General features: G+C 69.5%; 55 protein-coding genes and 2 tRNA genes (2 of these 57 cut by a window edge). 43 read left to right on the top strand and 14 right to left on the bottom strand.

Going from position 1 to position 55,756, the window contains the following annotated elements; translation table 11 throughout:
* From ilvD to serA, 8 genes are all read left to right on the top strand, one after another.
* Positions 1-1,199, top strand: partial view of a dihydroxy-acid dehydratase gene (ilvD, locus tag O1W71_RS02825; protein WP_112614394.1) — the 3' portion only. The gene continues 508 nt to the left of window position 1, outside the view; the window shows 1,199 of its 1,707 coding nt (coding positions 509-1,707); the start codon falls outside the window, past its left edge; its stop codon occupies positions 1,197-1,199.
* A 46-nt stretch (positions 1,200-1,245) separates the two neighbouring features.
* Positions 1,246-3,048 (top strand): acetolactate synthase large subunit, encoded by a 1,803-nt coding sequence (locus O1W71_RS02820; protein ID WP_112614396.1) that lies wholly within the window; start codon positions 1,246-1,248, stop codon positions 3,046-3,048.
* Position 3,049: 1 nt separating this feature from the next.
* Positions 3,050-3,559, top strand: a complete 510-nt coding sequence (gene ilvN, locus O1W71_RS02815; protein WP_071918201.1) for an acetolactate synthase small subunit — start codon at positions 3,050-3,052, stop codon at positions 3,557-3,559.
* 36 nt (positions 3,560-3,595) lie between these two features.
* Positions 3,596-4,621 (top strand): ketol-acid reductoisomerase, encoded by a 1,026-nt coding sequence (gene ilvC, locus O1W71_RS02810; protein WP_269266454.1) that lies wholly within the window; start codon positions 3,596-3,598, stop codon positions 4,619-4,621.
* A 140-nt stretch (positions 4,622-4,761) separates the two neighbouring features.
* Positions 4,762-5,484 (top strand): hypothetical protein, encoded by a 723-nt coding sequence (locus O1W71_RS02805; protein WP_269266453.1) that lies wholly within the window; start codon positions 4,762-4,764, stop codon positions 5,482-5,484.
* 57 nt (positions 5,485-5,541) lie between these two features.
* Positions 5,542-6,009: a hypothetical protein gene (locus O1W71_RS02800; RefSeq protein WP_269266452.1), complete on the top strand. Its 468-nt coding sequence runs from the start codon at positions 5,542-5,544 to the stop codon at positions 6,007-6,009.
* Complete coding sequence (locus O1W71_RS02795; RefSeq protein WP_269266451.1) at positions 6,009-6,338, top strand: hypothetical protein; 330 nt, start codon at positions 6,009-6,011, stop codon at positions 6,336-6,338. Before O1W71_RS02800 ends, O1W71_RS02795 begins: the two co-directional genes overlap by 1 nt.
* A 130-nt stretch (positions 6,339-6,468) precedes the next feature.
* Positions 6,469-8,073: a phosphoglycerate dehydrogenase gene (gene serA / locus O1W71_RS02790; RefSeq protein WP_269266450.1), complete on the top strand. Its 1,605-nt coding sequence runs from the start codon at positions 6,469-6,471 to the stop codon at positions 8,071-8,073.
* A gap of 43 nt (positions 8,074-8,116) precedes the next feature.
* Here serA and O1W71_RS02785 read toward each other — a convergent pair whose 3' ends face one another.
* Positions 8,117-8,662 carry a TetR/AcrR family transcriptional regulator gene (locus O1W71_RS02785; protein ID WP_181574124.1) on the bottom strand — a complete coding sequence of 182 codons (546 nt, stop codon included), beginning with the start codon at positions 8,660-8,662 and terminating at the stop codon, positions 8,117-8,119.
* 63 nt (positions 8,663-8,725) lie between these two features.
* On the opposite strand from O1W71_RS02785, the gene O1W71_RS02780 reads away from it, so the two are divergent.
* From O1W71_RS02780 to O1W71_RS02755, 6 genes are all read left to right on the top strand, one after another.
* Positions 8,726-10,273, top strand: a complete 1,548-nt coding sequence (locus tag O1W71_RS02780) for an MFS transporter (protein ID WP_269266449.1) — start codon at positions 8,726-8,728, stop codon at positions 10,271-10,273.
* Positions 10,274-10,311: 38 nt separating this feature from the next.
* A complete protein-coding gene (locus tag O1W71_RS02775; protein ID WP_269266448.1) occupies positions 10,312-11,364 on the top strand; it encodes a 3-isopropylmalate dehydrogenase in 1,053 nt (350 codons plus the stop codon).
* Positions 11,365-11,405: 41 nt separating this feature from the next.
* Positions 11,406-12,512, top strand: a complete 1,107-nt coding sequence (locus O1W71_RS02770; RefSeq protein WP_112614406.1) for a branched-chain amino acid aminotransferase — start codon at positions 11,406-11,408, stop codon at positions 12,510-12,512.
* Position 12,513: 1 nt separating this feature from the next.
* Positions 12,514-13,278 carry a fumarylacetoacetate hydrolase family protein gene (locus tag O1W71_RS02765; protein ID WP_112614408.1) on the top strand — a complete coding sequence of 255 codons (765 nt, stop codon included), beginning with the start codon at positions 12,514-12,516 and terminating at the stop codon, positions 13,276-13,278.
* On the top strand, positions 13,271-14,560 hold the full coding sequence (locus O1W71_RS02760; RefSeq protein WP_269266447.1) for an MFS transporter: 1,290 nt from the start codon (positions 13,271-13,273) through the stop codon (positions 14,558-14,560). The genes O1W71_RS02765 and O1W71_RS02760 overlap by 8 nt, the downstream gene beginning before the upstream one ends.
* Before the next feature lie 61 nt (positions 14,561-14,621).
* Entirely contained in the window at positions 14,622-14,798 is a 177-nt protein-coding gene (locus tag O1W71_RS02755; RefSeq protein WP_269266446.1) for a hypothetical protein, read from the top strand.
* Between the two features lie 26 nt (positions 14,799-14,824).
* On the opposite strand, the gene O1W71_RS02750 is transcribed toward O1W71_RS02755, so the two are convergent.
* Positions 14,825-15,874, bottom strand: a complete 1,050-nt coding sequence (locus tag O1W71_RS02750; protein WP_269266445.1) for an aminotransferase class V-fold PLP-dependent enzyme — start codon at positions 15,872-15,874, stop codon at positions 14,825-14,827.
* Between the two features lie 80 nt (positions 15,875-15,954).
* Between O1W71_RS02750 and O1W71_RS02745 the strand changes: the two genes are divergently transcribed.
* The 3 genes from O1W71_RS02745 to O1W71_RS02735 all read left to right on the top strand — a co-directional run bounded on the left by O1W71_RS02745 (position 15,955) and on the right by O1W71_RS02735 (position 18,591).
* Positions 15,955-16,911, top strand: coding sequence for a LysR family transcriptional regulator (locus tag O1W71_RS02745; protein ID WP_269266444.1), 957 nt, complete (start codon positions 15,955-15,957; stop codon positions 16,909-16,911).
* Between the two features lie 10 nt (positions 16,912-16,921).
* On the top strand, positions 16,922-18,436 hold the full coding sequence (gene gltX, locus O1W71_RS02740) for a glutamate--tRNA ligase (protein WP_269266443.1): 1,515 nt from the start codon (positions 16,922-16,924) through the stop codon (positions 18,434-18,436).
* Positions 18,437-18,519: 83 nt separating this feature from the next.
* Positions 18,520-18,591, top strand: a tRNA-Gln gene (locus tag O1W71_RS02735).
* A gap of 59 nt (positions 18,592-18,650) precedes the next feature.
* Here O1W71_RS02735 and O1W71_RS02730 read toward each other — a convergent pair.
* Positions 18,651-19,898 carry an MFS transporter gene (locus O1W71_RS02730; RefSeq protein ID WP_269266442.1) on the bottom strand — a complete coding sequence of 416 codons (1,248 nt, stop codon included), beginning with the start codon at positions 19,896-19,898 and terminating at the stop codon, positions 18,651-18,653.
* Between the two features lie 145 nt (positions 19,899-20,043).
* Between O1W71_RS02730 and O1W71_RS02725 the strand changes: the two genes are divergently transcribed.
* The 3 genes from O1W71_RS02725 to O1W71_RS02715 are packed head-to-tail and all read left to right on the top strand — an operon-like array spanning position 20,044 to position 21,948.
* Positions 20,044-20,298, top strand: a complete 255-nt coding sequence (locus O1W71_RS02725; RefSeq protein WP_269266441.1) for a hypothetical protein — start codon at positions 20,044-20,046, stop codon at positions 20,296-20,298.
* 23 nt (positions 20,299-20,321) lie between these two features.
* Positions 20,322-20,870 carry a TetR/AcrR family transcriptional regulator gene (locus O1W71_RS02720; RefSeq protein WP_269266440.1) on the top strand — a complete coding sequence of 183 codons (549 nt, stop codon included), beginning with the start codon at positions 20,322-20,324 and terminating at the stop codon, positions 20,868-20,870.
* 25 nt (positions 20,871-20,895) lie between these two features.
* Positions 20,896-21,948 carry a 2,3-butanediol dehydrogenase gene (locus O1W71_RS02715; protein ID WP_269266439.1) on the top strand — a complete coding sequence of 351 codons (1,053 nt, stop codon included), beginning with the start codon at positions 20,896-20,898 and terminating at the stop codon, positions 21,946-21,948.
* A gap of 90 nt (positions 21,949-22,038) precedes the next feature.
* On the opposite strand, the gene O1W71_RS02710 is transcribed toward O1W71_RS02715, so the two are convergent.
* The 3 genes from O1W71_RS02710 to O1W71_RS02700 form a co-directional block, all read right to left on the bottom strand.
* A complete protein-coding gene (locus O1W71_RS02710) occupies positions 22,039-22,251 on the bottom strand; it encodes a putative acetyltransferase (RefSeq protein WP_269266438.1) in 213 nt (70 codons plus the stop codon).
* Entirely contained in the window at positions 22,245-23,726 is a 1,482-nt protein-coding gene (locus O1W71_RS02705; RefSeq protein ID WP_269266437.1) for an SDR family NAD(P)-dependent oxidoreductase, read from the bottom strand. The genes O1W71_RS02710 and O1W71_RS02705 overlap by 7 nt, the downstream gene beginning before the upstream one ends.
* Before the next feature lie 211 nt (positions 23,727-23,937).
* Positions 23,938-25,950 carry a DUF262 domain-containing protein gene (locus O1W71_RS02700; RefSeq protein WP_269266436.1) on the bottom strand — a complete coding sequence of 671 codons (2,013 nt, stop codon included), beginning with the start codon at positions 25,948-25,950 and terminating at the stop codon, positions 23,938-23,940.
* A 126-nt stretch (positions 25,951-26,076) separates the two neighbouring features.
* Between O1W71_RS02700 and O1W71_RS02695 the strand changes: the two genes are divergently transcribed.
* From O1W71_RS02695 to O1W71_RS02675, 5 genes are all read left to right on the top strand, one after another.
* On the top strand, positions 26,077-26,850 hold the full coding sequence (locus tag O1W71_RS02695) for a hypothetical protein (protein WP_023951035.1): 774 nt from the start codon (positions 26,077-26,079) through the stop codon (positions 26,848-26,850).
* Between the two features lie 144 nt (positions 26,851-26,994).
* Entirely contained in the window at positions 26,995-27,771 is a 777-nt protein-coding gene (locus O1W71_RS02690; RefSeq protein ID WP_269266435.1) for a DeoR/GlpR family DNA-binding transcription regulator, read from the top strand.
* Complete coding sequence (locus O1W71_RS02685) at positions 27,768-28,718, top strand: 1-phosphofructokinase family hexose kinase (protein ID WP_269266434.1); 951 nt, start codon at positions 27,768-27,770, stop codon at positions 28,716-28,718. The genes O1W71_RS02690 and O1W71_RS02685 overlap by 4 nt, the downstream gene beginning before the upstream one ends.
* A 37-nt stretch (positions 28,719-28,755) precedes the next feature.
* Positions 28,756-30,828, top strand: coding sequence for a PTS fructose transporter subunit IIABC (locus tag O1W71_RS02680; protein WP_269266433.1), 2,073 nt, complete (start codon positions 28,756-28,758; stop codon positions 30,826-30,828).
* Positions 30,829-30,840: 12 nt separating this feature from the next.
* Complete coding sequence (locus tag O1W71_RS02675) at positions 30,841-31,110, top strand: HPr family phosphocarrier protein (RefSeq protein WP_023951028.1); 270 nt, start codon at positions 30,841-30,843, stop codon at positions 31,108-31,110.
* Positions 31,111-31,174: 64 nt separating this feature from the next.
* Here O1W71_RS02675 and O1W71_RS02670 read toward each other — a convergent pair whose 3' ends face one another.
* The gene (locus O1W71_RS02670; protein WP_269266432.1) at positions 31,175-31,813 is read right to left on the bottom strand and encodes an MBL fold metallo-hydrolase; all 639 of its coding nucleotides are present in this window, start codon (positions 31,811-31,813) and stop codon (positions 31,175-31,177) included.
* Positions 31,814-31,934: 121 nt separating this feature from the next.
* Between O1W71_RS02670 and O1W71_RS02665 the strand changes: the two genes are divergently transcribed.
* Positions 31,935-32,010 (top strand) — tRNA-Glu (locus tag O1W71_RS02665).
* 66 nt (positions 32,011-32,076) lie between these two features.
* On the opposite strand, the gene O1W71_RS02660 is transcribed toward O1W71_RS02665, so the two are convergent.
* Together O1W71_RS02660 and O1W71_RS02655 are read right to left on the bottom strand one after the other, a co-directional pair.
* Entirely contained in the window at positions 32,077-33,195 is a 1,119-nt protein-coding gene (locus O1W71_RS02660) for a DUF4349 domain-containing protein (protein ID WP_269266431.1), read from the bottom strand.
* Positions 33,192-33,752: an RNA polymerase sigma factor gene (locus O1W71_RS02655; RefSeq protein WP_269266430.1), complete on the bottom strand. Its 561-nt coding sequence runs from the start codon at positions 33,750-33,752 to the stop codon at positions 33,192-33,194. The genes O1W71_RS02660 and O1W71_RS02655 overlap by 4 nt, the downstream gene beginning before the upstream one ends.
* A gap of 116 nt (positions 33,753-33,868) precedes the next feature.
* Between O1W71_RS02655 and O1W71_RS02650 the strand changes: the two genes are divergently transcribed.
* From O1W71_RS02650 to O1W71_RS02620, 7 genes are all read left to right on the top strand, one after another.
* The gene (locus tag O1W71_RS02650) at positions 33,869-34,942 is read left to right on the top strand and encodes a TerC family protein (protein ID WP_269266429.1); all 1,074 of its coding nucleotides are present in this window, start codon (positions 33,869-33,871) and stop codon (positions 34,940-34,942) included.
* A 151-nt stretch (positions 34,943-35,093) separates the two neighbouring features.
* Complete coding sequence (gene leuC / locus O1W71_RS02645) at positions 35,094-36,542, top strand: 3-isopropylmalate dehydratase large subunit (protein WP_114589322.1); 1,449 nt, start codon at positions 35,094-35,096, stop codon at positions 36,540-36,542.
* Between the two features lie 2 nt (positions 36,543-36,544).
* Positions 36,545-37,141: a 3-isopropylmalate dehydratase small subunit gene (gene leuD / locus O1W71_RS02640; protein WP_023951020.1), complete on the top strand. Its 597-nt coding sequence runs from the start codon at positions 36,545-36,547 to the stop codon at positions 37,139-37,141.
* 71 nt (positions 37,142-37,212) lie between these two features.
* On the top strand, positions 37,213-38,580 hold the full coding sequence (gene murA, locus O1W71_RS02635) for a UDP-N-acetylglucosamine 1-carboxyvinyltransferase (RefSeq protein ID WP_112614446.1): 1,368 nt from the start codon (positions 37,213-37,215) through the stop codon (positions 38,578-38,580).
* Between the two features lie 3 nt (positions 38,581-38,583).
* A complete protein-coding gene (locus O1W71_RS02630; protein ID WP_112614448.1) occupies positions 38,584-39,348 on the top strand; it encodes a lysophospholipid acyltransferase family protein in 765 nt (254 codons plus the stop codon).
* Positions 39,338-40,474, top strand: coding sequence for an NAD(P)H-dependent glycerol-3-phosphate dehydrogenase (locus O1W71_RS02625; protein ID WP_269266428.1), 1,137 nt, complete (start codon positions 39,338-39,340; stop codon positions 40,472-40,474). Before O1W71_RS02630 ends, O1W71_RS02625 begins: the two co-directional genes overlap by 11 nt.
* Positions 40,374-41,483 (top strand): D-alanine--D-alanine ligase family protein, encoded by a 1,110-nt coding sequence (locus O1W71_RS02620; RefSeq protein WP_269266427.1) that lies wholly within the window; start codon positions 40,374-40,376, stop codon positions 41,481-41,483. Before O1W71_RS02625 ends, O1W71_RS02620 begins: the two co-directional genes overlap by 101 nt.
* Here the strand turns inward: O1W71_RS02620 and O1W71_RS02615 are convergent.
* A complete protein-coding gene (locus O1W71_RS02615; RefSeq protein WP_112614452.1) occupies positions 41,473-41,985 on the bottom strand; it encodes a DUF3515 family protein in 513 nt (170 codons plus the stop codon). The genes O1W71_RS02620 and O1W71_RS02615 overlap by 11 nt on opposite strands.
* Positions 41,986-42,039: 54 nt before the next feature.
* Between O1W71_RS02615 and thiL the strand changes: the two genes are divergently transcribed.
* Positions 42,040-43,038: a thiamine-phosphate kinase gene (thiL, locus tag O1W71_RS02610; RefSeq protein WP_269266426.1), complete on the top strand. Its 999-nt coding sequence runs from the start codon at positions 42,040-42,042 to the stop codon at positions 43,036-43,038.
* On the opposite strand, the gene rsmD is transcribed toward thiL, so the two are convergent.
* Both rsmD and O1W71_RS02600 read right to left on the bottom strand, forming a co-directional pair.
* A complete protein-coding gene (gene rsmD / locus O1W71_RS02605) occupies positions 43,008-43,604 on the bottom strand; it encodes a 16S rRNA (guanine(966)-N(2))-methyltransferase RsmD (RefSeq protein WP_269266425.1) in 597 nt (198 codons plus the stop codon). The genes thiL and rsmD overlap by 31 nt on opposite strands.
* Positions 43,601-44,215, bottom strand: a complete 615-nt coding sequence (locus O1W71_RS02600; RefSeq protein ID WP_269266424.1) for a 1-acyl-sn-glycerol-3-phosphate acyltransferase — start codon at positions 44,213-44,215, stop codon at positions 43,601-43,603. Before O1W71_RS02600 ends, rsmD begins: the two co-directional genes overlap by 4 nt.
* A gap of 57 nt (positions 44,216-44,272) precedes the next feature.
* On the opposite strand from O1W71_RS02600, the gene O1W71_RS02595 reads away from it, so the two are divergent.
* The 6 genes from O1W71_RS02595 to mutM all read left to right on the top strand — a co-directional run bounded on the left by O1W71_RS02595 (position 44,273) and on the right by mutM (position 49,347).
* Entirely contained in the window at positions 44,273-46,432 is a 2,160-nt protein-coding gene (locus O1W71_RS02595; protein ID WP_269266423.1) for an ATP-dependent DNA helicase RecG, read from the top strand.
* Between the two features lie 9 nt (positions 46,433-46,441).
* Positions 46,442-46,939: a pantetheine-phosphate adenylyltransferase gene (gene coaD, locus O1W71_RS02590; RefSeq protein WP_112614462.1), complete on the top strand. Its 498-nt coding sequence runs from the start codon at positions 46,442-46,444 to the stop codon at positions 46,937-46,939.
* A gap of 105 nt (positions 46,940-47,044) precedes the next feature.
* Positions 47,045-47,542, top strand: a complete 498-nt coding sequence (locus O1W71_RS02585) for a YceD family protein (RefSeq protein WP_269266769.1) — start codon at positions 47,045-47,047, stop codon at positions 47,540-47,542.
* A 2-nt stretch (positions 47,543-47,544) separates the two neighbouring features.
* The gene (gene rpmF / locus O1W71_RS02580; RefSeq protein WP_269266422.1) at positions 47,545-47,754 is read left to right on the top strand and encodes a 50S ribosomal protein L32; all 210 of its coding nucleotides are present in this window, start codon (positions 47,545-47,547) and stop codon (positions 47,752-47,754) included.
* An 11-nt stretch (positions 47,755-47,765) separates the two neighbouring features.
* A complete protein-coding gene (rnc, locus tag O1W71_RS02575; protein ID WP_269266421.1) occupies positions 47,766-48,458 on the top strand; it encodes a ribonuclease III in 693 nt (230 codons plus the stop codon).
* The gene (gene mutM / locus O1W71_RS02570; RefSeq protein ID WP_269266420.1) at positions 48,451-49,347 is read left to right on the top strand and encodes a bifunctional DNA-formamidopyrimidine glycosylase/DNA-(apurinic or apyrimidinic site) lyase; all 897 of its coding nucleotides are present in this window, start codon (positions 48,451-48,453) and stop codon (positions 49,345-49,347) included. The genes rnc and mutM overlap by 8 nt, the downstream gene beginning before the upstream one ends.
* Here mutM and O1W71_RS02565 read toward each other — a convergent pair.
* Positions 49,295-50,422 (bottom strand): GNAT family N-acetyltransferase, encoded by a 1,128-nt coding sequence (locus O1W71_RS02565; RefSeq protein WP_269266419.1) that lies wholly within the window; start codon positions 50,420-50,422, stop codon positions 49,295-49,297. The two genes, mutM and O1W71_RS02565, sit on opposite strands and share 53 nt — an antisense overlap.
* A 46-nt stretch (positions 50,423-50,468) precedes the next feature.
* Positions 50,469-50,720, bottom strand: coding sequence for a hypothetical protein (locus O1W71_RS02560; protein WP_112614470.1), 252 nt, complete (start codon positions 50,718-50,720; stop codon positions 50,469-50,471).
* Positions 50,721-51,088: 368 nt separating this feature from the next.
* Here O1W71_RS02560 and smc point away from each other — a divergent pair, with 368 nt between their 5' ends.
* The 3 genes in view from smc to O1W71_RS02545 are tightly spaced (at most 60 nt apart) and all read left to right on the top strand, a layout consistent with a single transcriptional unit that may run on beyond the window.
* Positions 51,089-54,595 (top strand): chromosome segregation protein SMC, encoded by a 3,507-nt coding sequence (smc, locus tag O1W71_RS02555; RefSeq protein ID WP_269266418.1) that lies wholly within the window; start codon positions 51,089-51,091, stop codon positions 54,593-54,595.
* Between the two features lie 4 nt (positions 54,596-54,599).
* The gene (gene ftsY / locus O1W71_RS02550; RefSeq protein WP_269266417.1) at positions 54,600-55,472 is read left to right on the top strand and encodes a signal recognition particle-docking protein FtsY; all 873 of its coding nucleotides are present in this window, start codon (positions 54,600-54,602) and stop codon (positions 55,470-55,472) included.
* A gap of 60 nt (positions 55,473-55,532) precedes the next feature.
* Positions 55,533-55,756 carry the start of a DUF2004 domain-containing protein gene (locus O1W71_RS02545; protein ID WP_023950989.1) on the top strand. 277 nt of this gene lie beyond the right edge of the window, so the window shows 224 of its 501 coding nt (coding positions 1-224); the start codon lies at positions 55,533-55,535; its stop codon lies beyond the right edge, outside the window.

The raw sequence follows: 55,756 nt of genomic DNA, 5'->3' as shown, positions 1-55,756 counted from the left end.
ACGTCACGATCATCGACTCGTTCGAGGGTGTCGGCGCGTGCCGTGCCGGAAAGATGAGCGAGGCGGACCTCAAGCGCATCGAGTGCGCGATCGTCCCGGGGGAGGGCGCCTGCGGCGGGATGTACACCGCCAACACGATGGCCTCCGTCGGCGAGGCCCTCGGCCTCAGCCTGCCGGGCTCCGCCGCGCCGCCGTCGGCCGACCGCCGTCGCGACTACTACGCCCACCGCTCGGGCGAGGCCGTCGTCAACCTCCTGCGTCAGGGCATCACGACGAAGGACATCCTGACCAAGGAGGCGTTCGAGAACGCGATCGCCCTCGTCATGGCCCTCGGCGGCTCGACGAACGCCGTCCTCCACCTCCTCGCGATCGCCCGCGAGGCGGAGGTCGACCTGAGCCTGCACGACTTCAACCGCATCGGCGACAAGACGCCGCACGTCGCGGACATGAAGCCCTTCGGCCAGTACGTCATGAACGACGTCGACCGGCACGGCGGCATCCCCGTCGTCATGAAGGCCATGCTCGACGAGGGGCTGCTGCACGGCGACGCTCTGACCGTGACCGGAAAGACTCTCGCCGAGAACCTCCGCGACCTCGACCCGGAGCCGATCGACGGCAAGGTCATCCACACGTTCGACAACCCGATCCACGCCAGCGGCGGCATCACGATCCTGCACGGGTCGCTCGCCCCCGAGGGCGCCGTCGTCAAGACCGCAGGCTTCGACGCCGCGGTGTTCGAGGGGCCCGCGCGTGTGTTCGAGCGCGAGCGCGCGGCGATGGATGCCGTGGCGAACGGTGAGATCGAGCCGGGCTCGGTCATCGTTATCCGCTACGAAGGCCCGAAGGGTGGACCGGGCATGCGCGAGATGCTCGCCATCACCGCCGCCATCAAGGGCGCCGGGCTCGGAAAAGATGTACTACTCTTGACTGACGGACGATTCTCAGGCGGCACAACCGGCCTGTGCATCGGCCACATAGCACCCGAAGCGGTGGACGCAGGTCCCATCGCATTCGTGCGCGATGGTGATCTGATACGGGTCGATATCGCGGCTCGCTCCCTCGACCTACTCGTCGACGAGGCTGAGCTGAACGCCCGCCGTGACGGCTGGGCCCCTCTTCCCCCGCGCTATACCCGTGGCGTTCTGGCCAAGTACTCCAAGCTCGTGCGCTCCGCCGCGGAGGGCGCGACCACCGGCTGACTTCGGCTCCGACATCGTCTCCTCTTCTCCAGCGAGGTTCATCACCATGTCCACCGACATCTCCGCGGCCATTCCCCGGCCGCCGTCCCGCACACCCTCGGCACCCGTGATCACGGGAGCAGAGGCCGTTGTCCGATCGCTCGACAATCTCGGCGTCACCGAGGTCTTCGGGCTCCCGGGCGGCGCGATCATGCCCGTCTACGACCCGCTCATGGACGACGAGGCGGTGCGCCACATCCTCGTCCGTCACGAGCAGGGTGCAGGGCACGCGGCCGAGGGCTACGCCGCGGCATCCGGCCGGGTCGGCGTCGCGATCGCCACCTCGGGCCCGGGCGCGACCAACCTCGTGACGGCGATCGCCGACGCGTACATGGACTCCGTCCCGCTCGTCTGCATCACCGGGCAGGTGTTCTCGACCCTCATGGGCACGGATGCCTTCCAGGAAGCCGACATCGTCGGCATCACGATGCCGATCACGAAGCACTCGTTCCTCGTGAAGACCGCCGAGGAGATCCCCGGCGCGATCGCCGCGGCTTTCGAGATCGCCGGCACCGGCCGCCCCGGCCCGGTTCTCGTGGACATCACGAAGGACGCTCAGCAGAACAGCGCGCCGTTCGTCTGGCCGCCGAAGATCGACCTGCCGGGATATCGTCCGGTGACCAAGGCGCACGGCAAGCAGATCCAAGCGGCTGCGCAGCTTCTCGCCGAGTCGCACAAGCCCGTGCTGTACGTGGGCGGCGGTGTCATCCGCGGCGGCGCATCCGACGAGCTGCTGACGCTCGCGGAGGCGACCGGCGCACCCGTGGTCACGACGCTCATGGCACGCGGCGCCTTTCCCGACTCGCACCCGCAACACCTCGGCATGCCGGGCATGCACGGCACGGTGCCCGCGGTGCTCGCGCTGCAGGAGTCCGATCTGATCGTCGCCCTCGGTGCGCGCTTCGACGACCGTGTCACCGGCAAGGCGTCGTTGTTCGCGCCGCACGCCAAGGTCGTGCACGTCGACATCGATCCGGCCGAGATCTCGAAGATCCGCTTCGCCGACGTCCCGATCGTGGGCGATGTGCGCGACGTGCTGGTCGACCTCGAGTCGGCCTTCCGCGGCGTCATCGGTGACGGCAAGCCCGACACGACCGAGTGGTGGGCCTACCTCGACGGGCTGCGCGAGGAGTTCCCGCTCGGTTACGCCCCGACGACCGACGGGCTGCTGTCGCCGCAGCACGTGATCCAGCGGATCGGCGAGCTCACGGGCCCCGAGGGCGTCTACGCCTCGGGCGTCGGCCAGCACCAGATGTGGGCCGCACAGTTCATCAAGTACGAGCGCCCCAACTCATGGCTCAACTCCGGCGGCGCCGGCACGATGGGCTACGCGGTGCCCGCTGCCATGGGTGCGAAGGTCGCTCAGCCGGAGCGCGTCGTCTGGGCGATCGACGGCGACGGCTGCTTCCAGATGACGAACCAGGAGCTCGCGACCTGCGTCATCAACCAGATCCCGATCAAGGTCGCGATCATCAACAACTCGTCGCTGGGCATGGTGCGGCAGTGGCAGACGCTGTTCTTCGACGGCCGCCACTCCAACACCGACCTGAACACCGGCCACGGAACGGCGCGCGTCCCCGATTTCGTCAAGCTCGGCGAAGCGTACGGCTGCCTCGCCATCCGGGTCGAGACCGAGGACCAGATCGACGATGCCATCAAGCTCGCCCTCGAGACGAACGATCGCCCCGTCGTGATCGATTTCGTCGTGAGCGCCGACGCGATGGTGTGGCCGATGGTCCCGCAGGGTGTGAGCAACAGCTACATCCAGTACGCCCGCGAGCACGCGCCCGCATTCGACGAGGAGGCCTGAGATGTCGCGCCACGTGCTGAGCCTCCTGGTGGAGGACAAGCCGGGTCTGCTGACCCGTGTCGCCGGGCTGTTCGCCCGACGCGGCTTCAACATCGAGTCGCTCGCCGTCGGCGTCACCGAGGTGCCGGGGCTCTCGCGCATCACGGTCGTCGTCGATGTCGAGGAGTTGCCGCTCGAGCAGGTGACCAAGCAGCTGAACAAGCTCGTGAACGTCATCAAGATCGTCGAGCTCGACTTCTCGTCGTCGGTGCAGCGCGAGCACATCCTCATCAAGGTGCGGGCCGACAACCAGACCCGCTCGAACGTGATCGAGGTCGCGAACCTGTTCCGCGCCGCGATCGTCGACTACGCCCCCGACGCGCTGGTGGTCGAGGTGACCGGAGACCGCGGCAAGATCGACGCGATCCTCCGCGCCTTCGAGCCCTTCGGCATCAAGGAGCTGGCCCAGTCCGGCCTGCTCGCCATCGGGCGCGGCGGCAAGAGCATCACCGAGCGCGTTCTGCGCGGCTGACCTTCCGAACCACGAATCAAGGAGAAACACACGAACATGGCCGAGATCTTCTACGACGCCCACGCCGACCTGTCCATCATCCAGGGCAAGAAGGTCGCGATCGTCGGCTACGGCTCGCAGGGACACGCCCACGCCCAGAACCTCCGCGACTCCGGTGTCGAGGTCGTCATCGCGCTCAAGGACGGCTCGAAGTCGGCCGCGAAGGCGCAGGACGAGGGCTTCGAGGTCAAGAACGTCGCGGATGCCGCAGAGTGGGCCGACCTCATCATGATCCTGGCTCCCGATCAGCACCAGCGCTCGATCTACGCCGACTCCATCAAGGACAAGCTCACGGCGGGTAAGACCCTCGCGTTCGCGCACGGCTTCAACATCCGCTTCGGCTACATCGACGCTCCCGAGGGCGTCGACGTCATCCTCGTCGCCCCGAAGGCCCCAGGCCACACGGTGCGCCGCGAGTTCGTCGCGGGTCGCGGCATCCCCGACATCATCGCCGTCGAGCGCGACGCGTCCGGCTCGGCCTGGGACACCGCGCTTTCGTACGCGAAGGCCATCGGCGGCACCCGCGCGGGCGTCATCAAGACCACCTTCACGGAGGAGACCGAGACCGATCTCTTCGGCGAGCAGGCCGTGCTCTGCGGTGGCATGAGCCACCTCGTCCAGTACGGCTTCGAGACGCTGATCGAGGCCGGCTACCAGCCCCAGATCGCGTACTTCGAGGTGCTGCACGAGCTCAAGCTGATCGTCGACCTCATGTGGGAGGGCGGCATCGCCAAGCAGCGCTGGTCGATCTCCGACACCGCCGAGTACGGCGACTACGTCTCCGGACCGCGCGTGATCTCGCCGGAGGTCAAGGAGAACATGAAGGCCGTGCTCGCCGACATCCAGTCGGGCGCGTTCGCGCAGCGCTTCATCGCCGACCAGGACAACGGCGCCACCGAGTTCCTCGGCCTCCGCGAGAAGGAGCAGGGCCACCCGATCGAGGCGACCGGCAAGGAGCTGCGCGGCCTCTTCGCCTGGAAGCAGCAGGACAGCGACTACATCGAGGGCAGCGCCGCGCGCTGACCCTTCACGAGCGGCACCGTCCGCTCCGCGACCCTCGGCGGCACCCCGTCGAGCCCGGCCTCGTGCCACGGAAGCCCGGTCCCCATCAGGGGCCGGGCTTTCGGCGTGCCCCCACAGTCGTGACCTTTTACGATGGATGCATGCCCGTCCGTAAGAAGCAGTTCGCTCGCGCGCGCCTGGGGGCGGTGTGCGTCGCAGCTTCTGTGATCGCGGGGGCGATCACCGCACCGTCCGCCTGGTCGGTCACCGCCGATGAGATCGAGGTCGTCCCGCGATCGGACGCCCCGGTTGCGCCCGTGATCCCGGATGAGGAATCGGACGAGGGCGTCCCGACGCCCGCGCCGGGTGAGACCGAGACGCCATCGCCGGCGCCGACCAGCGAACCGTCGCCGACGGATGGCGAGCCGACTCCGGCGCCGACCACGAGTCCGGCACCGAGCCCGTCCTCTCCGGCGGACCCCCCGCCGACGGTGCCCGTCGAGCAGCCGCCCGCGCCGACGCCGCCGCGCATCGAGACCGACGCCCAGGTCGAGCTGCGCGCTTCTACTGCTATCCGACTCGGCGCCTTGCTGCGGCTCGCGCCTCGTGGCACCGACATGGCAACGCCCACCCCCGAACCGAGCGACGCGGTCCACATCGACGGCGGTCCTGACGTGGGCGGGTCGGCGCAGCTCGGCGCTTCCGTCCCCGCTGAACACCCGACGGGGCGGACCGACGCGGTCCGAGTCGGATCGTTGCACGACGGGTCGGGCGAGGAACTCACGCGACCCGTCGTCTGGGCGCCGTGGGCCGGAGCGCTCGCTCTGGCCGGCGCCGGTGTCGCGATTCTGGTGCTGCGCGGCGGTCGTCAGATGGGTCGCTGATCGGCGCGGCACGGCGCCGCGCCCGTGCCGGCCGTGGTCGCGCGGTACTCTGAGCAGGTGACGAGCCGCGATGACGACGCCCTGAGCTGGGCGGGGGACGACGATCCGACACTCGTGTCCGCGGCCACGGGTGAGCCCACGCCGGCGGCGTCCGGCCCTAGGGAGAACGATTCCAGGGAGACGGCGTCCGACCTGCCTGCCGAGTCGGCGGAGCACCCCTCGTCCGAGGGCCTGAGCAGCGCTGCTCTCATCTCGCTCGGTGTCCTCGGCGGAATCTATCTGCTGTACTCGATCGGCTGGTTCGTCGGCGGCGTGCGCGTCCACAACCTGAGCGGACTGCTCGGGATCGAGACGGCCGTCACCATCCCGGTGCTCGTGCTCGCCGTCGCCGCGCCGGCGATCTGGTTCACGGCCGCCTACGTCCTCACCCGGAGTTCGCGCGCGTGGGTTCGATTCGCCTGGCTCGTCGCGGGAGCGCTGCTTCTCGTTCCGTGGCCCTTCGCGACGCTCGGGACGGTGAGCTGATGGTGTCGAACGAAGCGCAGCCGTCACGGAAGGCGCCCCCGGTCTGGCGGGTGGCGACTGTCGCGGGCGCGTTCGGTCTGTTCTACGCGTATGCGGTCTGGGCGGCGGTCCCGCTCCTCTTCGCGCCCTCTCCGGCACGCACCGCTGTCGGGTGGGTGGCCGTCGTCGCCGCGGTCGTGATGCCGATCGTGATCTTCGCCGGGGGCTTCGCGCTCGGTTGGCGCCGGCCGTCCGGGGCGTTCGCGCTCATTCTGCTGGGCGGCCTCGGGCTTGCATCCGTGTTCTTCCTCAACGTCATCTCGTTCGCGCTCACCTCCGGTGCGGTCTGACGCGGCGGAACGTCACACGGTCATGGGTGTCGCCGACGCCGCGCTAGGCTGAGACGACCCGCCGCACCGCCGTCGGCTGTCGTGGCGACCACCCGTTCCGCGCTTCTGCGCATGCTCCAGAGGATCGTCCGTGCCCCAGCCCGTCGTGCTCATCGCCGAAGAACTCTCGCCCGCCACGATCGATGCCCTCGGTCCTGATTTCGAGATCCGATCCGTCGACGGCGCCGACCGTGCCGCGCTGCTGCCGGCTCTCGCCGACGCGCATGCTGTGCTGATCCGATCGGCGACCAAGATGGATGCCGAGGCGATCGCTGCCGCGCCCTCGCTGAAGGTCATCGCTCGCGCGGGCGTCGGACTCGACAACGTCGACATCAAGGCCGCAACTGCTGCCGGTGTGATGGTGGTCAACGCTCCGACATCCAACATCATCTCCGCGGCCGAGCTCACCGTCGGCCACATCCTCAGCCTTGCGCGCCACATTCCCGCGGCTCACGCGTCGCTCGCGACCGGTGCGTGGAAGCGCTCGTCCTTCACCGGAACCGAGCTGTTCGAGAAGACCGTGGGCATCATCGGCCTCGGCCGTATCGGTGCGCTGATCGCTGCGCGACTGCAGGCATTCGGCGTCAACGTCGTGGCATACGACCCCTACGTCACTCCCACCCGTGCACAGCAGCTCGGCGTGACGCTGTTGAGCCTCGACGACCTGCTCGCGCAGAGCGATTTCGTCACGATCCACATGCCCAAGACGCCTGAGACGACCGGCATGATCGGCGCCGAGCAGTTCGCGCGCATGAAGAAGTCCGCCTACGTCGTCAACGTCGCTCGCGGCGGCCTGATCGACGAGGAGGCCCTCTACGCCGCTCTCACGACCGGCGAGATCGCCGGGGCGGGGCTCGACGTGTTCACGAGCGAGCCGCCGAAGGAGGACGGCACGGCGTACCCGCTGCTCTCTCTGCCGAACGTCGTCGTCACGCCGCACCTCGGCGCGTCGACCGATGAGGCTCAGGAGAAGGCGGGCGTCTCGGTCGCGAAGTCGGTCAAGCTCGCTCTCGAGGGCGACCTCGTGCCCGATGCCGTCAACGTCGCCGGGGGTGTCATCGACCCCTTCGTCCGCCCCGGCATCGCGCTCGTCGAGCAGCTCGGCCAGATCTTCACGGGTCTTGCGCCCAGCGCACTGACGAGCCTCGACATCGAGGTCCGCGGCGAGCTGGCCGCCTACGACGTGAGCGTGTACCGTCTCGCCGCGCTGAAGGGCATCTTCACCAATATCGTCAGCGAGAACGTCTCGTACGTGAACGCACCGCTCTTCGCCGAGCAGCGCGGCATCGAGACTCGTCTCATCGTCGAGGCCGACAGCCCGCTCTACCGCAACATCACCATTCTCCGGGGCACCCTCTCCGACGGGTCGGTCCTGACGGTCGAGGGCACTCTCGCCGGAACGCGGATGGTTCCGAAGGTGGTCGGTATCAACGGGTACGAGGTCGAGGTGCCGATCGAGCGTCACCACGTTGTGATGCGCTACGCCGACCGGCCCGGCATCGTCGCGATCTACGGGCAGAAGCTGGGGGAGGCGGGCATCAACATCGCCGGTCTGCAGGTCGCGCGCCCGGACGCCTCGGGCCGCGCGCTCTCGGTGCTCACGGTCGATTCGCCGGTGCCCGACCACCTTCTCGACGAGATGCGCGAGGCCGTGGCTGCAGACCTGTTCCGCCAGATCGAGCTGACCGAGGTCTGAGTGCTCGATTCGATGCCCGGGGCGGATTCGTCCCGGGCATCGGTCATGGTCGGGCGACGCTGAGCACCAACCGGATGAGTGCGTCGAAGTCTTCGCCCTGGGGGAGGGGACCCACGACAGCGCCCGCCCCCAGCGCGTTGTTGAAGTAGAGGCCGTCGCCGACCAGAAGCACGAGCTGCAGCGCCGTCTCGTCGCGCGTGTGCTCGCGGAGCGCCTCTTCCCACAGGGTGCGGACGTCGCGCAGCGCGGCGCTCGCAGCGGGGTGACCGCTCTGAGCCAGACGGGAACCGGCCAAGAGCGCGCGATCGAGCGCGCTGTCCTCCATCACCGAAGTGCGGAGATAGGCCGCGACGATCCCCTCGGGATGCTGCGCCATGTCGTCGACGTCGAGACGCGCGAGCTCCATCATCCGCTCCAGGAGGGCCGTCTCGAGCGCCTCCTTCGAGGCGTAGTGGTACAGCAGTCCTCCCTTCGAGACCCCGGCTGCGGCGGCGACGGCGTCCATCGTGGCGCCCCGGGCTCCGTCGGAGATCAGCAGATTCTCGTACGCGTCGAGCACGCTCTCGCGTGCGCGTGGGGGACGACTCATGTCCTCAATCCTCTCGCGTCTCGGCGTTCGGTCCTGTTACTATACCGGCTGGACGGTGAACTAATGACGTTGACAGAAGAGATCGCAATCGCAGACGGCCAGGGCCGACGGGTCGGCTGGCGGGGGTGGGCCGCGCTCGGCGTGCTGATGCTGCCGGTGCTGCTCGTATCGGTGGATAACACGGTGCTGAGCTTCGCGCTGCCCGAGATCGCACGAGCCCTGAGCCCCACCAGCGCGCAACAGCTCTGGATCATCGACGTGTATCCGCTCATCCTCGCGGGACTCCTCGTGACGATGGGGTCGCTCGGCGATCGCTTCGGTCGGCGCCGGATGCTGCTGGTCGGCGCGACCGGGTTTGCAACGGTCTCCGCCCTGGCGGCCTTCGCGCCCAACGCCGAGATGCTGATCGCGGCGAGGGCGGCGATGGGCGTGTTCGGCGCCATGCTGATGCCGTCGACGCTGTCGCTGCTGCGGAGCATCTTCACCGACCGGGACCAGCGCCGGCTCGCCATCGCGGTCTGGGCCTCGATGTTCTCGGCGGGCGCCGCGCTCGGTCCGATCGTCGGCGGCGTGCTGCTCGAGCACTTCAGCTGGGGGTCGGTGTTCCTCATGGCGGTACCGGTACTCGTGCCGCTGCTCGTGCTCGCGCCCTTCCTCGTTCCCGAGAGCCGCGATCCGCGGCCGGGGCGCATCGATCCGATCAGCATCGCCCTGTCGATGCTGACGATGGTGCCGATCGTCTACGCCATCAAGGACTTCGCGGTGAAGGGGTGGGGCATCACCCCGCCGGTGCTGTTCGCGCTCGGACTGGTGTTCGGCTGGCTGTTCGTGCGGCGCCAGCTTCGCGTGAACGAGCCGATGCTCGACATGCGGCTGTTCTCCCGCGGCACCTTCAGCGGTGCGCTGCTGGTCAACCTCCTGAGCGTCGTGGCCCTCGTCGGGTTCCTGTACTTCGTGACGCAGCATCTGCAGCTGATCGTCGGTCTCTCGCCGCTGCAAGCCGGGCTGGCCCTGGTTCCGGGGCTCGCCATGATGATCGTCGCCGGGTTGGGAGTCGTGCCCATCTCGCGCCGGGTCTCACCGCGGATCGTCGTGCCCGCGGCTCTCGCGCTGTCGGCCGCCGGGTACGTCATGATCGCGCTCCTGACCGACGCCGAGAGCATGATCGAGCTCGTGCTCGCGTTCGCCCTGCTGGGTATGGGCATCGGCGCGGCGGAGACGGTGTCGAACGAACTCGTGCTCGCGAGCGCCCCGCCGGCGAAGGCAGGAGCGGCCAGTGCAGTGTCCGAGACTGCGTACGAGGTGGGCGCCGTGCTGGGAACAGCGGTGCTCGGCGGCATCCTCACCGCGATGTATCGCGTCGGTATGACGGTCCCCGAAGGGGTACCAGCCGAGGCCGCTGATGCAGCGCGCGAGACTCTCGCGGGAGCCGTCAACGTCGCGCAGGGTCTGCCCGAGCCGATCGGACGTCAGCTGATGGATGCGGCCGCGCACGCGTTCGACTCCGGCGTCGGCGTGACCGCGGCCATCGGCGCTGTGCTCGTCGTCTGCGCGGGCATCATCGCGGCCACTACGCTGAAGGGATCCCACTCGCGGCCCGCCGAGCACTGAGCGCTCGGCGCGCCGCTTCGCCGAGAACGAGGAGAGCGATGTCGCGCGTCGTGAAGCTGGCCGTGATTCCGGGCGACGGAATCGGTCCCGAGGTCGTCGCCGAGGCCGAGAAGGTGCTCGACGCGGCCGTGGCGGGGACGGATGTGGTCATCGACAGGACGCGGTTCGCGCTCGGTGCGGCGCGCTACCTCGAGACCGGTGACACTCTCACGGACGACGACCTCGCGGCCATCGCGGGGCACGACGCGATCCTCCTCGGCGCGGTCGGGGGAGTGCCCGGCGACCCGCGGCTGCGCGACGCGAACATCGAGCGGGGACTCCTGCTCAAGCTTCGCTTCGAGCTCGACCACTACGTCAACCTCCGGCCGTCGAAGCTGTATCCGAGCGTTCCGGGTCCACTCGCCGACCCCGGGGAGATCGACTTCGTCGTGGTCCGCGAGGGCACCGAGGGGCCGTACGTCGGCAACGGCGGCAGCATCCGCCGCGGCACCCCGCACGAGGTCGCGAACGAGACCTCCGTGAACACCGCTTTCGGTGTCGAGCGTGTCGTGCGCTACGCGTTCGATCTGGCTGAGCGCCGGCGGCAGAAGCTGACGCTGGTGCACAAGACGAACGTCCTCGTGCACGCGGGCGGGATCTGGAAGCGCATCGTGGACGAGGTGGCGGCTGAGCACCCGGACGTCGCCGTAGACTATCTCCACGTCGACGCGGCGACGATCTTCCTGGTCACGAACCCGGGCCGTTTCGATGTGATCGTCACCGACAACCTCTTCGGCGACATCCTGACCGACTTGGCCGGCGCCGTCACCGGAGGCATCGGCCTCGCCGCATCGGGGAACATCAACCCCGACGGCGCGTTCCCCTCGATGTTCGAGCCCGTCCACGGATCGGCGCCCGACATCGCGGGCCAGCAGAAGGCCGATCCCACGGCCGCGATCCTCTCCGTCTCGTTGCTGCTCGATCACCTCGGGCTCACGGAGGCCGCTCGACGCGTGACACGCGCGGTCGAGGCTGACATCGCGGACCGCAGCTCGGGCCCGCGCACCACGACACAGATCGGCGACGCGATCACGGCTCGACTCCAGGCGTAGCCTGGAAGCCGCCCGCCGCCCGACATTCTCTGGGAAGACAGATGACGCTCCTCGAAAACGACCCCGACGCCGGACTCGAAGCCCTCGAGTTCGCCGTCACGCGAAACCTCACCGCAGCCTCGGCTGCCCGTCGCGAGGAGATCCTCGCGAATCCCGGGTTCGGCACGCACTTCACCGACCACATGGTCGACATCTGCTGGTCGGTCCGGGGCGGCTGGCACCGCCCGCGCGTCCAGCCGTACGGTCCGATCACCCTCGATCCGGCTGCGGCGGTGCTGCACTACGGCCAGGAGATCTTCGAGGGCATCAAGGCCTATCGTCACGCCGACGGCTCGGTCCATACCTTCCGACCCGACCAGAACGGTCGGCGGCTCCAGCGCTCCGCGCGCCGCCTCGCGCTGCCCGAGCTGCCGGTCGAATGGTTCATCCAGTCGCTCCGCGAGCTCATCGCCGTCGATGGGGATTGGGTGCCCTCCGGCGCTGATCAGTCGCTCTATCTGCGGCCGTTCATGTTCGCGAAGGAGGCGTTCCTCGGCGTGCGCCCCGCGAACAAGGTCGCGTACTACCTGATCGCGAGCCCGGCGGGTGCTTACTTCACCGGAGGTGTGAAGCCTGTCTCGATCTGGCTCAGCGAGGACTACGCCCGCGCAGGCAAGGGCGGCACGGGCGCCGCCAAGACCGGCGGCAACTACGCGTCGAGCCTGCTCCCGCAGGCCGAGGCGTACGAGAACGAGTGCGACCAGGTCGTCTTCCTCGATCAGGACCGCAACGTGGAGGAGCTCGGCGGCATGAACGTCGTGTTCGTCTACAAGGACGGCACCATCGTCACGCCGCAGTCCGACTCGATCCTCGAAGGGATCACCCGCGACTCGATCCTGCAGCTCGCGCGCGACCGCGGGCATAAGGTCGAGGGACGCGCCGTCTCGCTGGACGAGTGGCGCCAGGGCGTGGCATCCGGTGACATCGTCGAGGTCTTCGCCTGCGGTACCGCTGCCGTCGTGACGCCGATCGGGATTCTCAAGGGCCACGACTTCTTCGACGAGCAGCCGGTCGGCGAGCTCGCCCTGTCACTGCGCGAAGAGCTCACCGACATCCAGTACGGACGACGCGAAGACAAGCACGGCTGGCTCGTGCGATTGGACGGCTGAGATGAAGATCGTACGGTTCTCCCACAACGAGGCCATTCGCTACGGCATCCTCGACGGCACCGACCTGGTGACCCTGGCAGGCGACCCGATGTACGCGGGCTACGACACGACGGGCGAGCGCGTTGCGCTCAGCGACGCCGTGCTGCTGGCTCCCGTCATCCCGCGATCCAAGATCATCGCCGTCGGCCGGAACTACCGCGAGCACGCCGCGGAGTTCGGCAATGAGGTGCCCGCGGAACCCTTGCTGTTCTTCAAGCCGAACACCTCGGTGATCGGTCCCGGCGACGCCATCGTCCGCCCGACCCAGTCGCAGCAGGTGGACTTCGAGGGCGAGCTCGCCGTCGTCATCGGCAAGGTCACCCGCAACGTCTCCGCCGACGACGCGCTCAGCCATGTGTTCGGCTACTCGATCGCGAACGATGTCACGGCACGCGACCTGCAGCGCAGCGACGGCCAGTGGACGCGGGCCAAGGGCTTCGACACGTTCTGCCCGCTCGGGCCGGCCATCGAGACCGAGTTCGACCCGTCACAGGCCGAGCTCGTCGCCCGGGTGAACGGCGACGAGAAGCAGCGTGCACCGCTGACCGATATGGTCCACGGCATCGCCGATCTCATCGCCTATGCGTCCGCCGCGTTCACGCTGCTGCCGGGCGACGTCATCCTGACGGGGACTCCTGCGGGCGTCGGGCCACTCAGCGCGGGCGATGTCGTGGAGGTCGAGATCGACGGTCTCGGCATCCTGCGCAACATCGTCCGGGATGCCTGACGGGGAGAGCATCCCGGTTCCGACCACGGCCGCCGCGGTCGGCGCGCGTGACGCCGTCCGCCGGCGTTCCCTGGTCGTGCTCTCGCTCGGTCAGGTGCTCGGCGGCATCGGTTTCGGCTCGACGATCTCGCTCGGTGCGGTCATCACCGAGCGGCTCACGGGCGACGAAGCGCTCGCGGGTCTTCCGACCGCAGCGGTGACCCTCGGTGCCGCGCTGCTCGCGATGCCGTTGGCTTCCTTCGCGTCGCGATCGGGGCGCCGACCGGCACTGACACTCGGGATGCTGCTGGCGCTCGTCGGCGTGGCCCTCGTCGTCTTCGGCACAGCTTCCGGGCTGTTCCCCGTGCTGTTGATCGCGTTCGCGTTGATCGGCGCCGGCCAGGCCGCGAATCTGCAGTCCCGGTTCGCCGCGACCGATCTCGCGACCGATCGCACGCGCGGGCGCGACCTCTCGATCGTCGTGTGGGCGACCACCATCGGCGCTGTGCTCGGTCCGAACCTGATCGGCGCCGGTGAGGCGCTCGGCGACGTGGTGGGGATGCCTCCCCTGACCGGGCCGTACCTGTTCACGGCGGTCGCACAGCTGCTGGCCATCGCCCTGTACCTCGTTTCTCTGCGGCCCGACCCGCTGTTGCTCGCGCGCACCTCTAGCGCCGAGGCACCCCAGGCGTCGGCGACGCGCCGGGCGCAGGCCGACCGACCCGGTGCCGCCCGTTACGCGGTGCTCGCGATCGCCGGATCGCACGGGGTCATGGTGTCGGTCATGGCGATGACGCCTCTGCATCTCGTCCACCACGGTGCGGAACTCTCGGTCGTCGGGCTCACCATCAGCCTGCACATCGCCGGCATGTACGCGCTGTCACCCGTCTTCGGCATCCTCGCCGACCGTCTCGGGCGCGTCGCGACGATCCTTCTCGGTCAGGCTCTGCTCGCCGCATCTCTCGTCGTCGCCGCGGTGGGCGCCGACTCGGCCCTCGCTGTCACTGCCTCGCTGATCCTGCTCGGGCTCGGCTGGAGCGGAGCCACCGTGGCGGGATCGGCGCTGCTCACCGAGGCGTCGTCGCCGGAGCGCCGCACCGCGCGTCAGGGACGCAGCGACGCCATCATGAACGTCGTCGGGGCCGCGGGCGCCGCCGCGGCCGGGGGAGTGCTGGGGCTCATTGGCTACGCGGGCCTGGCGGTGTGCGCTCTCGCTGTCGTCGCTGTCGTCGTGATCGGCGGCGTTCGTGCGGCCCGATCGACGCGCTCAGCTGACGGTGCGACCGGCTCGGTCGAGGCCTAGCCGCCGGGGCGCTCAGCGGCAAGCATTTTGCTCCGGGGCGGAAGGCTGGCACCGTGGAGTCATGAGCCACCGCGCACAGTTGATCATCGCCCTCGTCTCGAGCGCGATCCTCTTCCTCTCCATCGCGCTGATGTTCGCGCTGGTGATCATCAGCTTCTTCACCGATGGCATCGACTTCGCGGGTGATTCCCACATCGCCGATGCGCTCGCGTCGACCGGGTGGGCACTGACGGCGTGACGCCGCCCACTGCCGTGCTCCGCTGATCAGCCGAGGAGGGCGGTCGCGGCCAGCTCGACGTCGGCCTCGTCGTTGAAGACGTGGAACGCGATGCGCGCATTGCCGCGACGACCGGATGCCGCCACCCCGGCGGACGTCAGCCGTGCGAGATCCGCACCGGCGGGGTCGGGCCACGCGACGATGGGGCTCGCGCGCAGCGGCTCGGGCAGTCCGAGCCGCGTGCGGAAGTCCGAAGCGAGACCGGTCACCCGCGCGTGCAGGGCCGCAGGGTCGGCATCCGCGAACATCGCCAGGGCCGGTTCCGCCCCCACCATCGCCTGCCAGGCGGGTGACACGTCAAAGCGTCGGGCGGAGCGGGCGAGGGTCGCGTCGGTCCCGTAGCACGCAGCCCAGGGGTTCTCGCCGGCGTACCACCCGGCATGCAGAGGTGTGAGCGTCGCTGCGAAGTCGTCGGCGAGCACGAGGAACGCCACGCCGCGAGGCGCGCACAGCCACTTGTACGTGTGGCAGACGAGGGCGTCGAACTGCCCGGCGTCGAGGGGGAGCCAGCCCGCGGCCTGTGTCGCGTCGCAGAGCGTGCGGGCTCGGGCCCGCTGCGCGGCCTCGGCGATCGCGGCCGCGTCGGCGACCTCTCCCGTGGCCGACTGCACGATCGAGAATGCGACCAGGTCGACACCCGGAGTGATCGCGTCGGCGAGGTCGGCGAGCGGGACGGCGCGGACTCGGATGCCGCGCCCGGCGTGCGCGAACGGGAGAACGAGCGAGGAGAACTCGCCCTCGGGGCACAGCACGGTCGCGCCATCGGGGAGGGAAGCCGCGATCATGCCGACCAGGACCGACGTCTGCGACCCGATGGCCACGTGCCCGGGGTCGGTCGACACCAATCGGGCGAAGTGGGCGCGGCAGCGCTCGGCCACGTCCGCGTAATGAACGAGATCGGGCCGGGCATCGAGGTCGGCGACGACCGCCGCCCGCGTCGCGACCGTCGGCAGGCCCGTGCTGCAGGCGGCGAGATAGCCCCGAGCCCCCGGGAACGCGGCGTGAAGCTCCTCCGGTGTGAGAGTCGTCGTCTGCATGCATCCAGGCTGCGCGATCGTGATCTATTGGTCTACGGCAGGATTTGCATACAAAGCATCACGCCTAGTTATCTATCCGGATGGATACCCCGGACTATCGTCTCGACGTCACCGAGTTGCGCGTCGTGCGGGCCGTCGCCGACGGTGGCTCCATCACAGCGGCGGCGACGGCCTTGGGCTACAGTCAGCCGGCCGTGAGCCAGCAGATCAAGCGGCTGGAACAGCGCCTCGGCGTGCCGGTCGTCGAGCGGGTCGGGCGACGGATGCGGCTCACCGAAGCAGGCCGCGTGATCGCCCGGCACGCGGCGGCGGTCGCGACGGTCATCGAGGCGGCCTCCGGTGAACTGGCCGAGCTCGCCGGATTGCGGTCGGGGACCGTGCGCATGGTCGGCTTCCCCTCCGCTTCGCCGACGGTGCTGCCGCGGCTGATGGACCGGCTCGCCCTGGCGGAGCCGGGGCTGACCCTGACATACGTCGAGGCGGAGCCGCCCGAGGCGATCGCCGATGTGCGCGCAGACCGGGCCGACATCGCTCTGACGTTCGGTTACCCGGGTGATCGGAGCGACCCGCACGGTGAGAACGTCCGAGGACTCGACACAGAGGTCATCGGGTACGACGACCTGCTGGCGGTGCTGCCGGCCGACCACCCGGCCGCCCGCGGGTCGGGGGCCATCGAGATCGCGCCACTTGCGCACGAGGCCTGGATCGCCGGATGCCCCCGCTGCCGTGGTCATCTGCTCGAGGTGTGCGGCCGAGCCGGGTTCGAGCCCGCGATCCGCTTCGAGACCGACAATTTCGTCGCGGTCGAGCAGCTCGTGGCCCAGGGAATCGGTGTCGCCACTCTTCCCGGGCTCGCGGTCGCGTCATTCCCTCTCCTCCCCGGTGTGGTGACGCGACCGCTTCCCGCGAGCGAACGCCGCGCCATCCACGCGGTCTCCGCGGGCGGAGCGGGCCGGGTTCCCGCGGTGGCATCGGTCCTGGGGCACCTGCGGGCCGTCGTCGCGGAGCTCACCGGCGGCGACGCTCACGAGAACTAAGCTGGAGAGGATGTCCACCGCACCGCACCCCGCCACCACGACCGCCGCCGGAACCGATGTCCGCGTGCGGTTCTGCCCGTCGCCGACCGGTCTGCCGCACGTCGGCCTCATCCGCACGGCCCTGTTCAACTGGGCCTACGCGCGCCACAACGGCGGCAAGATGGTCTTCCGCATCGAAGACACCGACGCCGCGCGCGACAGCGAGGAGAGCTACCAGCAGCTGCTCGAAGCGCTGCGGTGGCTCGAGATCGACTGGGATGAGGGCGTCGAGAAGGGCGGCCCGCACGCGCCGTACCGCCAGTCGCAGCGCCACGAGATCTACCGCGAGGTGCTCGACAAGCTCATCGCCGCCGGGGTGGTCTACGAGTCGTACTCGACCGCCGAGGAGATCGACGCCCGCAACGAGGCGAACGGCCGCGCGAAGCAGCTCGGCTACGACAACTTCGACCGTGACCTCACCGACGAGCAGAAGGCCGCCTTCCGTGCCGAGGGTCGTGAGCCCGCGTGGCGCCTGCGCGTGCCCGACCATGACCTCACCTTCGTCGATCTCATCCGCGGCGAGGTGACCTTCCCCGCCGGGTCGTTCCCCGACTTCGTCATCGTTCGCGCCGGCGGCGTTCCGCTCTACACATTCGTGAACCCCGTCGACGACGCGCTCATGGGCATCACCCACGTTCTGCGCGGCGAGGACCTCATGCCGTCGACGGCGCGTCAGCTCGCGCTGTACGCGGCGCTCATCGAGGCCGGGGTCACCGATTTCGTCCCGCGGTTCGGTCACATGCCCCTCGTCCTCGGTGAGACCGGCAACAAGAAGCTGTCGAAGCGCGACCCGAAGGCCGATCTCTTCCTGCAGCGCGAGAAGGGCTTCATCCACGAGGGGCTCCTGAACTACCTGTCGCTCCTCGGTTGGTCGATCGCGCCCGATCGCGACGTCTTCACGCGCGACGAGCTGATCGCCGCGTTCGACATCGCCGACGTGAACCCGAACCCGGCCCGCTTCGACCAGAAGAAGGCCGAGTCGATCAACGGCGACCACGTGCGGATGCTCGCGCCCGACGACTTCGCCGAGCGCCTCGTGCCCTATCTCTCCGGCGCCGGGTTGATCGAGAACCCTCCCACGGCGGCGCAGCGCGAGATCCTCGAGGCCGCGGCGCCCCTCGTCCAGGAGCGGATGCAGCTGCTCGGCGATGCACCGGGCCTGCTCGGCTTCCTGTTCCGCTCCGAGGTCGCGTACGACGACGATGCCCTCTCGGGCCTTCCGGCGAACGCGGGGGAGGTGCTCGTCGCATCGGTCGGCGCCCTCGAGCTCGTCCCCGAGCGGGGCTTCACCGCAGCCGCGGTGCAGGATGCCCTCGCGCCCGCCCTCATCGAGGGGCTCGGGCTCAAGCCGCGTGTCGCCTACGGGCCGCTGCGTGTCGCCCTCAGTGGACGTCGCGTGTCGCCGCCGCTGTTCGAGTCGATGGAGCTGCTCGGCAAATCCGAGACCATCCGCCGGCTCGACGCGCTCGTCCAGCGCGTCGGCTGACGCGCCCGGGCGGCGCTCGGTTAGGCCCCACCGCATCCGTCGGGTATAGTTGATCCTCGGTGCGACTGAGGTCAAACCGACCATGGGGTATGGTGTAATTGGCAACACGGCTGATTCTGGTTCAGTTGTTCTTGGTTCGAGTCCAGGTACCCCAGCTTCGAGTAAGGCCCCGCTTCGGCGGGGCTTTTCCGTTTCGTGTTCGATGCGGCGGCGGTCAGTGAGGCCGGGCGGACGGTGCCAGCCGCGGTGCCACAACCGCCGCCACGATCAGCGGTGCGGCCAGGAAGAGCCAGGCGGCAGCCGATGTCCCGGGGATCGCGAGCAGGACGCCGACGATGACGTTGCCGATCAGCACCGCGACGCCCCCGCAGGTGGCGAGCAGGCCGAAGAAGGACCCCGTCGGGTGGTCGTCCGCGAAGCGTGGGATCAGCGAGAGTGCGGTCGGGTTGGTCGTCATGTGGCCCGCCACGACGAGGGATGCCGCGACGACGACGATCGTGACGCGTGCGGCATCCGCCACCGGCGTCATCGCGCCGATCGCCACGACGGCGAAACCGGCGGCGGAGAGGACATAGCCGAGGCGGAGGGCGACCGGAGCGCCGACACGTGCCGACCAGCGGGCCACGGGGATCTGCAGCGTCAGCGTCAGGATCGACACCCACGCGAACATCCCGGCGGTCGCGGTGGCCGGGTGCTCCGTGGTGGCGAGCTGCAACGGCAACGCGAGGTAGAGCTGGTTGTACGCCAGCAGGTCGGCTGCGTGCGCGGCCGAGAAGCCGACGAAGCGTCGGTCGCGCAACGACCACCAGCGTCTTGTCGGACCCGCCGCGACCTTGGAGGTGTGTTCGCGGCGCGCGGCGGGCAGCGAGAAGGCGAGGAACAGTCCGATCAGGACGAAGAAGGCGGCCCCGCAGAGCGCGACCGCTTCGAAGCCCCAGCCGAGGAGAGCGGCACCGACCATGGGTCCGGTCACAGCTCCCAGCTCGCCGGTGATGCTGAGCCAGGCGAAGAGCGAGGCACGTGTTCCGGTTCCCGCGGGCGGTCGCCGGCCCTCGGCGTCCGCGAGGAGCACGTTGAGCCCCGGTGAGAACAACGCTCCGCCGAGGCCCGTGAGCACGGTACCGATGACGAACAGGGCGAGCTGGGGCGGTTCCAGCAGCAGGGATGCCGCGAGCGTCGTGAATCCGGCTACGCGAACGCCGCATCCGAGGAGAATGACGCGGCGCGCGCCGATTCTGTCGGCGAGCACCCCGCCGACGAGGAACATTCCCTGCTGGGCGAACGTGCGGACCCCGAGAATCAGTCCGACCGTGGTGGCCGCGACGCCGAAGTCCTCGGTGAGGACGAGCGCGAGGAAGGGCACAACGGCGTAGAAGCCCGTGTTGAAGAGGAACTGCGTTGCCAGCAGCACCGGGGTGCGCGCGGCGCGCGGTGCTGCGGCACCGGGAGATGGTTCGGGCACGTCGGTCTCTCTCGGGCTTCGGATGGCGTCGGCGGACCGCGTCGGGGCCCGCGGAGGGGGTGGGTCGTGCAACGCACCGAAACGATCATCGCAAGACGACGGCCGTGCGGCCGCGAACGGCGTGCCGCCGAGTGACAATGGGCGTATGGGACTCTTCACGCAGCGACCCGAGGAACCGAGCGAATGGGCGGGTCTGCCCTCCGAGCCCGTTCGTCGGAAGTCGAATGCCGAGCTGCTGCCCGACGAGCCGCCGGTCGCCGACCCTGCGGGCGACCTGCTCGGCGGGGGCGGTATCGCGTCGATCGCGATCCCGCTCACGCCCCCGACCGCACCGGAGGGTGGAGAGGCCGACACCGACGGTGGCGCGGAATCGACAAGCAGCGAGCCACCCACTGTCTGACACGTGTCGGATAGGCTGAAGTCATGGACCCGCGGTCGATGCGCAGCCGAGAGGCACTGCGCCGGGCCGCGCTCGATCTGGCTGCGACGCGCCCGCTCTCCGATCTTTCGGTGTCGGAGATCTGCCGCACGGCGGGCGTGACGCGCGACACGTTCTACCGTCACGCCGATTCGCCCGTCGCGCTCGTCGCCGACGCGCTGAGCGTCGAGCTGGCGGAGGTGCTCTCCGACGTCGGCGAGCTCGACTCGCTCTCGACAGCCGAGGCCCTGCTGCTCTCGCACGTCAAGAAGCGAGCAGACGTGTACCGCGGGGCGCTGCATCCTTCGCTCGCCGCACCGATCCGTGACGTGCTCGAGCGGGTCGTCGCCCGCGGCCTCGAGGTATGGCTCGCGCGGCATCCCGAGATCGAGCCGCCCGCGATGGACGACCAGCCGACGCGAGAGATCGCCGTCGCGTACGCGGCGGGCGGGACGGTCGCGGCGATCGAGGTCTGGCTGCGCTGCGGCGCGGACGACGTGGCGTGGGCGACGAGGGCGATCCTCGCCGCATCACCGGAATGGTGGCTGCGGTGACGCGGCCGAACGAGAGGAGATCACGATGAAGGCAGCAGTGTTCCACGCGAAGGAAGACCTCCGTGTGGAGAACGTCGACGAACCGACGGTGAACGCGGGCCAGGTGAAGCTGAAGAACGCTTTCGCGGGTATCTGCGGGTCGGATCTGCACGTCTACTACGCCCCGGAAGCCGCGGGCCTCACGCTCGACGAGCCGCACCCAGTGACGGGCGCGCAGCTTCCGCAGATCCTCGGTCACGAGTTCGCGGGAACCGTCGTCGAGGTCGGCGACGGGGTCGAGGGGGTCGCGGTCGGCGACCGCGCCGCCGTCTGGCCCGTCTACTACTGCGGCGAGTGCCCCGCGTGCCAGAAGGGCATGTTCAACGCCTGCCAGAAGATCGGCTTCCACGGCCTCAGCTCGCACGGCGGTGGCATGGCGGAATACACGACGGTTCCGGCGTCGATGCTGCACAAGCTCCCCGAGAACGTCGATCTGCGGATGGGTGCCCTCGTCGAGCCCATGGCCGTCGCGTGGCACGCGGTCGAGCGCTCCTTCGTGAAGGCGGGGCAGACCGCGATCGTCGCGGGTGCCGGTCCCATCGGCATCGGCGTCTGGTTCGCTCTCAAGGCTCGCGGTGTCGAGAAGGTCCTCGTCTCAGAGCCGAGCGCCTCGCGGCGTGAGACGATCGCCGCGCTTGGTGCCACGGTCGTCGACCCCGTCTCGGGCGACCTCGCCGCCGCGGTGGCCGAGCTGACCGACGGACGCGGTGCCGACGTCGCGTTCGACGCCGCAGGCGCCGGCCCCGCCATCACGTCGGGACTCGCGAGCCTGGTGCCCGGCGGCCGCCTCGTCGTCGTGGCGATCCACGAGCGCGCGATGGAGTTTTCGCCGACGCAGCTCGTGATGGCCGAGACCGAGATCGCCGGGGCGCTGGCGTACCTGCCGGCCGACTTCGACGCCGTCATCGACGCGATGTCGCGCGGCGTCTACGACACGACGGGATGGGTCGAGGAGGTCCCGATCGACGGTGTCGTCGGCGCCATCGAGAAGCTCCGTGGTGGGGCCGGGGCGAAGATCCTCGTGCGTTCCGACGCCTGACGCCTGACGCCTGACGCCTCGAAGCGAAAGCCCGCGAGTCCGAGTCATCGGTTCGCGGGCTTTCGTGTTCTTGCTGAGCAGGAGCGGAGGTCAGGTGCGGCGCGGCCGCGGCGCCGGCGGCGGCGGGACGGGTTTGGCAGCGACGATGTCCGAGCGACGGATACGTTCGACCCCGCGCTTGCCGTCCACCACGACCAGCTCGTCGTCGGCGCTCAGCAGCTCGCCAAGCGCGTCCGTCGCCTGTCCCGTGGGCAGCAGGTAGCGGACGACCACACGGCTGCCGGGGGCGGGGAGCCTCACCATGCGCCGGGGGAGTAGTCCTTGAGGAAGACTCCGAACAGATCTTCGCCGGCCTCACCACGGACGATCGGGTCGTAGACGCGGGCGGCGCCGTCGACGAGGTCGAGCGGGGCGTGGAAGCCTTCCTCGGCCAGACGGACCTTGGTCGGATGGGGACGCTCGTCGGTGATCCATCCGGTGTCGACGCTCGTCATCAGGATGCCGTCGGTCTCGAACATCTCCCGCGCGCTCGTGCGTGTGAGCATGTTCACGGCGGCCTTGGCCATGTTCGTGTGCGGGTGGCCGGGGCCCTTGTAACCGCGGTTGAAGACGCCCTCCATCGCGCTGACGTTGACGACGTAGGTGCGGCGGGCCGGGCTCGCGGCGAGCGAGGCGCGCAGCTTCGAGACCAGGAGGAAGGGGGCCGTGGTGTTGGCGAGCTGGACCTCGAGCATCTCGAGCGGGTCGACGTCGCCGACGCGCTGCGTCCACGAGTTGACGCTGTCGAGGTCGGGAATGAGTCCGCCGGCGTCGATCGCCGTGCCGGCGGCGAGGCGTTCGAGCGAGCTCGAGCCCGCGGCCATCGCCTGCTCGGTGAGCTCGTCGGCGCGCGAGGCTGCGGCGGCGAGGATCGGGTGAGCGTTCACCGAGCGCTCGAGAGCTTGGGGGTGCATGTCGTTGGTGTGGCCGAAGGTGACGAGCTCGGGCAGCGGCCCGTCCGGCAGCGGCGAGAGCTCGGCGTCGACGAGGGGCTGGTAGGCGCCGGGGGAGCGCCGCACCGTCTGCGTCGCGTTGTTGATGAGGATGTCGAGCGGACCGGCCGCGGCGACGTCATCCGCGAGTCCGACGACCTGGGCGGGATCGCGCAGGTCGATGCCGACGACCTTGAGCCGGTCGATCCACTCCGGCGAGTCGGGCAGGCTCGTGAACCGGCGAACCGCGTCGCGGGGGAAGCGCGTCGTGATGGTGGTGTGCGCGCCATCGCGCAGCAGTCGGAGCGCGATGTACATCCCGATCTTGGCTCGCCCGCCGGTGAGCAGCGCCCGGCGACCCGTCAGATCGGTGCGGGCCTCGCGCTTGGCGTGGCTCAACGCCGCGCAGTCCGGGCACAGCTGGTGGTAGAAGGCATCCACGATCGTGTACGGCTGCTTGCAGATGTAGCAGGCGCGCGCCTTGATGAGGGTCCCGGCGATCGGAGCGGTCGTGGACGACGAGATCGGGATGCCGCGGGTCTCGTCGTCGATGCGGTCGGGGGCGCCGGTCGCGGTGGCGTGCACCACGGCGCGGTCGGCGGAGGCAACGGCATCCCGGATCTCACGGCGCCGCACCTTCTTCGCCGCCTTGAACATCGCCGCTGTCGCGCGACGCACCGTGACGTAGTCCGGGTGGGCGTGGTCGATATCGGCGAGCTGCTCCAGAACGCGGAGCGTCGCGGCGAGGTCGGCCGGATCGATGCCGCTGGGCGCTACGGAAGCGGGGGAGATCGTGTCGGGAAGCACACGGAATTCTACGACACCCGGTCTGAACGACTCCGGAGAAGGGGACGACCCCGCCGGAGATGAGATCTCACGGCGGGGCCGTCAGTGAGCCCTGGGAGAAAGTGACCCGAACACCGTCTCTACCGAGCCGCTCACGTACAACAGTGAAACTACGCGGTCGCAGGCGGGGCGTCGGGGTCGTTGACGCCGCGCTTCCGACTCTGCTAGGCGATCAGCGCATCGCCTCGCCGATGTACGAGTACTTCAGGAAGACCTCCGACGCCCAGCCGGCCTCTTCGAGAACGCCCTGGACCGCCGTGAGCATGTAACGGGAGTCCCAGCCCATGTAGAGGTAGCTGCCCTCACCGAGCTCGTCCCACTGGCCGTTCCATGCCATCGCCGGGTACACGGGGCCGCCACGGCGAGCGCTGAAGTCGACGACGCTCTGGCGGGAGTCGACCCAGAGGCGCTTGAAGACCCGGTTAAACAGGTAACGGACGTCGGGGACCTCCCAGTGCTCGCCGCGGAACTCGACGTAGTCGAACTCGCGCTGCCAGCCGCGGGGCCAGCCGCGTCGCAGCTTCGCGTCGAGGATCGGCGTGAGGTTGTCGTCGTCGATCCCTGTCAGCGCGGGACGGCGCCAGACCTCGACGAAGCGCGCCGCGAGCTCCTCGGTACGTGCCCCGATGGCCGCGGTGTCCCAGCTCGGTCGCTCGGCCACGTCGCGCGACATCGTCACCGCGCTGCCCGCCAGGAGCGGACGCAGCTCCGGGAAGGTGGCATCGAGCGCGCGCTCCGCGCGATCCTGCTCGAGCAGCGTGAGGTTGCCGATCGTGTGCGCCAGGGCGCGGTGGCTGTTCTGCTCGTCTTCGCTGTAATCGGCGAAGCGTCGCGTGCCGTCTCCCGACCAGTCGTCGCCGGCGCCGGCGGGGAAGACGGGCGATACGTCGAGCAGGTCGCCCGGATCGACGTCGGCGAGGCGGCCGAGAACGTAGCGCGGGTGGGGGAGGTCGCTGTACTTGAGTCCGACGCGCACGCGCTCGTCCGAGGGCGTGATTCGCGCGATGGCGCGGGTCAGCGCGTCCGGCCCCTCGGCGTACGCACGGCACAGCCGTGCGACGAGTCGCTCGGTCGCGATGCCGACGACGACGCGGCGCAGGAGGAGCGACTGGATGTCTTCGAGACGGGCGATCAGCTCGTCGCGGGGCAGGATGCCGGCGCGCTGGTCGTGAACGAGCCGCATCGCGAGCGGGAACATCTGACGTCCCAGCACCGCGAGGTAGCCGAGCTGCCGACCGACCTCAGGGTCGTCGCTCGTGGCCGGGTCGAGGAGTTCGCGGTAGATCTCCGAGAGCGTCCGCCAGCTCGTCGCGTGCTCCCGCAGGCTGCCGATGTCGAGCCGGGGGAACTGCTGCCGGAAGACGTCGTAGACGCCGCGTCCACCGGTGATGAGCACCTCGCGCCCCGTGAGCATGACGAGGTAGTGGTTCCAGAATGATCCGATCGCGTCGCCGGTGTTCTGCTCGATCGGGAGCCAGTACTCCTGCTCGATCTCGTTCTGCTCGCCGTGCGTGAGCCCCATCAGCACGTAGTTGTGAATGAGCTCGTGGTCGCGCAGCGGCTCGCCCGTGGAGTTCAGGCTCTCGAAGATCTGCTGAGCGTTGGCCTGCGCCCCCAGAGTGATGGCGACGTGCTCGAGCTTCTGCAGGCCGCGCCACAGCGCGGCGGCCTCGCCGGGCCGGATCTGGCTGCGGAAGAACGCGTAGTTGTCGTCGAAGCGCGAGGCGCGCTGCTCGTCTTCGGGGGAGCGCCGGTCGAGGACGACGCTCTCGAAGACGTCGGCCCAGGCTCGGTGGGGACGGAGCTTGGTGCGCGTCGGGTCGTCGACGCGGACGAGCACCGCCTCCAGCTCCCGCGCGAGGTCGGGATCGTCGTCGCGCAGCGTGTGGTGGAGCGCCGCGACGAGCAGCATCAGGGTCGTGATCCGCTGCTGACCATCGATGAGCACGAGCTGCGCGTCGTCGTCGGACGAGGTGCTCGCGGTGGAGAGGATCGATCCGATGAAGTGGGTATGACTGTCGTCGGAGGCCGACACCGACCGGATGTCGCCGAGCAGCTGCTCGCACCCGCCGATGTCCCAGCGGTACTGCCGCTGATAGACCGGGACGACGATGGTGGTCTCGGATGCCGAGAGCCAGCCGATCGTGTTGACAGCGGTCGCTTCGACATTCGTGGCAGTGCTCATGTTCTCCGAAATCGCTCCTCGAAAACCCCGGACGAGTCTACCGGCGCGTTCAGGAGCCCTAGGTAGGCTGACCTAAGTCGGGCCTGTAAAAACTTCGCTTGTCCGACAGAAAGGTCATGATCCGTCATGGGTTACATCAAATCCGCTGCTCTCGAGGAGACCGGCTACGTCGTCCTCGACCGCTACAACAAGGAGATCGATCCGAAGGAATGGCTCGACGTCGAGTACGTCGACTGGAAGTCCTCCGGCGACACCCGTTTCGCCCCGCTGGCCTCGGCCAAGGGTGAGATCGAGTGCAACGGTTTCTGGAACCACAAGCCGCCGCGCACCGACAAGGACGGCGTGTGGATCGACTCGCAGACCGCGATCGCTCCGACGCTGACCGCGCGTGCGCAGGAGCCCGGCGCCAACGTCGGCCGCTGCCGCATCATCGAGCTGCAGCCGAACACGTACGCCGACTGCCTCTACAACCTGCACCAGGACGACAACAACCGCCTGAACCCCGACGGCACGGGCTGGGTCGTTCGCGGCTTCTTCAACCTGACGGATGACAAGACGAGCTACTTCGTGCTCCGTGAGAACCGCACCGACCCCAGCGAGGAGACCCGCATCGCGCTGCCCGCCGGTGCGCAGCTCATCGTCGACACCCAGCGCCTGTGGCACGCAGCAGCTCACTACGGTGACGAGCCGCGCTACTGCCTCATCACCTCATGGGAATCGGGCCCCGAGCTCGATGCTTACATCGCCAAGTACAACGGCGTGAACAAGGTGGAGAGCTACCCGGTCGACCAGGAGACCCTCGACGCCGGCCAGATCGAGCAGGAGCGCCGCATCGCCGCTCGTGCCGCCGCGCTCGCAGCACGGGGCCAGCAGGAGGTCATCGCGATGAGCGAGGCCTGAGCCTCGGACTCGCCTGAGGGGAGGTGTCGGCTGCGGCCGGCGCCTCCCTTCTTCGTCCTTCGCGGTGAGACCAAATACCGTGTTGGTTTCTGTTGCTTTGCGTGTGAATGCGTTGTAACGTGTGGGCATCCGAAGGGGGATGTCGTGTACGCAATGGAGCGCCAGCAGCTCATCGAACGAATGCTCGCCGCCCACGGTCGCGTGGCCGTCGTCGACCTCGCTTCGCGTTTCGATGTCACGACCGAGACGGTCCGGCGCGACCTCGCGGCCCTGGAGGAGACCGGCGTTCTCCGCCGGGTTCACGGCGGCGCGGTGTCGGCGGAGCGCGTCAGCACCGCCGAGCCATCCGTCGCGGAACGCTCCCAGCGCCACTCGGCGGCCAAGGAACGGATCGCCCGGCGTGCTCTGGCAGCGCTCCCGTCCGGGACCGGATCGATCTACGTGGATGCCGGCACGACCACCGGCGCCTTCGCGGACGCACTCATCGAGCGCAGTGCGCCGACCGGGCTCGAGGTCGTCACCCATTCGATGACGATCGCCCATTCGCTCGCCGGAGCGGCTGGTATCGGCCTGACGGCGATCGGCGGACGCGTTCGGGGCCTCACCGCGGCGGCCGTCGGATCGGATACCGTCGGCGCCATCGCGCGGCTGCGGCCCGACGTCGCCTTCCTCGGCACGAACGGCATCGCCCAAGATGCCGGACTCACGACGCCCGACCCCGACGAGGCCGCCGTGAAGCGCGCCATCGTCGCCGGAGCCCGGCGCGTGATCCTCCTCGTCGACGCCGACAAGTTCGACGCCGAACTGCTCGTCTCTTTCGCCGGCCTCTCGGACCTCGACGTCGTCGTGACCGACCGGGAGCCGGATTCGGAGCTCGCCCGCGCCCTGCGCGAGGCCGACGTGGAGGTATGGATCGCATGATCGTGACCCTGACGGTGCACCCGTCGCTCGACCGGACCATCTCGATCGATGCGTCGTTGCGCGTCGGCGAGGTGCAGACGGCGTCCGCCGTCCGCGAGGATGCCGGCGGCAAGGGCATCAACGTCGCGCGCGTGCTGCACGCGTCGGGCGTCGACAGTCTCGCCGTGCTTCCCCTGGACCCCGCCGACCCGTTCGCCGCGGTGCTGGCGGACGGGGATGTCGACGTGCACACGGTCGCGGTGCGCGGCCGCACGCGCGCGAACATCGCGGTCACGGACCCGACGGGGGAGACCACGAAGATCAACCTGCCGGGTGTGGCGCTGAGCGCGGCCGACCTCGACGACGTGATCGACGTCGTCGCGCAGTGCGCGCGCGGTGCCCAGTGGCTCGTGCTCGCCGGCTCGCTCGCGCCCGGCCTGCCGGATGACGCCTACGTCCGCGTCATCCGCGCGGTTCGCGACCGGTTGGGGGAGGAAGCCCCACGGATCGCTGTCGACACGTCGGGAGCCGCGCTTCGCGCCGTCGTCGCGGACGGACGTCCCGACCTCATCAAGCCCAACGACGAGGAGCTCGCCGATCTCTTGGGCGCGCCGCTGCCGGCGGCCGACACCCTCGCCGACGCCGTCCACCTCGCGTCTCGCGAGCTGGTCCCCGCGGCGGTCGGCGCGGCGCTGGTCACCCTCGGTGGCGACGGTGCGGTCTTCGTCTCCGACCGCGGCGCGTGGGCAGCGACTCCGCCCCCCACCCGCGTCCGCAGCACGGTCGGTGCCGGTGACAGCTCGCTCGCGGGCTTCCTCCTCGCCGACTCGCGCGGCGCGGACCCGGCAGCCGCGCTCGTCTCCGCCATCCGGTACGGCTCGGCGGCCGCGGCGCTCGAGGGAACGCAAGCCCCGACTCCGACCGATCTCCCCGTCGCGGACATCCCCGTCCGCGCGCTCCATCACTGATCCGAACGACCCGCAACACTCGAACCAGGAGGACACCGTGTCCGACACCATCACCCCGGAGCTCGTCAGCCTCGACGCGCCCCTCGGGACCGACAAGAAGGACGTCATCCGCGCCCTCGCTCGCCTCGTCGCAGCGCAGGGCCGCGCCACGGACGCCGACGCCCTCGCGAAAGACGCCATCGCGCGCGAAGAGAAGGACGAGACCGGGCTTCCCGGTGGCATCGCGATCCCGCACGCGAAGAGCGCTGCGGTGACGCAGGCCTCGCTCGCGTTCGCTCGACTGAAGCCGGGCGTGGCATTCGGAGCCCCCGACGGTCCGGCCGACCTCGTCTTCCTCATCGCCGCGCCCGAGAACGCCGCCGAGGAGCACCTCGCGGTGCTGTCGCGCCTCGCCCGCAGCCTGATGCAGGACTCGTTCACGAGCGACCTCCGCGCCGCGGCATCCGCCGACGACGTCGTGCGTACGGTCCGCGCGGCGATCGGCGAGGGCGGTGCCGCCCCAGCACCCGCTGCCGCCGCGCCGACGGCCACCTCGGCCGCACCGGCTGAGGCCGCCGCCGGCGACCTGACCATCGACGGCCGCCCCGCCCGCATCGTCGCCGTGACCTCCTGTGCGACGGGGATCGCCCACACCTTCATGGCCGCCGACGCGCTGACTGCCGCAGGTAAGGAAGCCGGGATCGACCTCGTGGTCGAACCCCAGGGCTCCAGCGGCTACCAGGCGCTGCCGGCATCCGTCATCGATAACGCCGACGCGGTCATCTTCGCCACCGACGTCGACGTCCGTGAGATCTCACGGTTCGCCGGCAAGCCGGTGATCCGTTCGGGCGTCAAGCGCGGCATCGAGCAGCCCGCGCAGATGATCCGTGAGGCCGTCGCCGCCGCGTCCAACCCGAACGCCGCCCGCGTCAGCGGTGCGGCAGCGGATGCGGGTTCCGGTGCGGGCACCGCGTCGCAGAATCTGTCGTGGGGGGCGAAGATCCAGCGCATCCTGCTCACGGGCGTGAGCTACATGATCCCCTTCGTCGCCGGCGGTGGGCTGCTGATCGCCCTCGGTTTCGCCCTCGGCGGCTATGAGGTCACGGCGAACGCGTCGAAGGTCATCATCGACAACGCGCTGTGGAACCTGCCCACGACCGACATCACCTCGCCGTTCGGGCCGCTCGGCCAGTACCTCGGGTCGGTGGCGTTCATGATCGGCTCGACATCCATGGGCTTCCTGGTGGCCGCTCTCGCGGGCTACATCGCCTACGCGATCGCCGACCGTCCGGGCATCGCTCCCGGATTCGTCGCCGGTGCGATCGCGGTCACGATGAGCGCCGGCTTCATCGGTGGCATCATCGGCGGTTTCCTCGCCGGCTTCGTGGCCTGGTGGCTCGGGCGCCTCCCCGCCCCGCGCTGGCTGCGCGGTCTGATGCCCGTGGTCATCATCCCGCTGCTCGGTTCGATCGTCGCCTCGGGTCTCATGATCCTGTTCCTCGGCCGGCCGATCGCCGCGCTCATGGCACTCCTGACCGACGGGCTCACGAACCTCACCCAGAGCGGTGCGGGCCTCATCGTCGTCGGCGTGATCCTGGGCCTGATGATGTGCTTCGACCTCGGCGGTCCGATCAATAAGGTCGCCTACGTCTTCGCGACGACCGGACTCGCGGCCGCCTCCACCGAGAACACCGCGCCGTACCTCATCATGGCTGCCGTCATGACTGCCGGCATGGTGCCGCCGCTGGCCCTGGCACTCGCATCGACCGTGCTCGCGCGTCCGCTCTTCACGCCGGTCGAGCGCGAGAACGGCAAGGCGGCCTGGCTGCTGGGCGCCTCGTTCATCAGTGAGGGTGCGATCCCGTTCGCGGCGGCCGACCCGCTGCGCGTCATCCCGGCCTCCCTCGTCGGCGGGGCGATCACCGGTGCGCTGAGCATGTGGTTCGGCGTCCAGAGCTTCGCTCCGCACGGCGGCGTATTCGTGCTGTTCGCCATCTCCCCGGTGTGGGGTTTCTTCGTCGCGCTTCTGGCGGGTACCGTCGTTTCTGCGCTGTTGCTCGTCGTGCTCAAGAAGTACGTCCGCAAGAGCTCCACCGCCCCGGCCCCGGCCGCGGCGACCGCGACAGTCTGAGGAGACACCACCATGGCAGAACGCACCGCCACCATCGCGAGCAGCTCCGGACTGCACGCCCGCCCCGCGAAGCTCTTCGTGCAGGAGGTGCAGTCGAAGGGCGTTCCCGTCACGATCGCCGTCGAGGGCGGCCCCGACCTGAACGCCGGCAGCATCCTGAGCATCATGGGCCTGGGCGCCTCGCAGGGGTCGGTCGTGACGCTCAAGGCCGAGGGTGAGGGTGCCGAGAAGGCTCTCGACGAACTCGTCGCCTTCCTCGAGATCGACCACGACGCGGCCTGATCCGCTCGGAACACACGGATGCCGTGGACCTTCGGGTCCACGGCATCCGTCGTTTCCGCGCGGCTCAGATGTCGGTGGAGTCGCCCGGGTCCAGCGCGACGAAGTCGCCGCCGTTCTGCTGGGCCGCCCACGTCAGCCGCTCGCGCCCCATCGCGAGGCCTGCCGGTGAGAGGGTCATGTCGTGGGTCGCGAAGACACGCCGCGGTTTGACCTCGAGCACGAAGTCCATCGCGTCGCCGATCTTCAGCCAAGGGGCGCCGACGGGCGCCGCGAGGAGCTCCACTTTCGCTCCCTTGGGCACGGCGTACGAGTCACCGGGGTAGTAGAACGCGTCGTCGACGAGGACGCCGACGTTGTCGATTACGGGGATCGAGTCGTGGATCACCGCGTGGCGTCCGCCGAAGAATTCGAGGCTGAACGGACCCGCTTCGAGCTTGTCACCGGGGGAGACCTCGCGGATGTCGAACCCCGCGGCCGCGCGCACGACACCCTCGGGGCCGTAGACGGGGATGTTCGGGAACTGCTCGAGGATCGTCGAGAGGTGCTGCGACGTCCAGTGGTCGGGGTGCTCGTGCGTGACGACGACAGCCACGACGTCATGCAGATCTTCGAGCGGCGAGGTGAACGTGCCGGGGTCGATGATCAGGGTCTTGCCGTCGCGCTCGAGGCGCAGGCAGGCGTGTTCGTGCTTGGTGACATGCATGCCCTCAGTCAACGCCCGACACGCCCGAGAGGGCAATGGGGGCCTCGATTTTGCCGGATGCGCGAGCCCGTGGCATACTTTAACGGTTGCCTCCGGAGCCCCGGGGAAGACAGAAAAGTACGGCCCCATCGTATAGCGGCCTAGTACGCCGCCCTCTCACGGCGGTAACGCGGGTTCGAATCCCGCTGGGGTCACCACTGCGAAACGCCCATCCGATCGGATGGGCGTTTCGCGTTCCCGCCCGGGATCTCCCCGCTGCGCGTTCAGGACTCGGGCGATTTCCGACGCACCCGACGCCGACGAGTCGTCGAGACGACGAGCCAGATCAGCGCAGCCGCGAGCCCGATCACGGCGAGCCAGGGGAGCAGGAATCCGAGCCCCACGACGATCCCGTTGAACGTGGCGATGAGCCCGTTCCATCCCGTCGCGAGTCCGTCGCCGAAGCCCGCGGGATCGGCGTCCACCTTCTCGGCCGGAACCTGCAGCTGAACCGTGAGCGACGACAGCGCGACCTGCGACTCGAGCGCGGTGAGCTGCTGCTGCAGCGAGTCGAGCTCGGCCTGCCGGTCGGCGAGAGCGGACTCCGCTGCGATGAGGTCGGCGACCGACCCGGCTTCGGCCATGAGCTCCGTCAGCCGTTCGACCGATGCCTGCCCGGCGGCCACCCGGGCGCGCAGGTCGGTCGCCTGCGTCGTCACGTCGTCGCGTGAGACCTGCGAGCTCTCGACCTCGCCGACGTCCGCGAGCGCAGCGATGGCCTCCTCGAGGCTCGCTGCGGGAACCCGGACGGACACCCAGGCCGAGCCGACTGAGGCAGGCCAGACCGCGCGGTCATCCGCGTACGGCAACGCGCCCGCCGCCGTGCCCCCGAGACTCATCGACTCGACATAGCCGCCCGCGGCGACGGTGGCCGCGGCGATCGATTCCGCCGCGTCACGGGGATCGTCGGCGATCACTGTCGCGGATGCCGTGGCGATGACGTCGCGCCCGGTGGGGGAGTCGGACACGGCGCCGGAGGCCGACCCCTCATCGGTCGACCCGTCCAACGCGAACGGCTCGGGCTGCGCCGCCGAGTCGCCGGCGTCTCGCGACACTTCGCCGTTCTCCGTCGTGCCGAAGAACCCCTCCGGGGCGGTGGCGGGTGCGACGGAGGATGCCCCGCCGCTGCTGCTCGTCAGCTGCGGCGCGATGGCCGCGGCCACGACGATCACGGCTGCCGCGGCGCCGGACGCGCCCCACCAGGCCCGCCGCCGTCGCGTCCGCTGCGCGGCGGCCCGGTCAGCCGAGGCGCGGCGTTCGGCCCGCTCGCGCCCGATGTCCGCGAACAGAGCCTCTTCGATCGCATCGATACGGCTGTCATCCAGGGCGGGTAGATCGTTCATGACTGCTCCGGTTCAACGCTCGAGCGGACGAATGTGCGGATGCGGGAGAGCCGGTTCCGGACCGTCCCGTGGCTGACGCCGAGCTGGTCGGCTGCTGCTTGATACGCGAACCCCTCCGCGGCGCAGAGCCGGAAGATGTCCTGGTCGAGGGGGCCCATCGAGCCGACGGCCGCGAGGATGCGTTCGACGAGATCGCTCTGCACGACCTGCCGCTCGACGTCCACCGTGTCGGCGACCTCGGCGGCGTCCTCATCCGTCGTGTGGCGTCGTTCCTGTTGCCGTCGGCGGATGCGGTTCGCGCTCTGGAACCGGCAGATGGTGACGAGCCACGGCAGCAGCGACTCGCCCGCCAGCTCGAGCTCGGGCAGTTTGCGCCAGGCCACCAGGAACGTCTCCTGCGTAACGTCCTCGGCTTCGACGCGATCGCCCAGCAGGCCATGCGCGAGCCAGTACACCGGTCGCACGTAGGCGCGATAGAGCGTACGGAAGGCGTGCTCACTTCCGGACGCCGCAGCTTCGACGAGCTCGGCATCACCGCGTGTGATCGTGTCGACCATGCGTCTGAGTTCCTTCCCTCATCCCATCAGTGTCGCGTCGTCGCGAACCGTCTCACACCCGGGCCGCGGAGGAGCCGGGGTGTAGTCTCGGGAGGCTTCCTCCCCGAAAGGCTCGCATGGACCTCCCCGTGCCGTTCCAGATCGTCGCGCTCCTCGTCCTGGTGCTCGTGCTCGTCGCCGATCTGCTCATCATCGTCAAGCGGCCCCACATCCCGTCGCCGAAGGAATCGACGCTGTGGGTGCTGTTCTACGTCTCCCTGGCGCTGGTGTTCGCCGGCATCCTCTGGGCCGTCGCAGACGTCGAGCACGCCGGACAGTTCGTCGCCGGATGGCTGACCGAATACAGCCTCTCCATCGACAACCTCTTCGTGTTCGTCCTGATCATGAGCCAGTTCTCGGTTCCGCGCCGGTATCAGCAGAAGGTGCTGATGGTGGGCATCATCATCGCGCTGGTGCTTCGAGGTCTCTTCATCCTCGCGGGGGCGGCGATCATCGAGCAGTTCAGCTGGGTGTTCTACATCTTCGGTGCCTTCCTCATCTACACGGCGATCAAGCAGGCGCTGCCCGAGGGCGACCACGACGACGACGTGAAGAAGGAGAACTTCCTCGTCCGCATCATCCGTCGCACGGTGGACATCTCCGACGAGTATGACGGCCCCAAGGTCCGGACCGTCGTCAACGGCAAGCGGATGTTCACCCCGATGATCATCGTCTTCGTGGCGATCGGCGTCACCGATCTGCTGTTCGCCCTCGACTCGATCCCGGCGATCTTCGGCATCACGCAGGACCCGTTCCTGGTGTTCACCGCGAACATCTTCGCGCTGATGGGTCTGCGCCAGCTCTACTTCCTGCTGGGCGATCTGCTCGACCGGCTCAAGTACCTGCACTACGGGATCGCCTTCATCCTCGCGTTCATCGGCGTGAAGCTGATCCTTCACGCGATGCACGAGAATGAGCTCGCGTTCATCAACGGCGGCGACGGGATCGCCTGGGCGCCGGAGATCTCGACGTGGGTGTCGCTCGGCGTCATCATCGGCGCCATGCTCGTCGCGACCGTCGCCAGTCTGATCGCCGCACGGCATGACCGCGACGCGGCCGGCCCGACCCAGGCTGCGGCCGCCGTCGCCGACGAGCAGGGCACGCCCCCCACGGTCGAGCAGCCGCACCCGCGTGACGACGAGCGCTCGTGACCGGACGCCGCCGCGGCGCCCGGTGGTATTCTGACCGCATGCGGATCGCTCGCCTTCTCCTTAGCGGCCGCGGCGAGGTCTCGTTCTGAGCCCCTCCTCGCCGCGGAGTCCGTCGTGGGCTTGATCCCGGTTCGCAAGGAGAACGAAACCCATGAGCATTCCCACCCCTCCCGAGCGCCCGCGCACCCTCGCCGAAAAGGTCTGGGACGACCACCTCGTCGTCAAGGGTGAAGACGGTCAGCCCGACCTGATCTACATCGACCTGCACCTCGTGCACGAGGTCACGAGCCCGCAGGCCTTCGACGGTCTGCGTGCCGAGGGGCGTCCGCTGCGGCGCCTCGACCTGACGATCGCGACCGAGGACCACAACACCCCGACGCTCGACATCGACAAGCCGATCGCCGACCTCACCAGCCGAACGCAGATCGAGACCCTCCGGCGCAACGCAGAGGAGTTCGGCGTCCGCCTCCACTCGCTCGGCGACGCGGAGCAGGGCATCGTCCATGTCGTCGGACCCCAGCTCGGCCTCACGATGCCGGGCATCACGGTCGTGTGCGGCGACAGCCACACCTCGACGCACGGCGCGTTCGGCGCGATGGCGTTCGGCATCGGCACGAGCGAGGTCGAGCACGTCATGGCGACGCAGACCCTTCCGCTGAAGCCGTTCAAGACGATGGCGATCACCGTCGAGGGCGAGCTGAAGGAAGGCGTGACGGCGAAGGACATCATCCTCGCCGTGATCGCGAAGATCGGCACCAACGGCGGCCAGGGCTACGTGCTCGAGTACCGCGGCAGCGCGATCCGCGCCCTCTCCATGGAGGGGCGCATGACCATGTGCAACATGTCGATCGAGGCGGGTGCCCGCGCAGGCATGGTGGCCCCCGACGAGATCACCTTCGAATACGTGAAGGGCCGCCCGCACGCGCCGACCGGGCAGGACTGGGATGACGCCGTCGCCTACTGGCGCACGCTCCCCAGCGACGAGGGCGCCGTCTACGACGCCGAGATCTTCATCGATGCGGCCGAGCTCGAGCCGTTCGTCACGTGGGGAACCAACCCCGGCCAGGGCGTCTCGCTCAGTGCGACGGTTCCCTCGCCCGACGACTTCAGCGACCCGAACGAGAAGGCGGCGGCTGAACGCGCGCTCGAGTACATGGACCTGCAGCCGGGTACTCCGCTCAAGGAGATCCCGGTCGACGCCGTCTTCATGGGTTCGTGCACCAACAGCCGCATCGAAGACCTGCGCGCGTTCGCGTCGATCATCGAGGGGCGCACGAAGGCTGACGGAGTTCGCGTGATGGTCGTTCCGGGCTCCGCCCGCGTCCGGCTCGAGGCTGAGGCCGAGGGGCTCGACCGGGTCTTCACCGAGTTCGGCGCCGAGTGGCGCTTCGCCGGCTGCTCGATGTGCCTGGGCATGAATCCCGACCAGCTCGCTCCTGGCGAGCGCTGCGCGTCGACCAGCAACCGCAACTTCGAGGGACGCCAGGGCAAGGGCGGCCGTACGCACCTGGTGTCGCCGCTCGTGGCCGCCGCCACCGCTGTGCTCGGGCGCCTCGCATCGCCGAGCGATCTGCCCGCACGCGAGAAGGTCGAGGCCTGAACATGGAGAAGTTCGAGACCCACACCGGTGTCGTCGCACCGCTCAAGCGCTCCGCCGTCGACACCGACCAGATCATCCCGGCCGTCTACCTGAAGCGCGTCACCAAGACCGGCTTCGAGGACGCGCTCTTCGCCAACTGGCGTCAGGACCCCGAGTTCGTGCTGAACCAGCCCGCTTTCGCGGGGGCGTCGATCCTCGTCGCCGGGCCCGACTTCGGCACCGGATCGAGCCGTGAGCATGCGGTGTGGGCGCTGCGCGACTTCGGATTCCGCGTCGTGCTGGCACCCAAGTTCGCCGACATCTTCCGCGGCAACGCGGGCAAGCAGGGCCTCCTCGCCGGTGTCATCTCGGAGTCGGATCGCGAGGCGATCTGGGCTGCCGTGGATGCGCAGCCGGGGGTGCGGATGACGGTCGATCTCGAGGCACGCGTCGCTGCTCTCGGCGACCTCCGAGTCCCGTTCGAGATCGACGATTACACTCGTTGGAGGCTCCTCGAAGGACTCGACGACATCGGGCTCACGCTGCGCAATGAAGAGGCGATCGCGCAGTTCGAGGCGCGCCGTGAGGCGTGGCGACCCCGGACACTCCCCGTCGCGTAGCCCCGGATCACGCCCTGAACCGTGGGGCGAAGATCCGCCCCGCCCTCGATCACCAAGTGAGGAAGTCCTGCATGAGCACTCCGCCGAGTGAGCCGTCCGCATCGGAGAACGGCAACCGTCGCGAAGACGGCGAGATCCTCGAGATCCGGGGCGGGCGGCCCCTCGTCGGACGTGTCGACGTCAAGGGAGCGAAGAACTTCGCGACGAAGGCCATGGTCGCCTCGCTGCTCGGCGAGACCGAGAGCGTCCTGCGCGACGTTCCTGACATCAGCGATGTGGCCGTGGTCCGGTCCCTTCTCGAGGTGCACGGCGTGACGGTCGCCGACGACGGCGAGGGCACGTACCGGCTCGACCCGAGCGGGGCCGAATCGGCAGGCTTCGAGGAGATCGACGCGCACGCCGGTGCCTCGCGCATCCCGATCCTCTTCTGTGGGCCGCTCCTGCACCTGCTCGGCCAGGCGTTCATCCCCGACCTCGGCGGATGCCGAATCGGGGACCGCCCCATCGACTTCCATCTCGACGCGCTCCGCAAGTTCGGCGCGATCGTCGACAAGCAGCCCAACGGCATCCGTCTTTCGGCGCCCGAGGGACTTCACGGTGCGGACATCGAGCTGCCCTACCCGAGCGTCGGCGCCACCGAGCAGGTGCTGCTGACTGCGGTGCGAGCCAAGGGCACGACGGAGCTGCGCAACGCCGCCATCGAACCCGAGATCATGGACCTGATCGCCGTGCTGCAGAAGATGGGCGCGATCATCTCCTACGAGCCGAATCGCGTGATCTTCATCGAGGGCGTCGACAAGCTCCGCGGGTACGACCACCGGTCGATCTTCGATCGCAACGAAGCAGCCTCATGGGCGTGCGCCGCCCTGGCGACCGACGGCGACATCTTCGTCGGCGGTGCGAAGCAGCAGGAGATGCTCACCTTCCTCAACGTCTTCCGCAAGGCCGGAGGCGACTTCGACATCCAGGAGGACGGCATCCGCTTCCGTCGCGACGGCGCGCTGCGTCCCGTCTCGGTCGAGACCGATGTCCACCCCGGATTCATGACCGACTGGCAGCAGCCGCTCATCGTCGCCCTGACGCAGGCCGAAGGCGTCTCGACCGTGCATGAGACGGTCTACGAGAACCGTCTCGGCTTCACTCAGGCGCTGAACAAGATGGGCGCGCAGATCGTGGTGCACCCCGAGGGCATCGCGAGCCCGGACCGTCGCGTCCCGCGTCGCGCCCTCGAGCAGGCCGCGGTCATCACGGGCCCGACGCCGCTGCACGGTGCGGATGTCGTCGTGCCCGACCTGCGCGGCGGATACAGCTACGTCATCGCGGCTCTCGCGGCCGAGGGAACGTCGGTCGTCCGCAACGTCGGGATCATCCGCCGGGGCTACGAGAAGTTCTTCGACAAGCTCGAGGCGCTCGGCGCCGACTTCGACATCATCGGCTGACGCGTGTCGCACAACCGCCGTCGCGCGTCCGCGGAGAAGACGAAGCCGACCCCGTTCTGGTTGGCCGCGGCCCTCGTCGTGCCCGCGGTCGGTCTGCTGGCCCGGATCGAGATCGAGGGCGGGGAGCATCTTCCGGAGGAGGGCCCGTACGTCCTCGCGCCCAATCACTACAGCGAGTTCGACCCGATCGTCATCGCCGTGGCGACCTGGCGTCTGGGCCGGGCACCGCGATTCATGGCGAAGGAGAGCCTCTTCCGCGTGCCCGTCGTGGGTGCGGTGCTGAAGGGCCTCGGCATGATCCCCGTCTCGCGGACGACGTCGGCTTCGGCGGCGGGCCAGGCGATCTCGCAGGCCGCCGAGCTCGTGGCCGACGGTCGCGGCGTGATCGTGTATCCCGAGGGTTCGCTGACGCGCGAGCCCGATCTGTGGCCGATGCGCGGGAAGTCGGGTGCCGTACGAGTCGCGGCGGCCGGCGACATCCCGATCATCCCGGTCGCCACGTGGGGCGTTCAGTCGATCCTCCCGCGTTACGGGAAGTTCAGCGCCTGGCCGCTGCGCAAGCGCATCCGCGTGCGCTTCGGTCCGCGCGTCGAGCTTCCTTTCGAACCGGGCGTGACGCCGTCGCCGACGCAGCTGGTGGCGGGAACGGACGCCGTGATGGCCCGCATCTCGGGGCTGCTCGGCGAGCTTCGCGGCGAGACCCCGCCCGCCGAGCGCTGGAACCCGGGACAGCACGGCCAGAAGGAGACGGGTCGCCTTGAGCCGTAAGACCGAGACCTCCGGACCCCGGGTCACCGTCATCGGTTCGGGTAGCTGGGGAACCACGTTCGGCAAGGTGCTCGCCGACGGCGGCGCCCAGGTCACGATGTGGGCGCGCCGTGCCGAGCTCGCGCATGAGATCCGCGAAGGCAAGCGCAACAGCCGGTATCTGCCGGGCATCAACCTCCCGCGTTCCATGACGGCCACCCACCATCTCTCGGAGGCGCTGCAGGGCACCGAGCAGGTGTACCTCGCCGTATCGAGTCAGGCGCTGCGTGAGAACCTCACGGCCATCCGGCCCCTCATCGCCGGCGGAACGATGCCCGTCGTCTCCCTCATGAAGGGCGTCGAGAAGCGCACAGGCCTGCGAATGAGCCAGGTGATCGAGCAGGGGCTCGACTGCGACCCGAACCGCATCGCGGTCGCATCCGGACCGAATCTCGCCCTCGAGATCGCACGCGAACAGCCGACGGCCGCCGTCATCGCGTCTGCGAGCCAGGAGACGGCTGAGGCGGTCGCGCTGCGCGCACGCAATTCCTACTTCCGCACGTTCGTGAACACCGACGTGATCGGCACCGAGTTCGGCGGTGTGCTGAAGAACCTGATCGCCGTCGCGATCGGCATCGTCGACGGCGTCGGGTACGGCGAGAACACGAAGGCGTCCATCATCACGCGCGGTCTCGTCGAGATGACGGACTTCGCCGTGGCGCAGGGGGCTCACCCCGAAACCCTTCAGGGACTCGCGGGCCTCGGCGACCTCATCGCGACGTGCCAGTCGCCCCTGAGCCGCAACAACACGGCCGGGCGTCTGCTGGGGCAGGGCTACTCATTCCAGGACGTCGTGAAGCAGATGGACCAGACCGCCGAAGGCCTGGCCTCGGTCGCGCCCGTCCTGACACTGGCGCGCGCGGCGGGAGTGCAGATGCCGATCGTCGAGCAGGTCAAGATGGTCCTCGACGGCACCATGAACCCGCGCGACATCGCGCCCCACCTGACCACCGACGACGACAAGCCGACCGGCGAGAGGACCCCCCATGGCGACGACAACAGTAGCGGTGCTCTTCGGCGGGCGTTCCAGCGAGCACTCGATCAGTTCCGCAACGGCGGCCGGGGTCCTGCGCGCGATCGATCGTGAGCGCTACCGCGTGATCCCCGTCGGGATCACGCGTGAGGGTGCGTTCGTCCTGGAGGACGACGACGCCGATAAGTTCGCGCTGAACCCGGAACGGATGCCGGAGGTCGTCGACAACGGCACGCGCATCCTGTGGCCCGAGCCCGGCGGCCGGCGAGAGCTCCGGGTGCGCCGCGACGACGGCTCCGTCGAGGCGCTCGGCGAGATCGACGTCGTGCTGCCGATCCTGCATGGTCCGCACGGCGAGGACGGCACGATCCAGGGGTTCTTCGACACGCTGCAGCTGCCCTACGCCGGCGGCGGGGTCTTCGACTCCGCCCTGTGCATGGACAAGCACTTCATGAAGATCGTGCTGCAGGCTGCCGGCATCCCCGTCGCTCCCTGGGTCACCGTCGAAGAGACCCGGTGGCGTCGAGACCCCGACGGTGTTCGTGTGGATGCCGCAGGCCTCGGCTTTCCGAGCTTCGTCAAGCCGGCGCGCGCCGGATCGAGCGTCGGGGTGTCGAAGGTCCACGAGGCGGCCGAGCTCGACGCGGCCCTCGAGCTGGCGTTCGCGGAAGACGGCAAGGTGCTGATCGAGCCGGCTATCGTCGGCCGCGAGGTCGAGGTCGCGGTTCTGGAGGGGCGCGGCGAAGACTCCGCCCGAGCGTCACTGCCGGGGGAGATCGTGCTCACGACGCGCGAGTTCTACGACTTCGAGGGCAAGTACCTCGGTGGTGACGGCGCGGAGGTCGTCTGCCCGGCCGATGTGACGGCTGACGAGATCGAGGCGCTCCAGAACATGGCGGTCGCCGCATTCACCGCCGTCGACGGCCGCGGGCTCGCGCGCGTCGACTTCTTCCAGACGGCCGATGGCCTGTATGTCAACGAGCTCAACACGATGCCGGGCTTCACGCCGATCTCGATGTTCCCGAAGTGCTGGATCGCTTCCGGCCTCAGCTACAGCGACCTCATCGCCGAGCTGATCGAGGTCGCGCTCTCCCGGCCCGTCGGGCGCGCCGTCAGGGACTGACGGGCGAGGGGACGGGGGTCGCCTCCGCACGGTCGACGCATGCACCGCCGTCGCTGGGCAGCCGCGACACGACCCGTGACAGTTCGTCGAGGACCTCTCGACTCGACACGCCCTGCACCTCGGCCGAGGTCTCGGTGTTGAAGTAGAGCTCGACCGCAGGCTTTCGCCCGTACGTGACGACACGGAAGCGCGGCGCTTCCGATTCGTCGATGACCCAGTCGACGCCGGCGACCGATTCGCAGCGAAGCGTCGTGGGCCCGGGAGAGGCGACACCGCACGAGAAGATGATGGTCGCCGGATCGCCCCACGCGGCCGTTGCCTGGCTGTCCGTCCAGCGGCGCTCTGCGCCGGCGACCTGCTGCGGAAGCCGAACCATCAGGTCTGCGCATTCGGGAGCATTCGCCTCCGGGGCCGCGGGGACGTTGACGGTCCCGGCGCAGCCGGCGAGGGCGAGAGTCACCGAGGCCAGGACGAGTGCGGGAATCGTACGGCGGAGCGGCATCCCTCCAGGGTACTGGGCCGTGAGGGGCCACGACCGCCGGGGTAGCGTGGGACCATGCCCGACGTCGATCCCGCCACCCCCGTCGGCTCCCTGTCGGAAGAGGCTGTGCTCGCGCACATCCTCCAGCGCTTGGGCCCGGGCCAGGCGCTCGTCGGGCCGGGCGACGATGCCGCGGTGCTGCGGCTCGCCGATGCACGCGTCGTGGTGACCACCGACACGTTGATCCACGGTCCGGATTTCCGGCTGGCCTGGTCGTCCGGGCGAGACCTCGGCGCGAAGGCTGCGGCCGTCAACCTCGCGGACGTTGCCGCGATGGGTGCCCGGCCCGTCGCCCTGTTCGTCGCTCTCGCCATGCCGCCCGAGACGAGCATCGGGTTCGTCGGCGAGCTCGCCTCCGGGCTTCGAGAGGCGTGCGACGAGCTCGCCCCGGGATGCCGGGTCGAGGGAGGCGATCTCACGAGCTCCGATGCGCTCACGATCGCCGTCACCGCGGTCGGCGAGCTCGACCCGGGCCGGGCTCCGGTGCTGCGCTCCGGGGCACGCCCCGGTGACATCGTGGCGATCTGCGGCGATGTCGGTCTCGCTGCCGCGGGTCTCGACATCCTGTTCGATCGCTTCCGAGATGAGCGGGGTGCGGCAATCGCCGTCGATGACGCTGCGCTGAGCCCGTCCGAGCGCGTCGCGGTGCGGGGGCAGCTCCGCCCGCGTCCACCGATCGGGTCTGGCACAGCTGCGGCGCGAGCAGGCGCGACCGCGATGATGGACGTGTCCGACGGCCTGGTGCGTGATGCTCGTCGTCTCGGCCAGGCCTCGAGCGTGACGATCGATCTCGAGCGGAGCACGCTCGGCCCGGACAGCGATCGCGCGCTTCGCGGCGGCGAGGATCATGCGCTCCTCGCGACCTTCGCCGCCGGGACGGTGCTTCCCGCGGGCTTCCGTCGCATCGGCTCGGTGAAGCAGTCCGGCCTCGACCCGCTCACCGTGGACGGTAGGCCGGAACGTTCGGCCGGCGGATGGGACCCTTACCGCGACTGGGACGGCGCGGGCGGCTGACCACCGTCGTCCGCGCGTTCGTACCACCACAGTGCGGTATCGCCGTAACGCTTGCTGCGCAGCGGTTCGAGCTGCGCCGGAACGCGCGGCTCGGGAGAGCGGCTCGCGCGTTCCACGATGACGACCGCCCCTGGCGCGGTGACGTCGGCCAGCAGTGCGAGAGTGATCGCGAGGGCCTCGTCATCGAGGTCGTAAGGCGGGTCGATGAACACGAGGTCGAAGGGCCCCGATGCCGACTGCAGGAACGCGTCGGCGCTGCTGCGATGGACCCGGACCGCCGACGAGCCGACGGCCCGAGCGACGGTTCGCGCGTTGCGGTCGGTCACCGCGGCCGCCGACGCCGACTTCTCGACGAGGTCGACGGACGCCGCGCCCCGACTGACGGCCTCGAGACCGAGGGCACCCGAACCGGCGTAGAGGTCGAGCACGCGCGCGCCGTCGAGGACGCCCGAGGCATCGAGCCCCCCGAAGAGCGACTCGCGGACCCGGTCGCTCGTCGGTCGGGTGCCGCGGTCGGGAACCCGCAGCACGAGCGATCCGGCGGCGCCGGCGATGATGCGTGTCATGACGGGTCCGCCGTATGTTCCGCGGCCTCGTCGCCGGCGCTGCCGCCGTTCTCGTCGCGGAGGCGCGGCTCGCTACGCAGCTCGGGGCGGAACCCCGCCTTGTCGGCGTAGAACTCGCGGATGACGGCCATGTCGGCGGCGACGTCGCCCGTGAGCTCGATGGTCGGCCCGAGGCCGGTGGTCATGGTGGTGCGGTCGACGTACCCGAGCGTCACCGGCAGGCCCGAGGCGCGGGCGATGCGGTAGAACCCCGACTTCCAGCCGGTACGGGAGGTGCGGGTCCCGTCCGGGGTGATGACCAGACCGAACACCTCGCCCGCCGCGATCTGCGCGAGGACATCGTCGACGACGCGCGAGGGGTCGTCCCGGTCGACGGGGATGCCGCCGAGGCGACGCATCGGACCGCTCCGCCAGCCGCGGAACAGACTCTTCTTGCCCAGCCACCGGACCGGGATCTGCAGACGCCACGCGATCGCGAGCATGAGCACGAGATCCCAGTTGGAGGTGTGCGGCGCACCGATGAGGATGGTGGGTCGTGTGGGTGCGGGCGTGCTGACGAGGCGCCAGCGGCTGAACGTCCAGAAGATGCGGGCGATCGCGCGTCGGAGCATGCTCTTACCGTAAAGCCTGGCGGCAGCGTGTCCGACCTCCTGCCTAGACTCGACTCCATGCCGCAGGTCGACCTGGATACCCCGCTGCCGCAGGCCGTGGGCGAGAAGGTCGCCGCGACGCTCTCGCGTGCGTTCGCGATGTCGACGGTCGGTGACCTCCTCGCGCACTACCCGCGTCGCTACGCCCGCCGCGGCGAGCTGACCCCGATCTCGTCGCTGCCCGTGGGGGAGATGGCGACGATCGTCGCCGAGGTGAAATCGGTTTCGGAGCGTCCGATGCGTCAGCGCCGAGGGTCGCTCATCGAGGTCGTGATCAGCGATGGCGTCGGCGAAGCGACGCTGACGTTCTTCGGGCAGAAGTGGCGTCTCCAAGAGCTCCGGGTCGGGCGACAGGGCATCTTCTCGGGCAAGGTCGGGGTGTTCAAGGGAAAGCAGCAGTTCGCCCACCCCGACTACGAGCTCTTCGACGACGAGGTCGAGGCGCGCGTGACGGCGGTCGCGCGAAGCCTCGAACCGATCCCCATCTACTCGGCCACCAGCACCATCACGAGCTGGCAGCTGCGCAAGATCATCGCCGACGTCATCGCGCGGCTCGGTGACGTGGCCGATCCGCTGCCCGACGAGCTGCGTCTACGGCGTCAGCTCCTCGATGCCCGGACGGCGCTCGTTCAGGTGCACACCCCGACCGTCCCCGAGCACGTGCGGCCGGGGTTCGAGACCCTCCGCATGCACGAGGCCTTCGTCCTTCAGGCAGCGCTCCTGCAGCACCGCATCCAGGTGCGGCGACTCGCCGCCACTGCCCGACCGGCGGGAGACCTTCTCGAGCAGTTCGACGCCGCTCTGCCCTTCGAGCGCACCCCCGATCAGATCGCCGTCGGTGACGTGATCGCCGACGATCTCGTGAACGAGTGGCCGATGAACCGGCTGGTGCAGGGCGAGGTGGGTTCGGGTAAAACGCTCGTGGCTCTTCGCGCCATGCTGCAGGTTGCGCAGTCCGGCGGGCAGGCGGCACTCATCGCTCCGACGGAGGTCCTCGCGGCGCAGCACGTGCGATCCATCGCGAAGATGCTGGGGCCGCGGCTCGCCCCCGAGCTGATGCCCACTCTGCTCACGGGGGCGCAGCCGGCCGCTGAGCGGCGCAAGGCCGCTCTGCGGGCAGCATCCGGCCAGGCACGGATCGTGGTGGGCACCCACGCGCTGCTGAGTGCGTCGACGACGTTCGCCGACCTCGGCCTGGTCGTCGTCGACGAGCAGCACCGATTCGGCGTCGAGCAGCGCGAGGCGCTCCGCGCGAAGGGCACCTCGCCCCACGTGCTCGTGCTGACGGCGACGCCGATCCCGCGCACCGTGGCGATGACCGTTTTCGGAGACCTCGACGTGTCGACGATCCGCACGATGCCGACCGGGCGCGCGGGCATCTCGACCTTCGTCGCGCCTCTGGCCGAGAAGCCGGGCTGGTTCGGCCGGGTGTGGGAGCGCGTGGCCGAAGAGGTCGCTCAGGGACGACAGGCCTTCGTCGTGTGTGCGGCGATCGACGCCGAGAAGGCCGTGGTCGACGACACCGACGACGCGGGCATGCTCGAAGACGGCACGCGGACGCGCACGCGCTGGGGAGTCGTTCAGGCCACCGCGATGCTCGCACAGCATCCGTCGTTCGCCGACCTCACCGTCGCGACGCTGCACGGCAAGATGCCTGCGGACGAGAAGGATGCCGTCATGCAGGCGTTCGCCCGCGGTGAGATCGACGTGCTCGTGGCCACGACCGTCGTCGAGGTCGGGGTCGATGTGCCGAACGCCTCGACGATGGTGATCCTCGAGGCTGAGCGATTCGGAGTGTCGCAGCTTCACCAGCTGCGCGGCCGCGTCGGCCGGGGCAGCGTGCCCGGGCTGTGTCTGCTGGTCACCGAGGCAGACCCCGATACGGCGGCGCGGTCACGGGTCGAGGCGGTCGCGGCCACGACCGACGGCTTCTCCCTGGCAGAGGTCGACCTCGAGCTGCGGGGCGAGGGAGACGTTCTCGGCGATGCTCAGTCGGGTGCGCGGTCATCGCTTCGTCTGCTCCGAGTCGTCGCGGATGCCGACTTGATCGCGCAGGCGCGCGACGAAGCCGCATCCGTGCTGCAGAACGACCCCGATCTGTCGGCGCATCCCGGGCTCGCCGCAGCCATCGCGCGGCGCCTGGGCGAGGACGAGCGCGGCGCGCTCCACAGGAACTAGGCTCAGACCATGAGCAACCGGATCGCGGTCGTGCCCGGCTCCTTCGATCCGCCGACCCTCGGCCATCTCGACGTCATCCGTCGGGCCGCTGCCTTGTACGACCAGCTCCACGTCCTGGTCGTCCACAACCCCGGCAAAGAAGCGATGCTCCCCATCGCGCAGCGTCAGGCGCTTCTCGAGCAATCGATCGACGAGGCCGGGATCGAGGGTGAGATCGTCGTCGCGGCGTGGAGCATGGGACTACTCGTCGACTACGCGACCGACGTCGGCGCCGGGATCCTCGTCAAGGGAATCCGGTCGCAGGTCGACGTCGCCTACGAGACGCCGATGGCGATCGTCAACCGGCACCTCGCTCAGATCGAGACCGTGTTCCTGCTTCCCGACCCCGCGCACGCGCTGGTGTCGAGCTCGCTCGTGCGGCAGGTCGCCTCGCTCGGCGGCGACGTATCGCCCTTCGTGCCGGGCCCCGTCGCGCGGTTCCTCGACACGGGATCCCGCGGCATCTGAGTCCGCTCGCCGCCACGGCGACTACCATGGTCGATCGTGGGTAGAAAGCACGTCACCGGACCATTCGTCATCCCCGTGCACGACATCGTGCGCCAGCCGGGGGAGATGCGGGAGTTCGCGTTCAGCGTGCCCGCGCCCGACAAGTGGGGCGAGGGTCTCGTCTCGGTCGCCGCGGGCCGGCCGATCGACCTCGAGGTGCGCCTCGAGTCGGTGCACGAGGGCATCCTGGCCACCGCTGAGGCCGACACCGTGTACGACGGCGTCTGCGGTCGGTGCCTGACGGAACTGACACGCCCCCTCCGAATCGAGTTTCAGGAGCTCTTCGGGTATTCTGGGGACGAAGCGTCCGACTTCGAGGTTCAAGACGACCACGTGGATCTTGAAACTTCGGTCAGGGATTCGATCGTCCTGGCGCTTCCGTTCCAACCGGTGTGTCAGCCGGATTGCCCCGGGCTCGACCCGGTCACGGGTGAGAAGCTGACGCCGGGAGCGGAACCTGCGGAGCAGGTGCAGATCGACCCGCGCTGGGCCGCGCTGACGGCCTACACCCCAGACCACGACGACGCAGACCACCGCGTCGCGCCCGACACAGAGAAGAGCTAGCCATGGCAGGTAACCCCCCGAAGCGGAAGGTCTCCCGCTCCAACACGCGTTCGCGTCGCGCGCAGTGGAAGGCCGAGGCTCCCACGCTCGTCAAGACCATCGAGAACGGCAAGGTCGTCTACAGCCGCCCCCACCAGGCGAAGGTCGTCACCGACTCGCAGGGCGCCGAGCTGTTCCTCGAGTACAAGGGTCGCAAGGTCGCTGACGTCTGACGACGCGCGGCGTGACTGAGAACATCACCGAGCGCTCCGCGCTCACCGACAAGCTCGGGGTCGATATCGACCCCGAGCTTCTGTCGCTTGCCCTCACCCACCGTTCGTACGCGTACGAGAACGGCGGGACGCCTCACAACGAGCGTCTCGAGTTCCTCGGCGACTCGATCCTGGGCCAAGCCGTGACCGTGCACCTTTTCCGCACGCATCCCGATCTCGACGAGGGGGCGCTGGCCAAGCGCCGCGCGAGCGTCGTGTCGACGATCGCCCTGGCCGAGGTCGCTCGGACGATCGGGCTCGGCGACCACGTCAAGCTGGGCCGCGGCGAGACGCAGACCGGCGGGCGTGACAAGGACTCGATCCTCGCCGACGCCATGGAGGCCGTGATCGGAGCGGCCTTCCTCTCGGCCGGCCCCGAGCGGGCGCAGGAACTCGTCCTCCGTCTCGTCGCGCCGCTTCTGGCGGACCCCGCGCGTTACGGCGCGGCAATGGACCCGAAGACCTCCCTGCAAGAGCTCGCCGCCCACCTGGGCGTTGCGCCGCCGGTCTACGGCATCGAGGCCTCGGGACCTGATCACCACCGGGTCTTCACCGCGACCGTCACCGTCGGCGACGTGTCACGCGAGGGAGTGGGAAGCAGCAAGAAGCAGGCCGAGATGGCCGCCGCCCTCGCTGTGTGGCACGTGCTGTCGGCCCGTGCCTGAGCTGCCCGAAGTCGAGGTCGTTCGTGCCGGTCTCGAGCCGGCCGTCGTCGGCGCGCGCATCGAGGCCTGCACGGTCCTCGATGCCCGCGCGCTCACGCGCCACGCCGGGACGCCGGAGTCTTTCGAGCGGGAGCTGACCGGCCGCTCCGTCACCGCCGCCGCGCGACGCGGCAAGTTCCTCTGGTTTCCCCTGGAGGGCACCCAGCGTGCGGTCATCGCCCACCTCGGAATGAGCGGGCAGATGCTGCTGCGCGAGCCCGGTGCGCCGACCGAGCGCCACGAACGCATCCGCTGGGACATCGTGCATTCGGAGCACGGCGAGCTCTCCGTCCTGTTCGTCGATCAGCGGACCTTCGGCTCTCTCGCGGTGGACGACCTCGAGCCCACGGTGGACGGCGCCGCAGCCGGGCGCGGAACGGATGCGGCACTGATCCCGGGGCAGGTGCGGCACATCGCCCGCGACCCCCTCGACCCGGCGTTCGACGCTCCGCGGTTTCATCGGGAGCTCGCCCGGCGGTCGTCGGGCATCAAGCGCGTTCTGCTCGACCAGGGCGTGATCAGCGGCATCGGCAACATATACGCCGATGAGGCGCTGTGGGCTGCCCGCATCCATCCCGAGACCGCCGCGTCCCTCCTTTCGCGCCCAGCGCGGGAGCGCCTCCTCGAGGCCGTCGTCGCGGTGATGACGAAGGCTCTCGCCGAAGGCGGCACGAGCTTCGACGCCCAGTACGTCAACGTCAACGGCCAGGCCGGCTACTTCGCGCACTCGCTCGAGGCCTATGGCCGCACCGGAGCGGAGTGCTCGCGGTGCGGCTCGGCCATCGTCCGGGTCGCGTTCACGAACCGCTCATCGCACTACTGCCCGCGCTGCCAGCGTCGTCGCCACTGAGCCGTTTCTTCCACGCGCCCTCGTACGACAGCGGCCGGAACCCGAGGGCCTCGTTGATGTCGAGCATCGGGCGATTCTCTTCGGCGTTGTAGGTGATGACGCGGGGTGATTCGGGGGCGATGTCGCGCCACGCGACGAGCCCCGCGCACTTCACGAGCATTCCGAGGCGGTGGCCCCGGTGGGACGCCGCCACGAGCGTGTCGCGCTGGTGGGTCGCGCCGGTGCGGTCGGAGCTGATCATGAGCTCGTTGAAGGCCGCCAGCTCGCCGGTCTCGATGTGCTGCGCCGCAGTCACGAGCAGTGTCTGGCCCGCTTCGACGTAGCGCGCATCGTGGCGGGCCAGGCGCGCGGCATCCCACTCTTCCTCGTCCACCTCGAGGCCGGCGGCGGGGGCGTCGGTCGACATGCGCGATTTGAGCCAGGCGTACCCCTCGACGAACTCCGGCGGCGTCGGCGCGGTCCATCGCACCACGCGATACCCGGCGGCCGCCACCGTGGCTCTCGCCAGGTGCTCATCGACGACGGCGGCGGAGTCGGTCAGATCGAGCACGCTCTTCCGGTTGATCTGCTCGAGCGTGTAGCCGTGACGCAGCAGGAAGCGCGCGGCATGGTCGCGTGGAATGTCGCCGTACCCCGTCGGTGCGCCCAGCCTGTCGCCCGGCTGGTCGGGATGCTCGGCGTACGTCTGCAGAACGTGGCGGCCATGGTCGCGGGCGGTCCGCTCGACGAGCGCGTGGGCCTGCGAACCGATGCCGAGTCCGTGGACCTCGCGCAGGAGTTCGATGAGCGAGTACGCGCTGTCGGATCCGGCTTCGTGGGGGATGTCGAGCCCCACGCGCCCGACGACTCTGCCGTCCCACACTGCAAGCCAGCTGAATCTCGTCTCGTCTGGGCTCGGGCGATAGTGGGGGAGCAGCTCGTCGGGGCGGGCGGTATCGTCATCGCCGCCGGTGATCTCGCAATACACGAGATTGCGCACGCGCACCATCTCGCAGAAATCCGCGGCGTCCGGTGCGTCGATGCTCTCGGGGATGCGGAGGGGGCGCAGCTCGAGCCGCGCAGTGATGTCGTTCATGATTCTCTTTCGGCGGCGGGGGTCTCGTCACCGAGACCCCCGCGGATCAACGGTAGGGAGTGAGCAGGTACGCGCGTTCCCAGTGCCGCTCGCGCGCCTCGCGGGCGGCGAGCTGTTCGCGGCGGTACGCGACCTCGGGCGCAGAGCTGGCGCCGCGGTTCGCGCTCCACACGATGAGGCGCAGTGCGATGCGCAGCGCAAGGCGCTGGGCGAGGGTCGGACGGCCGAGAGCCGTCTGCTCGGAAATGGCGGGCCGCGCAGGCGCGACCTCGGGACGTCGTTGTACGACGGTGTTCATGGTGTCCTCGTTCGAAGAGGGCGGACGTGCGATGGCGACGATGTGCGTCGCAGGTGCAGCCGTCGGCTGCGGCCCGGCGCGAGGTGTCGCGCGGGCGGAGAGGCGGAACGGGGCGAGGGACTCGCGGACTCAGACGTTCAGCGGAGCACCCATGACGGCGGCTCCACCGATCACGCAGGAGAAACGGTCGCGGTGCTCGGAACGAACAGCAACAGCGTTAAACGCGGTGACAGAAATCAACATCGGGGAACCTCCTCTCGTCAGGGATGCGGGAAGTGACGCTAGCGGTCCGCCCGGTGCGGCGTCAAGTCCGGCTCGTCATCCTCCGGTAGCGTGTGGGCATCCACCGAGCGCCGGGAGGGCCCGACATGCACCTGAAGAGCGTCACGCTCAAGGGCTTCAAGTCGTTCGCCCAACCGACCACTTTCGTGCTCGAGCCGGGCGTCACCTGCATCGTCGGGCCCAACGGCTCGGGCAAGTCGAACGTCGTCGACGCGCTCGCCTGGGTCATGGGCGAGCAGGGAGCCAAGACCCTCCGCGGCGGGAAGATGGAAGACGTCATCTTCGCCGGCACTGCGACGCGCGGTCCGCTCGGTCGCGCCGAGGTCCAGCTGACGATCGACAACCACGACGGCGTGCTTCCGATCGAGTACGCCGAGGTGACGATCAGCCGCACGCTGTTCCGCAACGGATCGAGCGAGTACGCGATCAACGGCGAGACGTGCCGACTGCTCGACGTGCAGGAGCTCCTGAGCGACTCCGGTCTCGGTCGCGAAATGCACGTGATCGTCGGGCAGGGCCGGCTCGACACCGTGCTGCAGGCGAGCGCGGAGGACCGGCGCGGTTTCATCGAGGAAGCGGCGGGCATTCTGAAGCACCGCCGCCGCAAAGAGAAGACGGTTCGCAAGCTCGAGGCGATGGAGGCCAATCTCACGCGGTTGAGCGACCTGGCGGGCGAACTGCGGCGGCAGCTGAAGCCCCTCGGCAAGCAGGCCGAGATCGCACGTGAAGCCGCGACGATCGCCGCCGTCGTCCGCGACGCGAAGGCGAGGCTGTACGCCGACGACCTCGTCGCGCTGCGCTCCCAGCTCGCCGACCATGCACGCGACGAGCACGAGCGGCACGCCGAACGCCTCGTGCTGCAGGACCGGCTCGACGGCGTCAAACGACGCATCGACGAGCTCGAGGCCGAGCAGCGATCCGAGGCCGTCGACAGGGCACGCGCCACCGCGTTCGCGCTCGAGCAGGTCCAGGAGCGGGTGCGCGGACTGCACACGCTCGCGGCGCAGCGCCGCGCTCTTCTCGAGGACGACGGCCAGCTCTCGATCGAGGTCGCCACGGTCGGACAGGGGGCGATCGACGAGGCCCGCCAGGAGGTCGACGAGATCGCCTCGGGCGTCGGCGACGCGCAGGATGCCGCCGCCGCTGCATCCCGGGATGTGATTCGAGCGCGTGCCGAGTTGGATGCTCTCGACTCCGACATCGCCGCGCAGAGCGCTCTCGTCTCCGAGCACGACATGCGGCTGACCAAGCTCCGCGGCCGAGCAGACGCCGCCGCGTCGCGCCTGGAAGCTCTGCGCGCGACGCTCGAACGGCAGCAGCGGGGGCTGGACGCCGCACGGACGCGGCGCGCGGAGGCTGAGGCGGCCCTCGAGCAGGTCCAGTCCGAAGCGGCTCCCGAGGCGAGCTCCGCCGAGCACACGGCTGCGTACGAGCGCGCTCAGCGCGAGGCGACGGAGGCGGAGACGACGCTCGCGGGCATCCGTGAGCGGCTGCACGCGGCCGAGCGCGAGGTCGAGTCGCTGACGGCGCAAACGGCTGCGCTCGGGCGGGCGCTCGAGGTCCGCAACGCGGCCGCCGATCTGCTGTCGCGCGGCGACGATGGGCTGCGGTCACTCGTCGCCGACGCCCTGAAGGTGGAACCGGGATACGAAGCGCCTGTCGCTGCGGCGCTGGGGGCGCTGGCCGAGGGCGTGCTCGCCGCCGATGTGCCCGCAGCGCTGCGGGCGGCAGCCACCGCTGCCGAGGACGACCTCGGTGTCGTCGACATCGTCCTCGCGCATGCCGACCGGGGAGAGGCTGTCAACGCCGTGCCGGGCGCTGTGCGTGCGATCGACGTCGTCAGCGGGCCCGACGGCGTCGTCGGACAGCTCGAGCACGTGCTCGTCGCTGATGACCTCGAGACAGCAGTCCGTATCCGCGATGCATGGTCGGCGAGCGAACGCGGACGCGCCGTCGTCGTGACCAAGCAGGGCGAGCTGGTCTCGTGGCGCACGGTCCGAGCCGGATCCGGCGAGGGCCGGTCACGTCTCGAACTCGCCGCGGAGCGAGACGCGGCGGCTGACCGGCTGAGCGAGATGACCGTCGTCGCCGACGCGCTCCGCGAGTCGCTGACCGACGCACAGGCAGCCTGGACCGAGGCTCGCGCCCGGACGAGGACAGCGCTCGAGACGCTGCGTGCCCACGATGCGGCGCTTGCGGCCGACGCGGAAAAGCTCAACCGAGCCACAGTGCGGTACGAAGCGGCCATCGCAGAATGCGACCGGCTCGAGGCAGGCATCGCGCCGGCCGTCTCGGCCGCGACCGAGGCCGAGTCCGCGGCCCGCGATGCCGAGGAAGCGCTCGCGGCGGCGGCTGCGGCGCCGCGCCCGATCCTCGACGCATCGGCGCGTGACGGTCTCCTCGAAGCCCTCGAACAGGCTCGTGAACGCGAGATGCGCGCACGCCTCGACGTCGAGACCCTGCGAGAGCGTGTGCGAGCCGGCGAGGCCCGCGTGGTTCAGCTCGAACGCCAACGCGAGCGAGAGCGCGCCGCCGCCGCCGAGGCCGCCCGACGCGCCGTCATCCGGCGGCAGCAGCGTGCGATCGCGGATGCCGTCGCCGCACAACTGCCGCCGCTGCTCGAATCGATCGACAGGTCCGTCGCCGCCGCCCGCGTGGAACTGGGGAGGGCTGAGCAGGCGCGGAGCGAGATCACGAGCGAGCTCGCCGAGCTGCGCCGCCAGGATCAGTCGGCGCGCAGCCGGCTCTCGGCCCTCACCGAGTCGGTGCACGGACTCGAGATGCAGATGCACGAGAAGAAGCTGCACGTGACGAGTCTGCTCGAACGCGTCGGGTCGGAACTGGGCTTCGACGAGGACATTCTCGTTTCGGAATATGGGCCGGACCACCCCGCCCTCGATGATTCCGGCGAGCCGGTGCCCTTCGATCGCGCCGCTCAGCGCCGTCGCCTCGCGGAGGCGGAGCGGAAGCTCGCGCAGCTCGGGCGCGTGAACCCTCTGGCGCTGGAAGAGTACGCCGCGCTCGAGCAGCGGCACGCGTTCCTCACGGAACAGCTCGCGGATTTGACGCAGACCCGCTCGGACCTGCTGACGATCATCGGCGAGCTGGACGAGCGGATGCAGACGATCTTCCTGTCCGCCTTCGAGGACACGAAGGTCGCATTCGGCGAGGTATTCCCGATCCTGTTCCCCGGGGGCACCGGCAGCATCTCGCTGACCGATCCCGACAACCCGCTCACGACCGGCATCGAGGTCGCGGTGCGACCTGTGGGCAAAAAGATCGAGAGGTTGTCGCTCCTCTCGGGCGGCGAGCGTTCCCTCGCCGCTGTCGCTCTTCTGACGGCCATCTTCAAGGCGCGGCCGAGCCCGTTCTACATCCTCGACGAGGTGGAGGCAGCGCTCGACGACGCGAATCTCGGACGCCTGCTCGGCGTGTTCGAACAGCTCCGCGAATCGAGCCAGCTCATCGTCATCACGCACCAGAAGCGCACGATGGAGATCGCGGACGCGCTCTACGGCGTCTCGATGCGCCAGGACGGAGTGTCGGCGGTCGTCGGTCAGCGCGTTCGGGAGCGCGCGGGCGCCGTAGGCTGAGGGTATGGCCGACAATCCCTGGTCGCTCTCGCGCGCGCTGCGCGGGCTCTTCGTCAAGCCGACCATCGACGAGAACACGTGGGACGATCTCGAGACGGCGCTGCTGACCGCCGACTTCGGGCCCGACATCACGGAGCGTCTCGTCGATGACCTGCGCGACAAGGTGGAGCGGTACCGCACGACCGACCCCCGCGACCTCCAGCGCATGCTCAAGGAGGCCCTGGAGGAGCGGTTCGCCGCGTTCGACTCGACCCTGCGTCTGACGGAGCGTCCCGCCGTCGTCTTGGTCGTCGGGGTGAACGGCGTGGGGAAGACCACGACGATCGGCAAGTTCGCGAAGTTCCTCCAGCGTTACGGTCGGTCGGTCGTCGTCGGAGCCGCCGACACCTTCCGTGCGGCCGCGGTCGACCAGCTCGCGACGTGGGCCGAGCGCGGAGGCGCGCAGATCGTCCGTCCGCAACAGGAAGGCCAGGACCCGGCCTCCGTTGCGTTCCAGACGATCGACTACGCCAAGCGGACCGGCACGGAGATCGTGCTCGTCGACACGGCCGGCCGCCTGCACACCAAGGGCGGGCTGATGGACGAGCTCACCAAGATCCGGCGCGTCGTAGAGAAGCAGGCGCCGATCAGCGAGGTACTGCTCGTTCTCGACGCGACGACCGGGCAGAACGGCGTGATGCAGGCCGAGGCGTTCCTCGAGCACGCGGGAGTGACCGGCCTGGTCCTGACGAAGCTCGACGGCTCCGCACGTGGCGGATTCGTCCTCGCCGTGCAGGAGCGCACCGGCATCCCCGTGAAACTTCTCGGCCAGGGCGAGGGAATCAACGACCTCACGGGCTTCACCCCGCACGTCTTCGCGTCGGCGCTCGTCGACTGAGTCGCGCGCCGCGCCGCATCACCACTTCCCCCGCACCCTCACGGCTGGTTTCATAAACACATGGCGATCGAGCACGACTACTTCGGACTCCTCGAGTCGGGGCCGGACGGATCGATCTTCTGGTCGGATCACGTCGAGATCGGCGATCAGACGGTCACCGTCGATCTGACGGCTCCGGATCAGGACGACGTCTCGGCTGCCGCGCTGGATGTCGCCGCCGCCATGATCTCGGCGATCGAATCGATCGATCTCTCCGCTCGCAACGCGATGGTCTCCGAGCTGAA

It is taken from the genome of Microbacterium sp. H37-C3 (assembly GCF_027157935.1).
GTDB classification, from domain to species: domain Bacteria; phylum Actinomycetota; class Actinomycetes; order Actinomycetales; family Microbacteriaceae; genus Microbacterium; species Microbacterium plantarum.
The sequence above is the reverse complement of the archived record's forward strand: the minus strand, read 5'-3'. Positions and strand labels throughout refer to the sequence as shown.

Excerpts from the sequence above, each read along its gene's own strand:
- O1W71_RS02820 (WP_112614396.1), top strand. The coding sequence starts at position 1,246 with ATGTCCACCGACATCTCCGCGGCCATTCCCCGGCCGCCGTCCCGCACA.
- ilvN (WP_071918201.1), top strand. The coding sequence starts at position 3,050 with ATGTCGCGCCACGTGCTGAGCCTCCTGGTGGAGGACAAGCCGGGTCTG.
- ilvC (WP_269266454.1), top strand. The coding sequence starts at position 3,596 with ATGGCCGAGATCTTCTACGACGCCCACGCCGACCTGTCCATCATCCAG.
- O1W71_RS02805 (WP_269266453.1), top strand. The coding sequence starts at position 4,762 with ATGCCCGTCCGTAAGAAGCAGTTCGCTCGCGCGCGCCTGGGGGCGGTG.
- O1W71_RS02795 (WP_269266451.1), top strand. The coding sequence starts at position 6,009 with ATGGTGTCGAACGAAGCGCAGCCGTCACGGAAGGCGCCCCCGGTCTGG.
- O1W71_RS02785 (WP_181574124.1), bottom strand. The coding sequence starts at position 8,662 with ATGAGTCGTCCCCCACGCGCACGCGAGAGCGTGCTCGACGCGTACGAG.
- O1W71_RS02780 (WP_269266449.1), top strand. The coding sequence starts at position 8,726 with ATGACGTTGACAGAAGAGATCGCAATCGCAGACGGCCAGGGCCGACGG.
- O1W71_RS02775 (WP_269266448.1), top strand. The coding sequence starts at position 10,312 with ATGTCGCGCGTCGTGAAGCTGGCCGTGATTCCGGGCGACGGAATCGGT.
- O1W71_RS02770 (WP_112614406.1), top strand. The coding sequence starts at position 11,406 with ATGACGCTCCTCGAAAACGACCCCGACGCCGGACTCGAAGCCCTCGAG.
- O1W71_RS02765 (WP_112614408.1), top strand. The coding sequence starts at position 12,514 with ATGAAGATCGTACGGTTCTCCCACAACGAGGCCATTCGCTACGGCATC.
- O1W71_RS02760 (WP_269266447.1), top strand. The coding sequence starts at position 13,271 with ATGCCTGACGGGGAGAGCATCCCGGTTCCGACCACGGCCGCCGCGGTC.
- O1W71_RS02755 (WP_269266446.1), top strand. The coding sequence starts at position 14,622 with ATGAGCCACCGCGCACAGTTGATCATCGCCCTCGTCTCGAGCGCGATC.
- O1W71_RS02750 (WP_269266445.1), bottom strand. The coding sequence starts at position 15,874 with ATGCAGACGACGACTCTCACACCGGAGGAGCTTCACGCCGCGTTCCCG.
- O1W71_RS02745 (WP_269266444.1), top strand. The coding sequence starts at position 15,955 with ATGGATACCCCGGACTATCGTCTCGACGTCACCGAGTTGCGCGTCGTG.
- gltX (WP_269266443.1), top strand. The coding sequence starts at position 16,922 with ATGTCCACCGCACCGCACCCCGCCACCACGACCGCCGCCGGAACCGAT.
- O1W71_RS02725 (WP_269266441.1), top strand. The coding sequence starts at position 20,044 with ATGGGACTCTTCACGCAGCGACCCGAGGAACCGAGCGAATGGGCGGGT.
- O1W71_RS02720 (WP_269266440.1), top strand. The coding sequence starts at position 20,322 with ATGGACCCGCGGTCGATGCGCAGCCGAGAGGCACTGCGCCGGGCCGCG.
- O1W71_RS02715 (WP_269266439.1), top strand. The coding sequence starts at position 20,896 with ATGAAGGCAGCAGTGTTCCACGCGAAGGAAGACCTCCGTGTGGAGAAC.
- O1W71_RS02710 (WP_269266438.1), bottom strand. The coding sequence starts at position 22,251 with ATGGTGAGGCTCCCCGCCCCCGGCAGCCGTGTGGTCGTCCGCTACCTG.
- O1W71_RS02700 (WP_269266436.1), bottom strand. The coding sequence starts at position 25,950 with ATGAGCACTGCCACGAATGTCGAAGCGACCGCTGTCAACACGATCGGC.
- O1W71_RS02695 (WP_023951035.1), top strand. The coding sequence starts at position 26,077 with ATGGGTTACATCAAATCCGCTGCTCTCGAGGAGACCGGCTACGTCGTC.
- O1W71_RS02685 (WP_269266434.1), top strand. The coding sequence starts at position 27,768 with ATGATCGTGACCCTGACGGTGCACCCGTCGCTCGACCGGACCATCTCG.
- O1W71_RS02675 (WP_023951028.1), top strand. The coding sequence starts at position 30,841 with ATGGCAGAACGCACCGCCACCATCGCGAGCAGCTCCGGACTGCACGCC.
- O1W71_RS02670 (WP_269266432.1), bottom strand. The coding sequence starts at position 31,813 with ATGCATGTCACCAAGCACGAACACGCCTGCCTGCGCCTCGAGCGCGAC.
- O1W71_RS02660 (WP_269266431.1), bottom strand. The coding sequence starts at position 33,195 with ATGAACGATCTACCCGCCCTGGATGACAGCCGTATCGATGCGATCGAA.
- O1W71_RS02655 (WP_269266430.1), bottom strand. The coding sequence starts at position 33,752 with ATGGTCGACACGATCACACGCGGTGATGCCGAGCTCGTCGAAGCTGCG.
- O1W71_RS02650 (WP_269266429.1), top strand. The coding sequence starts at position 33,869 with ATGGACCTCCCCGTGCCGTTCCAGATCGTCGCGCTCCTCGTCCTGGTG.
- leuC (WP_114589322.1), top strand. The coding sequence starts at position 35,094 with ATGAGCATTCCCACCCCTCCCGAGCGCCCGCGCACCCTCGCCGAAAAG.
- leuD (WP_023951020.1), top strand. The coding sequence starts at position 36,545 with ATGGAGAAGTTCGAGACCCACACCGGTGTCGTCGCACCGCTCAAGCGC.
- murA (WP_112614446.1), top strand. The coding sequence starts at position 37,213 with ATGAGCACTCCGCCGAGTGAGCCGTCCGCATCGGAGAACGGCAACCGT.
- O1W71_RS02620 (WP_269266427.1), top strand. The coding sequence starts at position 40,374 with ATGGCGACGACAACAGTAGCGGTGCTCTTCGGCGGGCGTTCCAGCGAG.
- O1W71_RS02615 (WP_112614452.1), bottom strand. The coding sequence starts at position 41,985 with ATGCCGCTCCGCCGTACGATTCCCGCACTCGTCCTGGCCTCGGTGACT.
- thiL (WP_269266426.1), top strand. The coding sequence starts at position 42,040 with ATGCCCGACGTCGATCCCGCCACCCCCGTCGGCTCCCTGTCGGAAGAG.
- rsmD (WP_269266425.1), bottom strand. The coding sequence starts at position 43,604 with ATGACACGCATCATCGCCGGCGCCGCCGGATCGCTCGTGCTGCGGGTT.
- O1W71_RS02600 (WP_269266424.1), bottom strand. The coding sequence starts at position 44,215 with ATGCTCCGACGCGCGATCGCCCGCATCTTCTGGACGTTCAGCCGCTGG.
- O1W71_RS02595 (WP_269266423.1), top strand. The coding sequence starts at position 44,273 with ATGCCGCAGGTCGACCTGGATACCCCGCTGCCGCAGGCCGTGGGCGAG.
- coaD (WP_112614462.1), top strand. The coding sequence starts at position 46,442 with ATGAGCAACCGGATCGCGGTCGTGCCCGGCTCCTTCGATCCGCCGACC.
- O1W71_RS02585 (WP_269266769.1), top strand. The coding sequence starts at position 47,045 with ATGCGGGAGTTCGCGTTCAGCGTGCCCGCGCCCGACAAGTGGGGCGAG.
- rpmF (WP_269266422.1), top strand. The coding sequence starts at position 47,545 with ATGGCAGGTAACCCCCCGAAGCGGAAGGTCTCCCGCTCCAACACGCGT.
- O1W71_RS02565 (WP_269266419.1), bottom strand. The coding sequence starts at position 50,422 with ATGAACGACATCACTGCGCGGCTCGAGCTGCGCCCCCTCCGCATCCCC.
- O1W71_RS02560 (WP_112614470.1), bottom strand. The coding sequence starts at position 50,720 with ATGAACACCGTCGTACAACGACGTCCCGAGGTCGCGCCTGCGCGGCCC.
- smc (WP_269266418.1), top strand. The coding sequence starts at position 51,089 with ATGCACCTGAAGAGCGTCACGCTCAAGGGCTTCAAGTCGTTCGCCCAA.
- ftsY (WP_269266417.1), top strand. The coding sequence starts at position 54,600 with ATGGCCGACAATCCCTGGTCGCTCTCGCGCGCGCTGCGCGGGCTCTTC.